Genomic DNA, 56,316 nt, shown 5'->3' with positions numbered 1-56,316 from the left:
CATGAGATGATGTTTGGCGGCAGCTTCAGCCGACAGCGCAACCACTATGACAACAGAATGCCGGATGCGCTGTACGGCATGGTGGACGTGGGGAATTTCAAAAACTGGAACGGAAATATCGCCGATCCGCAGTGGACGCCGTGGAAGCTCTACAGCCAGGACGACATTCGCCAGTCCTCAGCTTACACCTCCGCCCGCTTCTCGCTGGCTGACCCGCTGCACCTGATCCTCGGGGCGCGCTACACCAACTACAACATTCGCTATAACCCGGCGGGCTCTCCTGACACCCGACTGGAAAGCACTGAAGATGACGTAACGCCTTACGCGGGCCTGGTCTACGATATCAACGAAGACTGGTCGACCTACGTCAGCTATACCTCCATCTTCCAGCCGCAGGACAAGCGCGACGCCAGCGGACGTTATCTCGATCCAACCACGGGCAAAAGCTACGAAGCCGGTGTTAAAGCAGACTGGTTTAATACCCGTCTGACCACCTCGCTGGCGATTTTCCGCATCGAGCAGGATAACGTGGCGAGCAACACCTATACCTACATGCCGAGCGGTGAGTCGATTTATGAATCGCTGGACGGCGTGGTCAGCAAAGGGATTGAGTTCGAGCTGAACGGCGCCCTGACCGATAACTGGCAGCTGACGTTCGGCGCGACCCGCTACATTGCGGAAGATAAGAACGGCAGCGCTGTCAGTTCCGATCAGCCGCGCACGACAATGAAGCTGTTTACCCGTTATCAACTGCCAATGCTGCCGGCGCTGACGGTGGGCGGTGGCGTAAACTGGCAGAACAAAGTGTGGACGGATGTGGACGGTGGCCCGGCGGGACAATCCCGCGCAGAGCAAGGCAGCTACGGACTGGTTAACCTGTTCAGCCGCTATCAGGTCACCAAAGATTTTGCTATTCAGGCGAACGTCAACAACCTGTTCGACAAAGAGTATTACGATTACGTCGGCTCTTACGTGGTTTATGGCGCACCGCTGAACGTCTCGGTGAGCGCGAGCTACGACTTCTGAGTGTTGGCACAACAAACCACAGCAATAAAAAAGGCAGCCATTCGGCTGCCTTAGTCTCCCCAGGTCACAGCTTAGCTGTTGCGGATGTACTCATCCATTTCGGTTTTCAGGTTATCGGATTTAGTACCGAAGATAGCCTGAACGCCCGAACCTGCAACAACCACGCCCGCTGCACCCAGTTTTTTCAGACCCGGCTGGTCCACTTTCGCAACGTCGGCAACGCTCACACGCAGACGAGTGATGCACGCGTCCAGGTTAGTGATGTTCTCTTTACCGCCGAACGCAGCAACCAGTGCCGGAGCCATTTCGCTGGTCGCGCCTGCTTTGCTGTCTTCAGTTGCATCTTCACGACCCGGAGTTTTCAGGTCCAGTGCTTTGATCAGCACGCGGAAGATGGTGTAGTAAACAACGGCGTAGCACGCACCCACGATTGGGAACAGCCACAGCTTGCTGCTGTTACCGGACAGAACGATGAAGTCGATCAGGCCGTGAGAGAAGGACGTACCGTCACGCATACCCAGCAGGATACAGATTGGGAACGCCAGGCCAGCCAGTACAGCGTGGATGATGTACAGGATTGGCGCAACGAACATGAAGGAGAACTCGATCGGCTCGGTGATACCGGTCAGGAACGAGGTCAGCGCTGCGGAGATCATGATACCGCCCACTTTTGCACGGTTTTCTGGCTTAGCAGAGTGCCAGATTGCAATCGCAGCAGCCGGCAGGCCGTACATTTTGAACAGGAAGCCACCAGACAGTTTACCTGCAGTTGGGTCACCCGCCATGTAACGTGGGATATCACCGTGGAACACCTGACCTGCTGCGTTGGTGAATTCACCAATCTGCATCTGGAATGGAACGTTCCAGATGTGGTGCAGACCGAATGGCACCAGGCAACGCTCGATGAAGCCGTAGATACCGAACGCGACAACCGGGTTCTGGTAAGCAGCCCACTGAGAGAAGGTCTGGATAGCGGAACCGATCGGTGGCCAGATGAAGGACAGGATCACGCCAGTGAAAATCGCTGCCAGACCAGAGATGATCGGAACGAAACGCTTGCCCGCGAAGAAGCCCAGATACTCAGGCAGCTTGATGCGATAGAAGCGGTTGAACATATACGCTGCAATCGCACCGGAGATGATACCGCCCAGAACACCGGTATCTGCCAGGTGTTTCGCGGCAATCTCTTCTGCCGGTAAATGCAGAACCAGCGGCGCAACCACAGCCATGGTTTTCACCATGATGCCGTAAGCAACCACTGCAGCCAGCGCAGAAACGCCGTCGTTATTGGTGAAGCCCAGCGCCACACCGATAGCGAAGATCAGAGGCATGTTAGCAAAGACGGAACCGCCTGCTTCAGCCATCACATGGGAAACTACGGCTGGCAGCCAGCTGAAGTTAGCAGAACCGACACCCAGCAGGATACCTGCGATAGGCAGTACGGATACTGGCAGCATCAGCGATTTACCGACCTTTTGCAGGTTAGCAAATGCATTCTTAAACATAATTGAGAGTGCTCCTGAGTATTTGTGCTTTTTTTACGCTTTCACGCATTGGCCCGGGGGGAGTACCGTGCCGTGGACAGGACATCTAAGCGCCCTTTATTTATTACACAGAGTAAAATAATTCCCTCTGAGTTTGTTTGACGGCTATCACGTTTCAGCTTAAGACGGTCGAAAAACTTTCAGTAATTTACAAAAAGCATGTCTGGATGTTTCTAAGAACACCGTCACCGCCCCAAATGAGGCGGTGAACTTTACTCGTTTTATTTATTAATTACGAGCCTAAAAAAAACAGGCTTATCAGACGGATTGCAGGCGGGCGGGGTCGATATGGAACAGCGCAGAGAAGTTTTGCGTCGTGACGCGGGCCAGCTCTTCGATACTGACGCCTTTAAGCACGGCCATGTACTCTGCGACGTCTCGCGTCATGGCCGGCTGGTTCTCTTTACCGCGATGCGGTACCGGCGCCAGATACGGAGAGTCTGTTTCCACCAGAATGCGATCGAGCGGGACATAGCGCGCAGCATCACGGAGCTGCTCAGCGTTACGGAACGTCACGATCCCGGAAAACGAAATATAAAACCCCAAATCAAGCAGTTTACCCGCCGTTTCTCTGTCTTCTGTGAAACAGTGTAGTACGCCACCGCAATCCGTCACGTTTTCTTCCCGGAGGATCGCCAGCGTATCGGCGCGCGCATCGCGTGTATGTACGATGACCGGTTTATTCAGTTCGCGGCCGATGCGAATATGGTTGCGGAAAGACGCCTGCTGGCGCGCTTTCGTTTCCGGCGTATAAAAATAGTCCAGCCCGGTTTCACCCATCGCCACGACGCCCGCTTCTGCTGCCAGTCGGCGCAGCTCTTCTACGTCATACTCTTCGTCCTGGTTCAGCGGATGAACGCCGCAGGAGAACACCACGTTATCGCGATCGCCCACCAGCTCACGCATTGAGCGATACCCTGGCAGCGTCGTCGCCACCGCAAGACAAAATTTCACATCGCGGGCAGCGGCTTTCGCCAGCACGTCATCCACGTCGTTGTGCAGGGATTGATAATCCAGGCCATCAAGATGGCAGTGTGAGTCGACTAAAAACATAATGTCTCTCTCAGAGATGGGAAACAGGCGGCGTAACGCCCGGTTGCAGGTAGTGTTCAATACGCAGTAACTGGTCGGTCAGCAAAAGCTCGCGATTAAGACCCGTCACGGTTAAAAGCTGTTCGCGGCTCTCGCAAACATCATGAAGGATAGCGTGCAGAGACGCGCCTGTAAGGCGGCTCGCCAGCATGTTCACGAGGGGCCACGCGTCCGGGTTAGTCAGCAGCGTAGCCCCTTGCTGGATTTTTAGCGCATCGAGCAATAAGGAGGCCAGCCAGTGCAGACGCTCGATGGCCCGATCGCTATTCAGCGCAGGCAGTAAACTCAGCCAGTCCTGGTTGTTAAGTGAAGCCTCAACGGCCCGGCAGAGCGCTTCTCGCTGCGACCAGACGTCAGGCTGTAGTAATGCCAGCGCCGCCGCGGGGGCGCCGCTGCTGAGGCGCAGCGCAGACAACGCACTCTCCTGTGACGTTGTCACCTCTCGCTCAAGCCAGCTTAACGCCCACGATTCCTGAGGCACCGCCAGATGATGGAGACGACAACGGCTGCGCAGCGTCGCCAGTAAACGTCCCGGGTCCCGGCAGGAAAGGAAAAACCACGTCTTTTCCGGCGGCTCTTCCAGGGTTTTAAGCAGCGCGTTCGCCGCCGCCTCGGTAAGCAACGCAGCGTCGTTGAGCCAGACCACTTTTGCCCCGCCCAGACGCGCATGTTCGTACAGTTTCTCGCTGACTTCACGCACGGCATCAATGCCGAGCGCGCTTTTGCCCTTCTCAGGCTCAAGCGTGTAGTAGTCAGGATGCGTGCCGGCCTGCATCAGCTGGCAGCCGCGGCATTTACCGCAGCTTTTATGCCCTTCCGGCTGCTGGCACATCAGAAAACGAGTGATGGCGTAGATCAACGCATCATCCCCCATTCCCGGCAACGCCTGAATCAGTAACGCATGATGCCCCCGACCGGCCTGATAGCTGGCGATCAGCTGTTCAAAGTGCGGGCGCAACCATGGATACCATTTCATGCCTGCTGCTCCTGTAGCCACTGCGTAACGGTCTGTTGAATATCGCGCGTGACGTCGTCCAGAGATTGCGTGGCATCAATGGTACGAATTGCGCTGTCCCGTGCGGCCAGCTCAAGATAGCGCGCGCGCGTGCGGTTAAAGAAATCGAATGACTCTTGCTCAATGCGGTCCAGTTCGCCGCGCGCGCGGGCGCGCCTGAGGCCCACTTCAGGGGTCACATCCAGGTAGAGGGTCAGGTCCGGGCGAAAATCCCCCAGTACGGCATCGCGAAGGGTTGCCAGCATCGCCTGGTCAATACCGCGTCCGCCACCCTGATAGGCCTGAGTCGACAGATCGTGACGGTCGCCGATCACCCACTTGCCGTCGGCCAGCGCAGGTTTAATCACGGTCTCAACCAGCTGGACGCGCGCCGCATAGAACATCAGCACTTCGGCTTTGTCAGTAATAACCTCGTCGCCAACGGATTTAATATCCAGCACCAGGCTGCGCAGTTTCTCCGCCAGCTGAGTACCGCCCGGCTCGCGGGTAAAGACCATGTCAGCGACGCCAAGCGATTTCAGCGTATCCACTACCACGTTACGGGCGGTGGTTTTACCCGCCCCTTCGAGTCCCTCAATGACAATGTATTTACTGCGCATTTTTTTCCTTAAGTGCCTTCAGATAGTCCTGAACAGAGCGATTATGGCTGGCAAGGTTGGTGTTAAAGGTATGCCCCCCTTTTCCATCAGCCACAAAATAGAGGTATGGTGTTTTGGCCGGGTGCGCGGCGGCTTTGAGCGAAGCCTCGCTCGGCGTGGCTATCGGGCCCGGCGGCAAGCCGTTAATCACGTAGGTATTATACGCGGTTGGCGTCTCCAGATCTTTTCTGGAGATCTTACCGGCATAGCTCTCGCCCATGCCGTAGATGACGGTCGGGTCGGTTTGCAGACGCATGCCGATGCGCAGGCGGTTGATAAATACCGACGCGACCCGGTCGCGCTCGGCCGCCACGGCCGTCTCTTTCTCAATGATCGAGGCCATTGTCACAAACTGGTTTTGATCTTGATAAGGCAGCCCGTCCATACGCCCTTCCCAGGCGGAATCAACTGCCTCAACCATCTTTTTGTGTGCCCGTTTAAGAATCGCCACATCGGTCGTGCCCGCCGTATACATCCAGGTGTCTGGCCAGAACCAGCCTTCCACCCACTCAGGATGTTCAAATTTCAGCACCTCGGCGACCGTCTCATAGCGGTCATCTTTGAGCGTGTGCTTGATGTAAGGCGCATCACGCAGCTGCTTGAGGTAATCGCTTAAGCGCATCCCTTCAACAAAGCGCAGCGGGAACTGTGCCTCTTTACCGCTTTCCAGCAGCTGCAGCATCTCTCTGACGGTCATGCCGGGCGTAAAGCGATAGGTACCAGCCTTGAAGTGAGACAATTCAGGCTCGATACGCAATAACCACTGGAACACGCGTGGACGGTTGATGATTTTATCCCCGTAAAGCTGCTCGCCCAGCGCCATCCGCCCGGTACCGGCTTTCAGGGTAAAAATCGTCTCGTCTTTAATCAGGATTTTACTGTCCGCCAGCTGGCGAACCTTCCATACTCCCGCTCCGCCGGCAATACCCAGCGCAACGATCAGGAGAAGGACAAAGCGCAACATTTTCTTCATGACTTTTTGATTTGCTCACATATCGGGGCTAAAAACGTAAAGAGCTCTCGCGAAGACCAGCGCTGTTGACCATACACCTGAACGGGTATAACAGGCATCAGCGCATTGCAGATCACAACTTCATCGGCGGACAGCAGCGCCTCTTCCTTCGCGTTTACTTCGACAACGCGAAAGCCTGCATGTGCCAGCTGTTGCAAACAAAACTGGCGCATGATGCCGTTAACCCCAGCCTGCTCCAGCGAAGGGGTGAAGACCTCACGGCCCTTCCGCCAGAGTAAATTAGCCGCACAGCATTCCGTAATGAACCCTTCGCTGTCAAGGACTAGCGCCTCATCGGCGTCCGTCTGTTCAAGATGAGTACGAATAAGCACCTGTTCAAGGCGGTTAAGATGTTTTATTCCGGCGAGCATAGGGTTTCGCCCCAGCCGTACCGGGCTCAGCGTCAGCGTTATCCCCTCCTCACGCCAGCGCGCATAGTGAGCAGGATACGCTGATACGGAAAGAATACGCGTGGGATGCTGACAGGCGGAACCGCTGTACCCTCGCCCGCCGCTGCCGCGGCTAAGAATAACTTTTAAAACGCCGTTTGTATTACCTGACGCCAGCCGGCGCATCTCGCGCTCGAGAATGTCCCACTGCATGAAGGGAATCAGCAATTTCTCGCAGGCTTTTTGTAAACGACGGATATGGGCGTCAAGCAGGCTCACCTCACCGTCAAGAATACGCGCAGTGGTGAAACAGCCATCGCCAAACTGGATTGCCCTGTCGCTTGCCGGCAGCGTTTCTTGCTCAAGGCCATTAATTAAAAACATGGTGGCTCCTTATGCGTGGAGGCTCAGTCTGGCAGGATGTTAAAAGCCGGACAAGGGGATTTTCCCTAATAAAAAAGGCCCGCTAAGCGGACCTTTTTTTATAGCTTTCGGGCAGTCAGGCTCAGACCTTTTTGAAGATCAGAGAACCATTCGTACCGCCAAAGCCGAAGGAGTTACACAGGGTGTACTCCATACCGCTAACCTGACGCGCTTCGTGCGGAACGAAGTCCAGATCGCAACCTTCATCCGGGTTATCCAGGTTGATGGTTGGCGGCACAGCCTGATCGCGCAGCGCAAGGATAGAGTAGATTGACTCTACTGCACCCGCCGCCCCCAGCAGATGACCGGTCATGGATTTCGTGGAGCTGACCATTACGCGGCTGGCAGCCTCGCCGAAGATAGACTTAACCGCCTGCGCTTCTGCTTTATCGCCTGCAGGCGTAGAAGTGCCGTGCGCGTTAACGTAGCCAATCTGTGCAGGGGTAATACCCGCATCACGGATCGCATTTTCCATCGCCAGCGCAGCACCCGCGCCGTTCTCCGGAGGAGACGTCATGTGATACGCATCGCTGCTCATCCCGAAGCCAACGACTTCAGCATAAATTTTCGCGCCACGTTTTTTCGCATGTTCGTACTCTTCCAGTACGAGCATACCTGCGCCGTCACCCAGCACGAAACCATCGCGGTCTTTATCCCACGGACGGCTCGCCGCCTGAGGGTTATCGTTACGGGTAGAGAGCGCACGCGCTGCGCCGAAACCACCAACACCCAGTGGGGTACTGGCTTTTTCAGCACCGCCCGCAACCATAGCATCTGCATCGCCGTACGCAATGATACGCGCGGCCTGGCCGATGTTATGTACGCCAGACGTACACGCGGTAGCGATAGAGATGCTTGGCCCACGCAGGCCGAACATAATGGTCAGGTGACCTGCCACCATGTTAACAATCGTGGACGGAACGAAGAACGGGCTGATCTTACGCGGTCCGCCATTCATCAGCGATGTATGGTTTTCCTCGATCAGGCCAAGACCACCAATCCCGGAGCCGATAGCGGCGCCGATACGGGTTGCGTTCTCTTCCGTAATCTCAAGGCCAGAATCCTGCATGGCCTGAACGCCAGCGACAATTCCATATTGAATGAAGGCATCCATCTTGCGCTGTTCTTTGCGCGAGATGATCTCTTCACAGTTAAAATCCTTTACTAAGCCAGCAAATTTCGTTGCATAGGCGCTAGTATCGAAATGGTCGATTAGGCTGATGCCGCTCTGACCGGCAAGGAGAGCTTTCCAGGTGGACTCTACGGTATTGCCGACAGGAGACAACATGCCAAGTCCGGTCACAACTACACGACGCTTAGACACGTTTGTCCTCCAGGGAGGGATAAAAAAAGAGATACGTGGGACTAAAAAAGATAAAACTCAGGCGGTCGAATGACCGCCTGGAGATGTTCACTTACGCCTGGTGGCCGTTGATGTAATCAATGGCAGCCTGAACGGTGGTGATTTTCTCAGCTTCTTCGTCCGGAATCTCAGTATCAAACTCTTCTTCCAGAGCCATTACCAGCTCAACGGTGTCAAGAGAATCTGCGCCCAGGTCTTCAACGAAGGAAGCGGAGTTCACAACTTCTTCCTGCTTAACGCCCAGCTGTTCGCCGATAATTTTCTTAACGCGTTCTTCGATAGTGCTCATACTCTTAAATTTCCTATCAAAACTCGCTTTCGCGATGGTTTTCGTAGTGTATAAAATGTTGAAAAATTTGCAACTAAATCCCGGCAGGTCTTACCACGATTTTACGTTATTTTGAGGCCATTTGCCCTAATAACGCAAATATTTTCGATCGTGATTAAACCATGTACATCCCGCCGTTGACGTGGAGGGTCTCACCAGTGATGTAACCCGCTTCGTCAGAGGCTAAAAATGCAACCGCACTGGCGATTTCTTTAGGGTCGCCAAGACGACCCGCCGGAACTGCCGCCAGCGTACCCGCACGCTGATCATCAGTCAGCGCACGCGTCATGTCCGTTTCAATAAAGCCCGGAGCAACAACGTTTACAGTAATCCCGCGGGACGCGACTTCACGCGCCAGCGACTTACTGAAACCGATCAGACCTGCTTTCGCCGCAGCGTAGTTAGCCTGACCAGCATTTCCCATGGTACCAACCACAGAACCAACAGTGATAATACGACCATGACGCTTTTTCATCATAGCGCGCATTACCGCTTTTGACAGACGGAATACAGATGACAGGTTGGTTTCGATAATATCGTTCCACTCATCATCTTTCATTCGCATCAGCAGGTTGTCGCGAGTGATCCCGGCATTATTGACCAGAATATCCACTTCACCAAACTCTGCGCGAATATTTTCCAGAACAGATTCGATAGATGCAGGTTCGGTCACATTCAGTACCAGACCTTTACCGTTCGCACCCAGATACTCGCTGATGGCCTGAGCGCCATTCTCGCTGGTTGCTGTACCAATCACCTTCGCGCCGCGCGCGACCAGTGTTTCAGCAATTGCACGCCCGATACCGCGGCTTGCGCCAGTAACCAGGGCAATTTTTCCTTCAAAACTCATGGTATTCCTCTTTTATTGCGAGAGTGCCGCTGACATCGCTTCCGGCTCGTTAATCGCCGAGGCAGTCAGGGTGTCAACAATACGTTTCGTCAGACCGGTGAGGACTTTACCAGGACCGACTTCATAAAGGTGCTCAACGCCCTGCGAGGCCATAAACTCAACGGTTTTGGTCCACTGTACCGGGCTATAGAGCTGGCGAACCAGTGCGTCACGGATAGCTTCCGGCGCGGTTTCGCATTTCACATCGACGTTGTTCACAACGGAAATCGTCGGTGCGTTAAAGGTAATTTTTTCCAGCTCAGCCGCCAGTTTCTCGGCTGCGGGCTTCATCAGTGCGCAGTGAGACGGTACGCTGACCGGCAGCGGCAGTGCGCGTTTGGCGCCCGCGGCTTTACAGGCAGCACCGGCACGTTCAACGGCTTCTTTATGACCAGCAATAACAACCTGGCCCGGCGAGTTGAAGTTAACCGGGGAAACCACCTGCCCTTCAGCAGATTCTTCACACGCTTTTGCAATCGCGGCATCACCCAGACCAATAATGGCAGACATGCCACCCGTTCCTTCTGGCACCGCTTCCTGCATGAATTTACCGCGCAGTTCTACCAGGCGCACCGCGTCAGAAAACGCAATCACACCGGCGCACACCAGCGCAGAGTATTCACCCAGGCTATGGCCCGCGAGCAGCGCTGGCGCTTTACCGCCCTGCTGCTGCCATACGCGCCACAGCGCAACGGACGCAGTCAGCAACGCTGGCTGAGTTTGCCAGGTTTTGTTCAGCTCTTCGGCCGGACCCTGTTGGGTCAGCGCCCACAGATCATAACCCAGCGCATCAGAAGCTTCACGAAAAGTCTCTTCAATGACCGGGTAGTTTGCTGCCATTTCAGACAACATCCCAACGGTTTGAGAACCCTGGCCCGGGAACACAAAAGCAAATTGCGTCATTTTTTATTCCTTATACTAGAAACGAACCAGCGCGGAACCCCAGGTGAACCCGCCACCGAAGGCTTCAAGCAAGACCAGTTGGCCCCGTTTGATTCGTCCGTCGCGTACCGCTTCATCAAATGCGCACGGTACCGACGCCGCAGAGGTGTTGCCGTGACGATCCAGCGTCACCACAACGTTATCCATCGACATGCCCAGCTTTTTAGCGGTAGCGCTGATGATACGCAGGTTCGCCTGATGCGGCACCAGCCAGTCGAGCGCGGTGCGTTCAAGGTTATTTGCTTCCAGCGTCTCATCGACAATGTGCGCAAGCTCGGTCACCGCCACCTTGAACACCTCGTTACCCGCCATGGTCAGGTAGATGGAGCTGTCCGGATTAACGCGATCGGCGTTAGGCAGCGTTAACAGCTCGCCGTAGCGGCCATCGGCATGCAGATGCGTGGAGATGATACCCGGCTCTTCGGACTGCCCCAGCAGCACCGCACCGGCACCATCACCGAAAATAATGATTGTTCCGCGATCGGTTGGATCGCAGGTACGCGCCAAAACGTCAGCACCGATAACCAGCGCATATTTGACGGAGCCAGATTTAACATACTGATCGGCAATGCTCAGCGCGTAGGTGAAACCTGCGCACGCGGCGGCAACGTCAAACGCCGGGCAGCCTTTAATACCGAGCATGTTTTGCACCTGACACGCCGCGCTTGGGAAAGCATGCGTGGCAGACGTCGTGGCAACCACGATCAAGCCAATCTCTTCTTTATCGATACCCGCCATTTCGATAGCGCGCTGTGCGGCTTCGTAACCCATGGTGGACACGGTTTCGTCTGGCGCGGCGATACGACGTTCACGGATACCTGTGCGCGTGACAATCCACTCGTCAGACGTATCTACCATTTTTTCCAGATCGGCGTTGGTACGCACTTGTTTTGGCAGGTAGCTGCCGGTACCTAAAATCTTCGTATACATGTACGCTCAGTCACTTTTAGCTAATACAGATTCCAGGCGAGCGGCAATCCGCTGAGGGACTTGTCGCTGCACCGCCTGCACTGCCTGTTCAATGGCGACAGAAAATGCTCGCTGATTGGCGGCGCCATGACTCTTAATCACGATGCCGCGCAATCCTAACAGACAGGCGCCATTATACTGGTCGGGGTTGAGGTGACTGAATCGCCGCGTCAGGCTCTTTTGTAACCAACGCTTCAATAAAATCAACCACCAGGCGCTTTTTTTGCCTTCTCCCTGAGATTTCAGCAGAGAAAGGAACATGCGCACGACCCCTTCCATGGTCTTCAACGTTACGTTTCCGGTGAAGCCATCGCACACCAGAACATCCGTTTTTCCCGTCAGCAACTCATTGGCTTCGAGATAACCAATATAGTTGATGGAGGGAACCTGTTTGAGCATTTCAGCAGCGTCGCGAATGCTGTCCAGGCCTTTGGTCTCTTCTTCACCAATATTCAATAACGCAACGCGGGGATTGTTGATCCCGACCACGTCTTCTGCCAGCACCGACCCCATCACGGCGAACTGAGCCAGCATGGTACTATCACAATCCACGTTAGCGCCCAAATCGAGCACCACCGTTTTCCCCTTCTGCTGATGCGGTAACACCGTCACCAGCGCCGGGCGCTCAATGCCCTCAATCGGCTTGAGCAGTAATTTCGACAGCCCCATCAGCGCGCCGGTATTGCCGGCGCTGACGCAAGCCTGCGCTCGCCCTTCTTTTACCAACTCCAGCGCCATGCGCATAGAGCTGCCACGGCTATTACGAATCGCCTGCGAGGGGCGTGCATCACTGGCAATAACTGACTGCGCAGGAATAATCTGCAGACGCGAACGTTGTTCAAAGTCAGCTTTTGCAAGTAATGGCGTGATTGTGTCGGGATTGCCGACTAAAAGAAGTGTGAGTTGCGAATTAGAATTCAGTGCCTGCAATGCTGCAGGCACTGTCACGGAAGGGCCAAAATCTCCCCCCATGACATCTAACGCCAGGGTTAGACGTGTCAAGGTATCGTCGCAGCCTGGTTCGGTAACTTCCCCGTTTGCACGGGGAAATCCTCACTAAGCCTAATCACGCTTTCGCGCGATTACTTAGTGATAACCTTGCGGCCGCGGTAGAAACCGTCAGCGGTGATGTGGTGACGCAGGTGTTTCTCACCAGAAGTCTTGTCTACAGACAGGCTGGTAACTGCAGTCAGCGCGTCATGGGAACGACGCATGCCACGTTTGGAACGGGTTGGTTTATTCTGTTGTACGGCCATGGACCTTACTCCTCAATTACTTACGCTTTAAGCTGGCTAATACGGCAAATGGGTTTGGTTTTTGCGCTTCATCAGGCAGTTCCCCAAAGACCATGTCCGCCTCGGACACTTCACAGTGTTCAGAATCATGCACCGGAACAACTGGCAAGGAGAGGATGATTTCATCTTCAACCAGAGCCAGAAGATCGATTTCACCGAATTCGTTAACCTCAATCGGCTCATACGCTTCCGGGAGTGCTTCAGCCTGTTCGTCAGAACGAACCGGACTGAAACAATACGTTGTGTGAACATGCTGTACAAACGGTTTCCCGCAACGCTGACACTCGAGCGTTACCGTTACCTTTGCATCACCGGTTAAAACGGCGAGACGCTGGTTGTCGATAGCGAACGACATGGAGCATTCTACATCACTGTCCACACTGACTACAGATTCGGCAATACGCTCGGCCTGATCGGAAGTATAGATACCTTCGTAATCGAGGCGTTTTTGAGCCGTACGAACCGGATCAAGAGTCAGGGGTAATTTTACCTTTTGCATAGGGCGCGCATATTAACTTTGTAACGTCATAGAGTCAAAGAAAAAGGCAACCAGAGCTGCCTTTTGCCAATTATTCGCACACATTGCGGCCTGTAGTTTAAAATGGCTGGCATCGATACGCTATATCTGGTGATAAAAATATGCCAAATCTCGTCCTTGCTTCCACTTCTCCCTACCGTCGAACGCTGCTGGAAAAGCTCGGGATCCCGTTTGAATGCGCCGCACCGGACGTTGATGAGACGCCGCAGCCGGGTGAATCACCGCGTCATCTGGTAACGCGTCTCGCTAAGGAGAAAGCGCAATCGCTGGTCGCACGTTATCCTGCACATTTGATTATAGGCTCCGATCAGGTTTGCGTGCTGGACGGCGAAATCACCGGCAAGCCCCATACGGAGGAGAATGCCTGCCAGCAGCTTCTGCGTGCGCGGGGCACTATCGTGACCTTTTACACGGGCCTGGCGCTCTATAACTCCGCCTCCGGCCATCTGCAAACCGAATGCGAGCCGTTCGATGTGCACTTCCGCCATCTTAGCGAGCAGGAGATTATGGACTACGTGCGCCGGGAACGTCCGCTGAACTGCGCAGGAAGCTTCAAAAGTGAGGGGCTGGGAATTGCGCTGTTCGACAAGCTGGGCGGTCGGGATCCGAACACATTGGTGGGATTGCCGCTGATTGCCTTGTGCCAGATGTTACGGCGAGAAGAGTGTAATCCGCTGGTCGTGTAAGTTATACCCAGCGGCGCTTCGCTTGCATGGGCCTACGGGTTTCGTAGGCCGGGTAAGCGCAGCGCCACCCGGCACCTAATCAGCCGCGCAGAACCTTCAGGCAGCGTTTCAACTGCTCATCCAGCGGCGCTTCAATACGGATAACTTCCCCGGTATTAGGATGGGTAAACTTCAACGCTGCCGCATGCAGGAACAGACGCGACAGGCCCGTGCCCGCCAGTTGCTTATCGAACTCGCGATCGCCGTAGCGGTCATCAAACGCAATCGGATGGCCCGCAAACTGGGTATGCACGCGAATCTGATGGGTACGCCCCGTCACCGGGCTGCAGCGCACCAGCGTGGCAAACTCGTAGCGCTCTTCAACCTTAAAGCGCGTCTCAGACGGTTTCCCTTCCTGGCTCACGCGCACAATGCGCTCGCCGCTTTGCAGAATGTTCTTCAGCAGCGGGGCCTGCACCACCTTCACATGGGACTGCCACTGACCGCGCACCAGCGCCAGATAATCTTTCTGCATGCCCTTTTCACGCAGCTGCTCGTGCAGGGAACGCAGCGCTGAACGCTTTTTCGCTACCAGCAGCACGCCTGAGGTATCACGGTCCAGGCGGTGAACCAGTTCGAGGAAACGGGCTTCAGGACGCAGCGCACGTAACCCTTCAATCACGCCGAAGCTCAGACCGCTACCACCGTGGACCGCGGTACCCGATGGCTTATTCAGCACCAGAATATGATCGTCCTCATAAAGGATGACATCGCTCAGGGCCGCGACTTTTTGCAGCTTCGGCGAAACCACCTCTTCTTCACGTTCAGCCACGCGCACCGGTGGAATACGCACTTCATCACCGGCTTCGAGCTTATACTCAGGCTTCACGCGTTTTTTATTCACCCGCACCTCGCCCTTACGCAGGATGCGGTAAATCATACTCTTTGGCACGCCCTTCAGTTGGGTGCGCAAGAAGTTATCGATGCGTTGCCCCGCGTAGTCATCCGCGATAGCAACCATTTTTACGGCTGGAGTCTCTGTTTTCATGGTTGGCGATTCTAAATATCGTCAGCCATTAGCGCCACTCATTTTTCTATGCTTATATTTACTTTTATCCGGCCTGCGAACCGTTTCACGCAATCGATTTGGTGGTTATTAAACCAATCACCACCTTGAGGTGAAGAAACTGTGAGTAACCGGGTGATAATTGGTAAAAGTCATCTTGCTATAACCCGGCGAGCAGTGGAATAATGGGGCTGTTTTCCGCGTTAAATCCGGGTTTTGTAAGGATGTCGACGGAATGACCAATTTTGTCTGACCGATCATCCACGCAGCAATGGCGTAAGACGTATTGATCTTTCAGGCAGTTAGCGGGCTGCGGGTTGCAGTACTTCCCGGTATAAGGATTGTTCTCTGGAGAGTTCTACCCAGGCAATTCCCCTGATAATTGCGCTGTGTTTCCGTATGAAATACAGGCAACCGACACTCTGCGCCTCTTAAGCGAGCGACAACCGTGAGGTTGGCGACGTGAACAGACACGAGGCCATCGGTTCATACCCCGGAAAGCGTCACCTTGCCCGCAGCTTTGTCGTCAATGTAAGAATAACGAGTAAGTTACGATGAAAAGAATGTTAATCAACGCAACTCAGCAAGAAGAGTTGCGTGTCGCCCTTGTGGATGGGCAGCGCCTGTACGATCTGGATATCGAAAGTCCTGGACACGAACAGAAAAAAGCGAACATTTACAAAGGTAAAATCACCCGCATTGAACCAAGCCTTGAAGCTGCATTTGTCGATTACGGTGCTGAGCGTCATGGCTTCCTCCCTCTGAAAGAAATCGCCCGCGAATATTTCCCTGCAAACTACAACGCCCATGGCCGCCCAAACATCAAAGATGTTCTGCGTGAAGGTCAGGAAGTTATCGTTCAGATTGATAAAGAAGAGCGCGGCAACAAGGGTGCCGCACTGACCACCTTTATCAGCCTGGCGGGGAGCTATCTGGTGCTGATGCCAAACAACCCGCGCGCGGGGGGCATCTCTCGCCGTATCGAAGGTGATGACCGTACCGAGCTGAAAGAAGCGCTGGCAAGCCTTGAGCTGCCGGATGGCATGGGGCTTATCGTGCGTACCGCGGGCGTGGGCAAATCTGCCGAAGCGCTGCAGTGGGACCTGAGCTTCCGTCTGAAGCACTGGGAAGCTATCCAGAAAGCCGCAGAAAGCCGCCCTGCTCCGTTCCTGATCCACCAGGAAAGCAACGTTATCGTGCGTGCCTTCCGTGATTACCTGCGTCAGGACATCGGTGAGATTCTGATCGATAACCCGAAAGTGCTTGAGCTGGCTCGCCAGCACATAGCCGCGCTGGGTCGTCCGGATTTCACCAGCAAAATTAAACTGTACACCGGTGAAATCCCGCTGTTCAGCCACTATCAGATCGAATCCCAGATCGAGTCCGCCTTCCAGCGTGAAGTGCGCCTGCCGTCTGGCGGTTCTATCGTTATCGATACCACCGAAGCGCTGACCGCTATCGACATCAACTCCGCGCGTGCAACCCGCGGCGGGGACATCGAAGAGACGGCCTTCAACACCAACCTTGAAGCCGCTGATGAAATCGCCCGCCAGCTCCGCCTGCGCGACCTGGGCGGTCTGATTGTTATCGACTTCATCGACATGACCCCTGTTCGCCACCAGCGCGCGGTTGAAAACCGCCTGCGTGAAGCGGTGCGTCAGGATCGCGCGCGTATCCAGATTAGCCACATCTCGCGCTTCGGCCTGCTGGAGATGTCCCGCCAGCGTCTGAGCCCGTCGCTGGGTGAGTCCAGCCATCACGTCTGCCCGCGCTGCTCCGGCACCGGCACCGTGCGTGATAACGAATCGCTGTCTCTCTCTATCCTGCGTCTGATTGAAGAAGAAGCGCTGAAAGAGAACACCAAAGAGGTTCACGCCATTGTGCCTGTGCCGATTGCCTCCTACCTGCTGAACGAAAAACGTGCAGCGGTCAGCGCAATCGAAGCGCGTCAGGGCGGCGTTCGCTGCATCATCGTGCCAAACGACCAGATGGAAACCCCGCACTATCACGTGCTGCGTGTCCGTAAGGGCGAAGAGACCAGCACCCTCAGCTACCTGCTGCCGAAGCTGCATGAAGAAGAGATGGCGCTGCCTTCCGATGAAGAACCTGCCGAGCGCAAACTGCCAGAGCAGCCTGCGTTAGCGACCTTCATTATGCCTGAAGCACCACCGGAAGCGGCGCTGGAAAAACCTGCAGCCAAACCGGCGGCGCAGAAACCAGAAGCAACGGCAGTGAAAGCCCAGCCGGCGCAACCGGGTCTGCTGAGCCGCTTCTTCGGCGCGCTGAAGAAGATGTTTGCGGGTGAAGAAGTTCAGCCAGAGCAGCCGAAAGAAGAACCTAAAGCAGCCAAACCTGAACGTCAGCAGGACCGTCGCAAGCGTCAGAACAACCGCCGCGATCGTAACGACCGCAGCGACCGTAACGAGCGTCGTGACAGCCGTTCAGACAATAATGAAAGCCGTGAGCAGCGCGAAGACAACCGTCGCAACCGTCGCGAGAAACAGCAGCAGAATGTTGAAGATCGTGAAATTCGCCAGCAGGCGGGCGATGAGTCTGAGAAGAGCAAACAGCGCGACGAGCAGCAGCCACGCCGCGAACGCAACCGTCGTCGTAACGACGAGAAGCGTCAGGCGCAGCAGGAAGTTAAAAACCTGAACCGCGAAGAGCCCGCTGAGCAGCAGGACGGCGAGCAGGAAGAACGTACTCAGGTGATGCCTCGTCGTAAGCAGCGCCAGCTGGCACAGAAAGTGCGCGTTGGTGCGGCTCCGGTAGAAGAAACCACCGTAGTTACGGCTGAAGCGGCAGAAACCGCAACAGGCACCCAGGTTGCAAAAGTTGACCTGCCAGCCGTCGTGGACAATAACGTTGAGCAGGATGAAAACGGTGAAAACCGTGACAACGCAGGTATGCCGCGTCGCTCCCGCCGTTCTCCGCGTCATCTGCGCGTGAGTGGCCAGCGTCGTCGTCGCTACCGTGACGAGCGTTATCCGACTCAGTCTCCAATGCCGTTGACCGTGGCGTGCGCGTCACCAGAAATGGCATCCGGCAAAGTCTGGATCCGTTATCCGGTCGCTCGCCTGGAGCAGGCTGTTGAAGAGCAGGCTGTGACCGAAGAGGTGATTGCTCCTGTAGCAGCGGTTGAAGATGCTGTGACCGAAGCAGCAACCGTGGTTGAACCTCAGGTTGTTGAAGCGGCAGAACCACACGCAGTGGACGTCGAAACCACCCATCCTGAAGTGATTGCCGCGCCGGTTGATGCCGCACCGCAGATTATCGCCGAAGAAGATGTCGTGGTGGCTGAGGAAGTCGCTGAAGAGGCTGAACCTGTAGCCGCAGTGGAAGAAGCCGCTGAAACCGTCGTCGAAACCACCACTGAAGAAATCGTTCAGGACGTTGAGATTCAGGTTGAACCGGTTGTTGAAGAAGCGAAAGCGCCTGAAGTGGAGCCAGAGTCGGTTAAGGTTGTTGCCGCTCCTGCGCCTGCTCACGTTGCGACAGCGCCGATGACGCGCGCTCCGGCACCAGAGTATGTGCCTGAAGCACCGCGTCACAGCGACTGGGTTCGCCCGGCGTTCAGCTTTGACGGTAAAGGCGCTGCAGGCGGTCACAGTGCAACGCATCAGGCGACTGCACCAGCGACGCGTCCGCAGTCTGTCGAATAACGACGCAGAAAGTAAAAAGCCGACCTTCGGGTCGGCTTTTTTTATGGCTGCTGCACGGGCTTTCTCATCCCGGTGACCTCCGGCATGATCTGCCGCATTAGCTCCAGAAATCGCCGCAAGCGCGCTGGATAATACCGGGACCAGGGGTAAACCAGATGCACCGGTAACGCCGCCGGCTGCCACTCTGGCAGCAAATGTACCAGCCGACCTTCCCGGATATCATCCTGTACCGTCCAGCTGGATACTACCGCCACGCCAAGACCGGTGAGTGCCGTATTGCGTGCGACATACAGACTGTCGGTGCTCAGGCGTGGGGTAATTATCACGCGCGCGGTGGCGGATGATGCCTCGTGAAAAAGCTCCACATGGCGCTGGTAGAAAGAGCTGATGGCAATCCAGGGAAGCTGCTGCAGATCCTCCGGGGCGTTAACCGTCGGAAAGCGGTCCAGCAATCCCGGAGAAGCCACCACCGAGCGCGGCACTTCGGCCAGCAGCACGGACACGGTCGCCGGGTCGACTTCCATTCCCACCCGAATAGCGCAGTCAAGGTTGTCGCCCAGAAAATCAGCCGACCGATCGTTGAGCATCCACTCAATAGAAAGCTGCGGATAACGCTGTAGAAATTCGGTTAGTGGTTTCAGGAGCTGATCCTGACCAAACGCATGCGGTGCCCGCACCCGCAGCACGCCTACAGGTTCATCTTCCGTCTGCCCCACCTCATCTTCCAGCGCCAGCCAGCTGTCAATTACCCGACGGGCATGCTGATAGCAGCGCTCCCCGTCATCCGTCAGCCGCGTCGTGTGGGTGGTGCGCAACATCAGACGCACGCCCAGCATAGTCTCAAGCGACTGCAGCCGCCGGCTCACCGTGGCCTGGGTGGTGTCCAGCTGCCGTGCCGCCGCAGAGAGGGAACCCGCCTCCACAATGCGGACAAACGTCCGCATTAGCTCTACCCTGTCTATACGCTCAGCTCTTTTCATTTACTTTTCATCAATACGTTCAACGTATAAGCGTTTTACCACCGCGCCCGCTACCGCCGCAAGGCGTACTGATAAAAAATAGCCTCACACGATGAATGAGGAACGTCTTATGAACACAACAACCGCCGCCCATGCCGTAAGCCGCTGGGTAATCTTAATGCTGGCGCTGGGTGCAGGCTTCAGCGTGGCATCCATCTATTATGCCCAGCCTCTGCTGCCTCTGATGGGCGCCGACCTTCACCTGAGTATCGAAGGAATGGGCCTGGTCCCGACCCTCACCCAGGCGGGATATGCCTTAGGGATCCTGTTCCTGTTGCCGCTCGGCGATCGCCACGACCGCAGAACGTTAATCCTGATAAAGAGCGCGGCCCTGGCTCTGTTCCTGCTGGGCTGTAGCCTGACCGGACAGATCCACTCCTTGCTGCTGGCAAGCCTGCTCATCGGCATGGCCGCCACCATGGCGCAGGATATTGTCCCGGCTGCGGCGATCCTTGCGCCGGAAGGCAAACAGGGGAAAACCGTGGGTACGGTGATGACCGGTCTGCTGCTGGGCATTTTGCTCTCCCGAACCGTCAGCGGCGTGGTGGGCGAAGCGTTTGGCTGGCGCGTGATGTATCAGCTGGCTGCGGGAAGTATTGCGTTTATCGGCGTGGTGATGTGGGCCGTACTCCCTCGTTTCGCCGTTCACTCCACGCTGAGCTATCCCGCACTGCTGCGCTCGATGGAACATCTGTGGCGTCGCTATCCCGCTCTGCGCCGTGCCGCGCTGGCCCAGGGTTTTCTGTCGATAGCCTTTAGCGCCTTCTGGTCTACGCTTGCGGTCATGCTGCTGGAACGCTATCACCTCGGGAGTGCCGTCGCCGGTGGTTTTGGTATCGCAGGGGCAGCCGGTGCGTTGGCAGCCCCGCTGGCGGGCGGCCTGGCGGATAAACTGGGTGCCGGGAAAGTCACGCAGCTTGGTGCCGTCCTTGTGACCGTCTCGTTTGCCCTGATGTTCCTGATGCCCGCCCTGGGGATTCACGGACAGCTGATTCTGATTGCCGTCTCTGCTATCGGGTTCGATCTGGGCCTGCAGTCCAGCCTGGTCGCGCACCAGAATCTGGTTTACAGCCTTGAGCCACAGGCGCGGGGTCGTCTGAACGCCCTGCTCTTTACCGTGATCTTTATCGGCATGGCTTTGGGTTCCGCGTTAGGCAGCAATATTTACACGCTGGCTGGCTGGACGGGCGTGGTTGCGCTGGCAACGGTCTGCGGCATCATTGCGCTGGCAATCCGTATGATTGAAAGCGCGCGGGTCGCCTCGGCACCAGCAGAAATGGCATAAAAAAAATGCCCAATCCAGACGGATTGGGCAGTAAAACATGCCCAGTTTCAAGACATGTTCCAAGAGGTCAAGATGTTATTTGTTCAGCTGGAACAGAGACATGCCCTGCATATCGCTAAACGCTTTATAAGAGGCCTGCAGGGCCGCCTGCTGCATGGTGTAAGAGGAGATCGCTTCGTTCCAGTCGACATCAACCAGGTCGCTCATCTGCTTGGTCTGACCCAGCGCGCGGTCATCGCCCAGCGTATCGAGTTTTTCCAGCTCGTTCATCTTCGTTCCCACATCCGCAACAACCGTCAGGACATTGTTCTGAGAGTTTTTGATGCCGATTTGCGCGTTGGAAATCACCTGGCTTTGCGCGGCGGCGGCGGCCGGATCGTTCTCAATCGGCGTTTTCAGCGACGCAATGGCAGAGTCCAGGATTTTAAACATGTTGGTGTCGCCATAGCCCCCGCCCGGCAGCTCTTGCGCATTACTGGTAATGCTCTCGAAGATCTGCTGGCCGGTATGGCTGATTGCCATGTTTCGCGCCGTATCAACCTGCTGCGTAATCGCCTCAGTACCACCATTGTAGGTGCCGGTTGCGGCATCAAACGGCGCGGTCTCGGTTTTGTATCCCGCAAAGATAAAACGACCGTTGCCGTCCGTGGTGTTAGCCAGGTTCATCAGCTGGTCGCGGATCCCCTGGATATCGGTCGCCAGAGAGAGACGGTCGTCATCGCTTAAGGTGCCGTTTGACGCGTAGACCAGCTTCTCACGCACGCTTGATAAAGCGGTGTTCACCTGGGTCAGCACGTTATCTTCCAGCGACACTTTTTGCGTGGCAAAGGTGCGCGCTAACGCGAACTGGCTGTTTTGAGACTGAGACTGTGACAGCACAATAGACTGTGAAGCCGCGATAGGATCGTCCGACGGACGGTTAACGCGCTTGCCGGTGGACATTTGTTCACCGTAGCTCAGCCATCTGCTCTGGGAATCGGTGATCCCGCGCATGTTCTGTTCGTACATCATCTGGGTGCTAATACGCATTTTTCACCTCAACCTTAACGAATGTTGATAATTGCATCGAAGAGCGTACTGGCAGTCTGAAGCACCTGCGCGTTGGCGAGGTAATACTGCTGATAACGCTGCAGGTTGCCATACTCTTCGTCGAGGTTTACCCCAGAGATGGTCTGCTGCTGCTTAATTAACTGCGTTTCCACATTGGCTTTCGTCTGGCTACTGACTTTCAGTGAAGCGGTGGTGCTCCCTACGGTGCTCACCAGTGAGGCATAGGCATCGTTAAAGGTTTTGTTCCCGCCAACCACTTTGCTGTTTTGCAGATCGAGCATTTTCTGCCCGTTGCGGTTGTCGCTCTCACCGCCGTTCTGCACCGCGGCCATAGCCAGTTTGGATTCGTCACTGATGGACAGTTCCATGTTCATGATGACGTCAGAGACGGGCTTCACGGTAAAGCTGTCTTTGGCGTTGGCCGAACCGCTGACGTTCACGTTGAGACCGTCAAAAGACAGATTGCCGCTGGCATCCGGGCTCATGGTAAAGCTGGTCTTGTCCGACGTGCGGGTGATGGTCCAGTCGGTGCCGTTAAACTGCAGCTTATAGTCCGTTGCCTGAACTTTGGTGCTGTCCGCAACGGTGGCAGTGACCGCCGCAGTGCCGCTATTCTTGCTGTTGGAAAGCACGGCCGGAGAACCGAAGCCGAACAGCTTACCGCCCGCATCGCCATTGGCATCAAAACCGGCCTCATGCTGTTTGTTCATCGCATCAGCAAAGGCCAGCGCCATCTGGTTCAGGGTGTTACGAGCTTTATCCAGATCTTCAGCACGGAACGTCAGCAAACCGCCTAACGAACCGGTCGTGATCGTCTTTTCCGGGATCTCGACATTACCCACCACGTCATCAACGTAGGCGATAGTGGTACGGGACGGATCGGCGCTGGACTTCACGGCCGCCAGCTGGTTAGCTTTGCTGCCCTGCACCAGGCTGTAACCGTTGCCGAAAGAGATGTTATACGTGCCGCTATCCTGCACAGAGACTTCCACGCCCACGATTTTGTTCAGCTCAGTGACGAGCTGATCGCGCTGGTCGAGCAAATCATTCGGGGATGCGCCCGCGCCAACGCCGGTCAGACGGGAGATCTGATCGTTCAGGTTGGCAATCTGTTTGGCGTAGTTGTTGATCTGCGACACGCTGGTTGAAATCGCGGTATTCACCTGCGAATCCTGATCGCGGAGATACTGATCGTTGGTTTTGAACTGATTGACCAGGCCGCTCGCTTTTCCCAGCACCGTCTGACGCGCAGCCGGGTCTTCCGCGTTGCTCACCAGCGTTTGCAGGCTCTTAAAGAAATCCTGCAGGGTGGTGGAAAGCGAGTTGGTGGTATCGGAGAGCACATCGTCAATTTTTGACATCTGCTGATAGCGCGTGGTCAGGCCGCTGCTCTGGGTCTGCGCGGCGCGCAGCTGGTTGGTGATGAAAGCGTCATATTCACGCTGGACACCGGAGACATACACCCCGTTACCCACCCAGCCACCGCCGGTCAGCGTGCTGTTAGATGCACCCAGCACCGTCGTCTGGCGGGTGTAACCTGCCACGTTATAGCTTGAAATATTATTACTGACGGTATTGAGTGCCGACTGCGCGGCACTGAGGCCACTCATGGCGCTGTTAATCAAACTGGACATGGGGGTTCCTTTTATACGTTCAGACACGAGTCCTGATGAAGGTTATCGGCAACCTCCACCGGGACTTGAGAACTTTCAGAACAGATTTTCGATATCTGTGCTATAGGCTTTGCTGACCTTCTCGCCCATCGATTTCAGCTGCTGGATCATGCTGGTGAGCTTGCGCGCGTAGTTCGGGTCGGTTGCGTAGCCCGCGTTTTGCAGGGCCTGAGCGCCCTGCTCCGCTGTCGCCGCCTGCGTAACGGCGGTATAACGCGGATTTCGGCTCAGCAGGCCTACATAGTCAGACAACGCTTCCAGATACGAGCTGTAAACGCGGAATTTGGCTTTCACCTTCACCGCCGCGCCGTTCTCGTATTCCGTAGTCGTGATCTCGGTGGTCGGCCCCTTCCAGCTGGAGGTGGCCTTCACGCCGAAGATGTTGAAGCTCGGGTCTCCGTTTTCCTTGCGGATCTGGCGCTGGCCCCAGCCCGACTCCAGCGCGGCCTGGGCCAGAATCAGGTGGTGAGGCACGCCGCTCTGTTCACTGGCAAGCCGTGCCGGCAGAGAAAGCTGCGCCAGGAAGTCTTTGCTGTCACCGGAGAGCGCCTCGTCGCCGCTGCCCGTTGCATTCGGTATCGCTTTACGCACCATCTGCGTCAGCGCCTGGTTCTGATAACTGGTCACCGTTTCGAGGTCGAACTTCATCGGCACCTGCGGCGGCTGCTCTTCTGGCTGAACACCCTGTGCGGCAGCGGTCTGTTTGACAATCATGTCAGCCAGACCGAGGCCTTTACCGGCGGTCATCTGCTGCGCAATCTGCTGGTCGTACATGCTGGTATAAAGACGCGTTGAATCGCTGCTGAACATCCCGTCTTTCGGCAGGGTTTCACGCATGCTTTTCAGCATCATCTGTACAAACATCCCTTCCACCTGGCGGGCGACCGGGCGGATATTCGCCGCCGGGTCTTTACCTGCTTTGGCTTTCAGTTCGTTGAGCGACTGGGCGTCCCAGGCGGCACTGGTCAACAGTTTGCTATCGGTCAGCATCAGATGATTTCCAGTTTGGCGCGCAGACAGCCCGCGCTTTGCATCGATTGCAGAATGGACATCAGATCCATCGGCGTCGCGCCCAGGGCGTTCAGGGCACGCACCACGCTGTTCAGGTTGGCGCTGGAGCGCACGCTCTGCAGGGAACCGCCGCTCTGGCGTAAATCAATCTGCGTTTGCGGCGTCACTACCGTCTGGCCGCCACCAAATGGTGTATCCGGCTGGCTGACGTTGGCGGAACGGTTAACCGTCACCGACAGGTTACCCTGCGCCACGGCACAGCTATCCAGCGACACTTCCCGGTTCATCACCACGGATCCCGTACGGGAGTTGATGATCACTTTGGCATCCTGCACCGGCACGTTCACTTCCAGATTCTGGATATCCGCCAGCATGCGCACCTGGTTGCTGCTGCCGGTGGAGGTGCGGATCTGCACGGTACGCGCATCCAGTGCCGTGGCATTGCCATAGCTGCGGTTGATGGTGTCGGCAATCTGCTGCGCCATCGTGAAGTCTTCATTATTCAGCTGCAGGTTGATGGTGTTGCCCGCGCCAAACTGGGTCGGCAGTTCACGCTCGATGATCGCACCGTTGGTGATGCGCCCGCCGTTCAGCTGGTTCACCTGTACGCTGCTTCCGCCAGCGGATGCGCCAGCCCCGCCAACCAGGATGTTCCCCTGCGCCAGCGCGTAGACCTGGCTGTCGACGCCTTTCAGCGGGGTCATCAGCAGCGTACCGCCGCGCAGGCTTTTGGCGTTACCCATTGAGGAGACCACCACGTCAATGGTCTGCCCCTGGCGCGCAAACGCCGGGTATGAGGCAGTGACCATTACCGCGGCCACGTTTTTCAGCTGCATGTTGGTTCCCGCCGGCACGGTAATGCCGAGCTGGGAAAGCATGTTGTTTAAGCTTTGGGTGGTAAACGGCGTCTGGGTGGTCTGGTCACCGGTACCGTCCAGCCCCACCACCAGGCCATAGCCAATCAGCGAGTTCCCGCGGACGCCCTGAACGCTGGTGAGATCGCGAATGCGATCGGCCTGGGCAAACGTTGCGACAAGAACCAGCGCCGCGGCGAAGATCGATTTAAACATGGGTCACCTCGCTTACATCGGCGATAAATTAAGGAAGAAGCGCTGCAGCCAACCCATATTCTGCGCTTCATTAATGTAGCCGTTACCGACGTACTCAATGCGCGCATCCGCCACCTGGGTGGACGGAACGGTGTTGGTGCCGCTGATGGTGCGTGGATTCACCACGCCCGAGAAGCGAATGAATTCAGTGCCCTGGTTAATGGCGATCTGTTTTTCACCCACGACGTGTAAATTGCCGTTAACCAGCACCTGGTCAACCGTGACCGTCAGCGTACCGCTGAAGGTGTTGCTGGCGTTCGCGCCACCTTTACCGTTAAAGGTGTTGCCGCCGGAGGCCTCAACATCCGCACGGGCATTGCCGAACAGGCCCTGCAGATAGCGTGGAACGGTGTCAAAGCCAAAATTGGTTTTGCCATCGCGGCTGGCGTTCGCCGACGAGCTCTTGCTCGCGCTGACGTTTTCCTGCAGCACAATGGTCAATGTATCGCCGACGTTACGCGGGCGGCGATCTTCAAACAGCGGCTGATAGCCGTAGTTAATAGGCTGCGCGGTCTGGAAAATGGAGCCGTTTACGACTGGCGCAGGGCCAGGAACGGGTTGGGCAGTCGTCGCACCCTGGACCAATGGTTTAGACGGGATCAAAGCGCACCCGCTGAGGGTGACGGCCAGAACAGTCAGTATCGGATAACGAAACGCCGCGTTTTTTTGCATTGCCTTCATCTTCGAAAACAGGGAGCCGGTGCGGGGTTTACCGCACCGGGCTACACCTTAGAGTTGCGTCAGTTTCTGCAGCATCTGATCGGTCGTCGAGACTGCTTTACTGTTAATTTCATACGCGCGCTGGACCTGGATCATATTCACCAGCTCTTCCGCCACGTTCACGTTGGAGGTTTCGACATACCCCTGATACAGCAGACCGGCACCGTTCAGGCCTGGCGTACTTTCATTTGGCGTGCCGGAGGATTGCGTTTCGGTGTAGAGGTTCTCACCAATGCTTTCCAGACCGGTATCGTTCATGAAGGTGGTCAGGTTGAGCTGTCCGACCTGGACCGGCGCGGCCTGCCCCTGCTGGGTCACGCTCACGATACCGTCACGGCCGATGGTAATGCTCAGGGCGTTCGCCGGAATGGTGATCGCAGGCTGAACCTGGAAACCGCCCGCCGTCACCAGCTGACCGTTCTGATCGACCTGGAAGGAACCGTCACGGGTGTAGGCAGAGGTCCCGTCAGGCAGCTGCACCTGGAAGAAGCCCTGGCCTTTGATCGCCACGTCTTTGCTGTTGTTGGTCTGAGACAGGTTGCCCTGGCTGTGCAGACGCTCGGTCGCCACCGGGCGAACGCCGGTACCGATCTGCAGGCCTGACGGCAGCGTCGTCTGTTCAGAAGACTGCGCGCCCGGCTGGCGGATGGTTTGATAAAGCAAATCTTCGAAAACGGCGCGCTGACGCTTGAAACCATTGGTGCTGACGTTTGCCAGGTTGTTGGCAATCACATCCATGTTGGTTTGCTGCGCGTCCAGGCCAGTTTTCGCGATCCATAAAGAACTGATCATAAAGAGTCCTGTTAACTCATCGACAGAAGTTGGTTAGCCTTGCCCGCGTTTTCGTCCACGCTGCTGATAATTTTCATCTGCATTTCAAAACGACGGGCGCTGGCGATCATGTCGCTCATGGCGGCTACCGGCTTAACGTTGCTGCCTTCCAGAACACCGGACATCACGCGGATGCTCGGATCGGCCTGTAATGTGGCACCACGGGTAGCCTGAGCTGCCTGGGTCAGACGGAACATGCCATCGTCGCCACGCTGCACCTCTTTGCCTTCCGCTTTGACCAGCTTCAGACGCCCGACGGGAGCAACGGTGTTGGCCGGATCGCCCGGGTTCAGCGCCGAGATGGTGCCGTCCGCGGCGATGGTCAACTCAGAGCCTTCCGGCACGGTCAGCGGGCCCGCTTCACCCATCACCGGATGCCCCTGAATCGTCAGCTGGCCGGTCGCGCTGACCTGGATATTCCCGTTACGGGTATAGCCCTCGCCACCGTCCGCCGTTTGCACCGCCAGCCAGCCGTCCTGCTGCAGCGCAACGTCCAGCGGGCGTGAGGTGTAATCCATCTGCCCTGGCGTCATGTCTGCACCCGGGGTGGATGCCGCCACCAGCGTACGGGTCGGCAGGGAGAGCCCCTCCACCGGCACCGCGCGCAGCGCATTCAGCTGCGCGCGAAAGCCCGGCGTAGAGGCGTTTGCCAGGTTGCTGGCGGTAACGGCCTGCTGGCTGAGCGTCTGACTTGCCGCGCCCATCGCGGTATATATTGCGTGATCCATTGCGCTTTCCTGTTAGCCGCTTAACGCAGGTTAACCAGCGTGTTGAGGATCTGATCCTGGGTCTTGATGGTCTGCGCATTCGACTGATAGTTACGCTGCGCGACAATCATGTTCACCAGTTCTTTACTCAGGTCCACGTTAGAGGCTTCCAGCGCGCCGTTGGTCAGCGTGCCGAAGTTACCGGAGCCCGCGGTGCCCAGCAGGGCAACACCGGAAGACTGCGTGGCAGACCAGACGTTATCCCCTTCGGACTTCAGGCCTTCGTTGTTGGCGAAGTTTGCCAGCACGATCTGGCCCAGCACCTGAGTCTGCTCGTTGGAGTAGTTCCCGACGACGGTGCCGTCATCGTTAATCTGATAGCTCACCAGGTCGCCCGGCTTGAAGCCGTTCTGATTGGTCGCCACGATATTGTTCGCACCGGTGTTCTGCTGCATGGAGTTAGCAAAACTCATCGCGAAGGTCGCCGGGTCTGCACCTGGGATAGTCGCGGTAGTGATGTTGATGTTTCCACCCCCGATCAACGTACCGTTATTATCGAAGGTCAACGTCGTGGCCACTGCCGCCGCGCTGCCTGCCACGCTGCCGTCCTGGGCATACACTTTCCAGGAGTTAGCCGGGGTTGCATCTTTGACGTAAAACAGGTTCATGTTGTGCGCATTACCCTGGCTATCAAAGACGGTTACCGTACCTTTTTTGTTGTAGGTATCCGGGTTGGCCGGATCGAAGGCGGCGGTTGGTGCGGCATCGGTGGAGTTGAGGTTAATCTGCTGGGAAGCCGTGGTGGTGGACTTCGCGGCCATCAGCGTGGTCGGGATATTAATCGCCTGTGGATTCGCACCGGTCTGAACCGTTGATGGCGTTCCGGCAACCGGATACCCCGTTAATTGCATCCCCTGCATGTTCACCAGGTTACGGTTTTCGTCCAGCTTGAACTGGCCGTTACGGCTGTAGAACACCGAGCCGTTTGCATCGACCATACGGAAGAAACCGTTCTGGCTGATGGCAACGTCCAGGCCACGACCGGTGTTGGTAGTGGTACCGTCGGTAAAGTCCTGAGTGATGCCCGCAACTTTTACGCCCAGACCCACTTTGGAACCGGCAAACATATCTGCAAAAGACGCAGAACCGGATTTGAAACCATAGGTCGCGGAGTTGGCGATGTTGTTGCCAATGACGTCCAGGTTGGTGGCCGCAGCATTCAGGCCGCTGACCGCTTGAGAAAAGGCCATGACTTACTCCTGATAAGTGTTAAGGCTTAGATAATCTGCCGAACTTCGTCGAGTGTGGTGGTACCGGAGGTACCCAAATCCAGTTTGTTGCCGTCGCCCCCTTTAATCACGCCCTGAACCAGCGCGAACTGCAGCGGCTGCGCCACCAGCTGGGTTGTCCCGTTGCTGGCGCTAATCGCGACTTTGTAGGAGCCATTTGGTGCTTTCGTGCCGTCGGTCAGGCTGCCGTCCCAGGTAAAGGTGTGAACGCCCGCTTTCAGCTCGCCGATGTCGATGGTGCGAACCACGGCGCCGGTTGAGTCGGTGATCGTCGCCGTCACTTTGTCAGCCGCCTGCTGCAATTCAACGCCGAACGGCGTAGTGGTGGTGGTCGATGTACCGTCGGTGGTGCTGGTGCCCGCCAGGATCGTGGTCCCCGGGATCATCACGCCGTGACCAATCAGGCTTGCCGCCTGCAGGGACTGAGCGCTGTTAATCTGACCGGAGACGGAACCGAGGGTGGTGTTCAGTTTCTCAATGCCGCTCACGGTACTGATCTGCGCAAGCTGCGTGGTCAGTTCGTTGTTCTGCATTGGGTTAGTCGGATCCTGGTTCTTAAGCTGCGCCACCAGCAGCGTCAGAAAACTGCTCTGCAAATCGGAGGCATTGCTTCCCGTCAGGGAGCTGGAGCTTGTCGAACTTTTGGTGTTGTTAACACCCGTGTTCGTCGGATCATTCACATTTACGGCGATGGACATGCATGTCTCCTTTACTGGCCGAGAGTGAGTGTTTTGAGCATCATGCTCTTCACGGTATTAAGCACTTCGACGTTCGCCTGGTAGCTACGGGACGCCGACATGGAGTTCACCATCTCGCCTACCACATCCACGTTTGGCATCTTCACGTATCCGTTAGCGTCCGCGAGCGGGTTACCAGGCTCATACACCAGCTTGTCCGGCGCCTGGCTCTCAACCACGTCAGACACCTTCACACCGCCCGTTGCCGCGCCTGGCGCAGCGTCGACCTGAAACACAACCTGTTTGGCACGATAAGGCTGTCCGTCAGGTCCGGTCACGCTGTCGGCGTTCGCCAGGTTACTGGCGGCCACGTTCAGACGTTTGGACTGGGCGGTTAACGCCGAGCCGGCGATATCAAAAATATTCAGCAAGGCCATTTATCAGTTGCCCCCCTGCAGGACGTTCATCATGCCTTTGATTTGTCCGCCGAGTACGGTCAGGCCCGTCTGGTATTTCAGGCTGTTATCGGCAAACTGCGTACGCTCCCGGTCCATATCCACGGTGTTACCGTCGAGTGAAGGCTGGTCAGGGATGCGATAAAGTAAATCGGTCGCTGGCGCGGTCATCGCCTGAGCGGGAATATGGCGAGAGGATGTCATGGCGAGTGCAACACCGGTTCCTTCGGCACGTCCACGCTCCATCACCTTTTTGAGCTCACTGGAAAAATCAATATCGCGCGCCTGATACCCGGGCGTATCGGCGTTAGCGATGTTGGCGGCTAAAATCTCCTGCCGCTGGGCGCGTAAATTGAGCGCTTCCTGCTGAAAACGTAACGCGGCGTCGAGTTTATCGAGCATGTCTCCTCCGCTGATGGCAAAATTTCAGTTCACAGCTTAAATCTCACCCGGTCTCCCCTATCGACGGAATAAGCACAAAATGCGTCGCTATTTATTCCGTTGATGCAAAACCACTGCAGGTAGAATTCATCCAACTCTGGAAACGGTGGAACTTGCGATGCAAACGTTAAAACGTGGCCTGATGGCAACCTTCTTGCTGTTTAGCCCTCTGGTGAATGCCGGGGATTTACAGGATGCGCTGACGAATTTTTTTGCCCAGAAGCTGGCGGGCTTTAGCGATGACGTTAACGTGACCATCCGCACGCCGCCGAATCTGTATCCGACCTGCGAGCAACCGTCATTCAGCGTGACGGGGACCACGAAGCTGTGGGGCAATGTGAACGTCCTGGCACGCTGCGCCAACGAAAAACGCTATTTACAGGTTGCAGTTCAGGCGACGGGCAATTATGTTGTCGCCGCCGTACCCATTGTGCGTGGCAGCGCGCTGCAGACAAACAGCGTGACGTTAAAGCGCGGGCGTCTGGATCAGCTCCCGCCGCGGACAATGCTGGACATTAACCAGGCACAGGACGCCGTCAGCCTGCGCGATGTCGCGCCGGGCCAGCCGATTCAGCTCTCCATGCTGCGCCAGGCGTGGCGTGTCAAAGCGGGACAGCAGGTGATGGTCGTTGCCAACGGAGACGGCTTTAGCATCAACAGTGAAGGGAAAGCGTTAAACAATGCCGCGGTAGCGCAAAACGCCCGCGTCAGAATGTCCTCAGGCCAGGTGGTGAGCGGAACCGTCGATTCTGATGGGAATATTCTGATTAACCTATAATCTTTTTAAAGATTTCGCGGCGCGTGCCGATAAATATTCCACTAATGATGATGTCAGGCGCAAACGCCGCGAACCCTCGATGAGGACAACACTATGAGCATTGATCGTACATCAGCCCTGAAGCCGGTAAGCGCTGTACAGCCTCGCGAAACGAACGACGCAACCCCTCAGAAAACGCGTCTGGAAAAACCGTCAACGTCTAACAGCACCAGCGTGACCCTGAGCGATGCCCAGGCAAAACTGATGCAGCCAGGCAGCAACGATATCAATATGGAACGTGTTGAAGCGCTGAAAACGGCTATTCGCAACGGTGAGCTGAAAATGGACACCAGCAAAATCGCTGATGCCCTGATTCAGGAAGCACAGAGTTTCTTACAGAGTAACTAACCGTATGAGTCGACTGTCAGAAATACTGGATCAAATGACGGTTGTCCTGAACGACCTGAAAACGGTAATGGATGCTGAACAACAGCATCTCTCTTCCGGTCACATTAACGGCAGCGCGCTGCAGCGTATTACTGAAGATAAGAGTTCGCTGCTGGCCACGCTGGATTATCTGGAGCAGCAGCGCCGCGCCGAGCAGGACTCGAAGCGCAGCGCCAATGACGATATTGCCGAGCGCTGGCAGACCATTACCGAAAAAACCCAGCATCTGCGCGATCTCAACCAGCATAACGGCTGGCTGCTTGAAGGCCAGATAGAACGTAATCAGCAGGCGCTTGAGGTGCTGAAGCCGCATAAAGAAACCGGACTGTACGGCGCGGATGGTCAGACGGCGACGGCACGTATTGCGGGTGTAAAAAAGATTTCGATTTGACGCGTAAGCGACAAATCATGCAATGGGGAGCACCCTGAGGTGAACTCCCCTTTTGGAGTTTATGCCGTCCGGCGGGTAAACTCTTTCACTTTGAAGCCCAGCACGGCGAGCGTGGCAAAATACGCTACCACCCCAACGCCCACCACGGCCATCAGCCGCATCAGACGATAAGGCATCGTGCCCAGAGACCACTCCGGCATGACGTACATCATCCCGATGAGTGCCGCAGACATCACCAGCACCGCCACGACCAAACGCACGAGGAAACTTGCCCACCCCGGCTGCGGCGTAAAGATATCCTGCTTGCGCAGCTGCCAGTAAAGCAGCCCGGCATTCAGACAGGCCGCCAGACCAATAGAAAGCGACAAGCCGGCATGCTTCAGCGGGCCGATAAATGCCAGGTTCATCAGCTGCGTCATAATCAGCGTTACAATGGCAATTTTCACCGGCGTTTTGATGTCCTGACGCGAGTAAAAGCCCGGCGCCAGCACTTTCACCACGATCAGCCCCATCAGTCCCACCGAGTAAGCGACCAGCGCGCGCTGGGTCATCGCGGCGTCAAACGCGGTGAATTTCCCGTACTGGAACAATGACACCGTCAGCGGCTTGGCGAGGATCCCCAGCGCTACCGCGCTTGGCAGGGCCAGCAGGAAGCAGAGACGCAGGCCCCAGTCCATCAGGCGGCAGTATTCGTCATGGTTGCCGCTGGCAAAGCTTTTCGACAGCGACGGCAGCAGGATGGTCCCCAGCGCCACGCCCAGCACGCCGGACGGGAACTCCATCAGGCGGTCAGCGTAGTACATCCACGAGACAGAACCCGACACCAGGAAAGAGGCAAAAATGGTGTTGATGATAAGCGAGATCTGGCTGACGGAGACGCCAAGAATGGCGGGCCCCATCTGCTTGATAACGCGCATCGCCCCGGCATCTTTGAGGTTGATGCGCGGCAGCACCAGCATGCCGATTTTCTTCAGATGCGGCAGCTGATACGCCAGCTGCAGCACGCCGCCCACGGTGACCGCCCAGGCCAGCGCCAGCACCGGCGGGTTGAAGTGCGGCGCGGCGAACAGCGCAAAACCGATCATGCTGACGTTGAGAAACGTCGGCGCAAACGCCGGAACGGAGAAGCGGTTCCAGGTGTTCAGGATCGCCCCCACCAGCGAGGCCAGCGAGATCAGCAGAATATAGGGGAAGGTAATGCGCAGAAGCTGCGAGGTCAGGGCAAATTTATCCGCCGTGTCGGCAAAGCCGGGCGCGGTCACCATAATGACCCAGGGCGCGGCCAGCATACCGACTACCGTCACCACGGCCAGCGCCAGCGTCAACAACCCGGAGACATAAGAGACAAACACGCGCGTCGCGTCTTCACCCTGCTTGCTTTTATATTCCGCCAGAATGGGCACAAACGCCTGGGAGAACGCCCCTTCAGCAAAAATGCGACGCAGCAGGTTCGGCAGCTTGAACGCCACGAAAAAGGCGTCCGTTGCCATCCCTGCACCAAAGACCCTTGCCACAATGGCATCGCGCGCAAAACCGAGAACGCGAGAGAACATGGTCATCGAGCTGACGGCCGCCAGCGATTTTAATAAGTTCATTAACGTGAATTTCCAGAACCATACGGATTTATAGACCGGGAACGCACAAGCGCCACCCGGCAAAGCCAACAAGCGGCGCTTAGTCTAACCTGATTTCAACGAATTACTATCCGCAGATGTTACAGCGAGTTATTCACTCATGGCATCGCGCCAGAGCCGTTCCACAATGCGCTGAGCCAGAATGGCCTGCTCGCCGGACGTTTCAGGAACCGTCTGATTTTGCACGCAGGTGATAAAGTGGCGGGCACATCCTGCGAAACCTCGTTGCTCCAGAGTGCTTTGCCAGCCGGGGACCGGCTGCATCACCACGCCGCCGCCCTTCTCTTCCCGCCATTCACGCATGTCGGTAACGTCGTACAGCGCGCCGTCGGTTACCGCCTGCACGGATTCCCGCTGGCTGCCCGCGCGGCGGTGCATGCTGGTGGTTACCTGAAGATGCTCAACGGCAAAATGGTGTTCCGCATAGACCATCTGCCCCTGTTCGTTGGTGACAAGAGTGCCGCTTTTCAGCAGCGCTTCGCCGTTAGCCAGCCACAGCGCGGTGTCCACCACGTGGAGGTAGTCATCGAGAAGGGTAAAGCGCAGATCGCTTGGTCCCACGCTGTCGGTGCGGTGCTTATCCATGCGCAGCGAGGCCATATTGCCGGACTGCGCCTTCAGCTGCTGGTAAAGCGGCGCGAAGCGGCGGTTGAAACCGACCATCAGCGTCAGTTTTTTACGTGCCGCCAGCTCAATCAGCCGTTCGGCGTCCTGAACATTTTCCGCCAGCGGTTTATCCACGCAGACGTGAACCCCCGCATTGAGCAGCTCGCTCACCACCTGATAGTGGGTTGCCGTTGAGGTATGCACAAAGACCGCATCGCACTCGCGGGCCAAATCCTGGAGCGATGCCGCATACGGGATACGCCAGGTTTCACAGATACGTTCTGCCTTTTCTCGGGTGGGTGACCACGCCCCTTGTAGCGTCCAGTCAGACGCAGCGCCCAATACGGGCAGCCAGGCTTTCTGCGCAATACCGCCCAGCCCCACCACGCCAATGCGTAATTTTTTCACCGTTAGTCTCCCAAATGTGCCAGCAGTGCATCCAGACGCTGTTTCAGCCCGGCCACCTCGTCTTCCAGCGCCTCTACGCGCGCGGCAAGGTCGTCACGGGTTGCTGGGCTCGATTCCGTCGCCGCGCTTGCAGCGTCAACGTCGCCGCTGAAGAGATGCATGTAGCGGCTCTCACGTTTACCCGGCTCGCGCGCCAGGCGCACCACGAAAGGGCCATCCTCACGCACGGCCAGCCCTTCCAGGGTCTGCTCGACTTCCTGCATGTCGCTGAACTCATGCATTCGGGAAGCGCGCGTTCGCAGTTCCCCCGGCGTTTGCGCCCCGCGCAGCAGCAGCGTGGTAATAACCGCCACTTCCGCGCTGCTCAGTTTCAGATCGCCAAATTCGGAGTTACAGAAGCGCTGCTCGTATTTGGTCACGCGGTTGCCGAAGCCGCTGACGGTGCGCAGATAGTGGCGCTTCACCAGCGCATCCAGCACGTCCTGAACCTCATGCTCGCTGAGATTCATCACCGGCTCGCGGTTGGTCTTCTGGTTGCAGGCCATGGTCACGGCGTTAACAGAGAGCGGATACTGCTCCGGCGTGGTGACCTGTTTTTCGAGTAAGCACCCAATCACGCGCGCTTCCGTACCGTTTAGCTGATACTTCATCTTTTCTCCTTAACGACCTGCGGTCCAGTCACGGGTGGTTAATGCCGTCAGAACGTGGTCGCGCCACTCTCCGTCTATCAGCAGATAGTCTTTGGCATAACCCTCTTTCTCAAACCCTAAACGCGCCAGCAAATTCCCGCTGCGCTGATTATGCGGCATGTAGTTCGCCATAATGCGATGGATATGCTGCGTGCGTTGCATATAGCGGATGGCTACCGTTAACGCCTCGTACATCAGCCCCTGCCCCTGCCATTTCTGGCCGATGGAATAGCCAAGGTAGCAGGCGTGAAACGATCCCCGCACCACGTTTGAAAAATTGGCGATCCCGATAATCTCTTTCTCTTCTGGATCCAGCAGCGCGAAATAAAACGCGCTGCCCTGCTTATGAAATTCAGCGATCATGCTGAGGCGTGCCTGCCAGCCGGAGGGGTAACAATGGCTCTCATCCCGAACGGGTTCCCAGGGTTTTAAAAACTGGCGATTCTCGGCGTAATAATCCGCCAGACGCCAGGCATCACGCTCATGCACAAGACGAACGACCAGCCTGTCCGTTGTCAGACGCACTTTTGGCACATTACTGCGATAGCCAAACATCAATACCACTCCTTCCCGTCACTTCAGCTTACCCATTAGCTTTACTATACCTGCGCCCGTGCCGTCTGTGAAAACAGTGACATACCATTTTGACCTCTTTTCACATTTTTCGATGAGAACTCTCTATCAAAGCACCGTTTTGATAAAAAAATATTGTCGCGCCCGGGGGTGGGAAAAAACGCGGCGACACCGCAGAATGTTAGCGTGCTCACCTTCTTATTTTCCCTGGAGGGAAAATGTCCCGCGTATCACAGGCCAGGAGCCTGGGTAAATATTTCCTGCTCGTCGATAACATGCTGGTCGTGCTCGGCTTTTTTGTCGTGTTCCCCCTCATCTCGATCCGCTTTGTCGATCAAATGGGCTGGGCGGCATTAATGGTTGGGATTGCCCTGGGGTTACGCCAGTTTGTCCAGCAGGGGCTGGGCGTCTTTGGCGGGGCTATTGCCGACCGCTTTGGCGCTAAACCGATGATCGTGACCGGTATGCTGCTCCGCGCGGCAGGCTTTGCCACGATGGCGATCGCCCACGAGCCCTGGCTGCTGTGGTTCTCCTGCTTTCTCTCCGGTATCGGTGGCACGCTGTTTGACCCGCCGCGCACCGCGCTGGTGGTCAAGCTGATTCGTCCTCAGCACCGCGGCCGCTTCTTCTCCATTCTGATGATGCAGGACAGCGCCGGGGCGGTTGTTGGCGCCCTGCTGGGCAGCTGGCTGCTGCAGTACGATTTCCGTCTGGTTTGCGCGGCCGGGGCGGTGCTGTTTATTCTGTGCGCCCTGTTTAACGGCCTCTACCTTCCGGCCTGGAAGCTGTCGACGGTAAAAGCCCCGGTGCGGGAGGGGCTAGGACGCGTCCTGCGCGACAGGCGTTTTGTCACCTACGTGTTGACCCTGACCGGCTATTACATGCTCGCCGTACAGGTGATGCTGATGCTGCCAATCATGGTGAACGATATTGCGGGCACGCCTGCTGCCGTAAAATGGATGTACGCCATCGAAGCCTGCCTGTCATTAACGCTGCTTTATCCGATTGCCCGCTGGAGTGAACGGCGTTTTCGCCTGGAGCATCGCCTGATGGCAGGCCTGTTTCTGATGACGCTGAGCATGATGCCGATCGGTCTGGTAAACACGCTTCAGCAGCTTTTTACGCTGATCTGCACCTTCTATATCGGCTCCATCATCGCCGAGCCCGCCCGCGAAACGCTGAGCGCCTCGCTTGCGGATGCGCGTGCGCGCGGCAGCTATATGGGCTTCAGCCGCCTGGGTCTGGCCTTTGGCGGTGCGCTGGGTTACGCCGGCGGCGGCTGGCTGTTCGATGCCGGCAAAGCGCTGAACCAGCCGGAACTCCCCTGGATGATGCTCGGCGTGGTGGGCGTCATGACGCTTCTCGCCCTGTGGTGGCAGTTCAGCCAGAAACGCAGCGCGAGCGGCATGCTCGAGCCTGGCGCGTAGCCTTTCCCTCGGGCGGGAGCCTCTCCCGCCCCACTTCTCAGTTTTTTCTGCTGGTTTCTGCCCATTCACGCTGACATACTGGCGTAACAGGACAGAAGCGCCGATTTTTCGTTGAGGAGCACTATGAAGAAAATTGTCTTAGCCGCGGCATTCGTTGTCAGCGGTCTGCTGGTGGGCTGTAACCAGCTTACGCAATATACCGTCAGTGAGCAGGAAATTAATCAGGCGCTGGAAAAACATAACAATTTCTCTAAAGACATTGGCGTGCCCGGGCTGGCCGATGCCCACATCGTGCTCACCAATCTCACCAGCCAGATTGGCCGCGAAGAGCCGAATAAAGTCACTCTCGCAGGCGATGCCGCGCTTGATATGACGTCCCTTTTTGGCAATCAGAAAGCCAACATCAAGCTCAAGCTGAAGGCGCTCCCCGTTTTCAACAAAGAGAAAGGGGCGATATTCCTGCAGGAGATGGAAGTGGTCGATGCGCAGGTTTCGCCGGACAAAATGGCGCCGGTACTGCAAACCCTGATGCCCTATCTGAACCAGTCGCTGCGAAACTACTTTAACCAGCAGCCGGCGTACGTCTTAAGCGAAGACAACAGCAAGGGTGAAGCCCTCGCGAAGAAATACGCAAAAGGGATAGAGGTGAAACCGGGAGAGATCGTTATTCCTTTCACCGATTAACCTGAAGGGCGCTGCGGCGCCCTTTTTTTTACGGAAAAGTGTGCAAACGAAAACGTTTCCGCTTATGATTTGTGTCCGGCAAAAACAGCCATCCTTATGACTGATTCCTGACAAGCCGGAGCTTCCATGACTGCACAACCCCAGGTTCTTAAAATCCGCCGCCCAGACGACTGGCATATCCATCTGCGCGATGGCGATATGCTGAAAACCGTCGTGCCCTATACCAGTGAAATTTATGGCCGCGCGATTGTCATGCCAAACCTGGTTCCCCCAGTCACCACCGTCGATGCCGCCATTGCCTACCGTCAGCGCATTCTGGATGCCGTTCCGGCGGGACATGATTTCACCCCGTTGATGACCTGCTACCTGACCGATTCACTGGATCCGAACGAAGTGGAACGCGGGTTTAACGAAGGCGTATTTACGGCGGCGAAACTCTACCCGGCGAACGCCACCACCAACTCCAGCCACGGCGTCACCAGTATTGATGCCATCATGCCGGTGCTGGAGCGCATGCAGAAACTGGGCATGCCGCTGCTGGTACACGGTGAAGTAACGCATGCGGAGATTGACATCTTCGACCGTGAAGCCCGTTTTATCGAAACCGTGATGGAGCCCCTGCGCCAGCGCCTGCCGGCGCTTAAGGTGGTCTTTGAGCATATCACCACCAAAGACGCGGCAGAGTATGTTCGCGACGGTAACGAGCTGATCGCTGCGACCATCACCCCCCAGCATCTGATGTTTAACCGTAACCATATGCTGGTGGGCGGGGTGCGCCCTCACCTGTACTGCCTGCCGATCCTCAAGCGCAACGTTCACCAGCAGGCGCTGCGCGAGCTGGTCGCCAGCGGATTCACGCGTGCGTTCCTGGGCACAGACTCCGCGCCTCACGCCCGCCATCGCAAAGAGGCAAGCTGCGGCTGCGCGGGCTGTTTCAACGCCCCAACGGCGCTTGCCAGCTACGCAACCGTATTTGAAGAGATGAACGCGCTGGAACATTTCGAAGCGTTCTGCTCCCTCAACGGCCCGCGCTTCTATGGCCTGCCGGTCAATGACACCTTCATTGAGCTGGAGCGCAAAGCGAGCCAGGTTGAGGAGTCTATCGCGCTGACGGATGACACGCTGATCCCCTTCCTGGCAGGTGAAACCGTAAGCTGGACGGTAAAACGCTAAAAAATCAACGCCCCTTGTTGTCAAACCGATAATATGCCTGTATAAATAAACAGTATATTACACAGGGGGCATTTATGCGTATTGAAGTCACCATAGCCAAAACTACCGTTCTGCCTGCCGGCGCGCTTGACGCTCTGGCAGGCGAATTATCCCGTCGTATTAACAACACCTTTCCCGACAACGCGGGCGCCGTAACGGTGCGTTACGCCGCAGCGAACAACCTCTCCGTCATGGGTGCCGCAAAAGAAGATAAAGATCGCATCAGCGAAATCCTGCAGGAAACGTGGGAAAGCGCAGACGACTGGTTCATTACCGATTAACACTGCTCCCTCATTGTGTTTTTTGCCGGGTCGCCCCGGCTTTTTTTTGCCTGTAATTTCGAAAGTTCAAATTAATTCAGCGTGTTCTTAAAAAATCGTGAACTAGATGGTGTTTTATTGTTCGAACAATCCTAAAAAGCAGAAAAATGTGTTGCTACCTGTTTATTTTTCCCTTTGGAACCCTTATTACTTGGTATACTGAAGAAGCTTTCAGAAAAACATGCATTGAACCTCAGAGCCGTTGTCTTCTAACACGCATTAAGGGGGTTATAATGGAAAAGAATAACGAAGTCATCCAGACCCATCCGCTTGTAGGCTGGGATATCAGTACCGTAGATAGCTACGATGCACTGATGCTGCGTTTGCACTACCAGACCCCAAATCAACTCAACCGTGACGAAGCGGAAGTGGGACAGACGCTGTGGCTAACAACAGACGTCGCCCGTCAGTTTATTTCTATTTTAGAGGCAGGCATTGCAAAAATAGAATCTGGCGACTATCAGGAAAATGAGTATAAACGGCACTAACCTTATGCCCACTTTTCACTCAACAGGCACCCTCGCGGTGCCTTATTTATTTCCCGCTTGTTTACGCCCGCGTTGTTAATTACTCTGCTAACAAACCGTAAGTTTACGAGATGCATATGAGATACGACTTAATCATTATTGGTAGCGGCTCCGTTGGATCGGCCGCCGGTTATTACGCAACGCAGGCAGGGCTTAACGTCCTGATGATTGACGCCCACCTGCCGCCGCATAGCGAAGGTAGCCATCATGGCGACACCCGTCTCATTCGCCATGCCTATGGCGAGGGGGAGCGCTACGTTCCGCTGGTGCTTCGCGCCCAGACGCTGTGGGACGAGCTGGCGAAACAGACTGAAGAGCGCATTTTCGAACGCACGGGGATCATCAACCTCGGTCCGGCCCGTTCAGAATTTCTCGCCAACGTCGAACGCAGCGCGAAAGCCTTTAATCTTGACGTAGAGAAGCTGGACGCGGCGGCCATTACCTCGCGCTGGCCTGAAATTACCGTCCCGGAGGATTATATCGGCCTCTTTGAAGCCAACTCCGGTGTGCTGCACTGTGAAACGGCGATCAAAACCTGGGTCGATCTTGCCGCCAAAGCGGGCTGTGCGCAGCTGTTCAATTGCCCCGTAGAGGCCATCACGCATGATGCAAACGGCGTTACGGTGAAAACCGTAGACGGGGAATATTCGGCTTCCCGCCTGCTTATTAGCGCAGGAACCTGGGTTACCCGCCTGCTCCCGGACCTGCCGATCCAGCCGGTACGCAAGGTATTCTCCTGGTTCCAGTCGGACGGGCGTTACAGCGCGCAAAATAAATTCCCGGCGTTTACCGGCGAGTTACCCAACGGCGATCAGTTCTACGGTTTCCCTTCCGAGAAGGACGCCCTCAAGATTGGAAAACACAACGGCGGGCAGGTCATCTCCTCACCAGAGGAGCGCAAGCCGTTTGGCGCCTGCCCGCAGGACGGCTCCGAAGCCTTCTCGTTCCTGCGCAATATTCTCCCGGGCGTCGGTGGCCTGCTTTATGGCGCGGCCTGCACCTATGACAACACGCCGGATGAAGACTTTATCATTGATACGCTACCGGGACATGACAACACCCTGCTGATTACCGGGCTGAGTGGCCACGGCTTTAAGTTCGCTTCGGTGTTGGGTGAAATCGCCGCGCAGTTCGCCCAGGGTATCACGCCGCAGTTTGATCTGACGCCGTTCTCACTCTCGCGTTTTAACGGATAATCGGCCACGGGCTCCGGCGGCATCGGGGCCCGTTTTCTTCGTACTCAATTGTGGGGCGTTATGCGCAGGATAGTGGATTTCCTCATCAATAACATTCGCGAACACTTTATGCTCTATATCTTATTGTGGGCGCTGCTCGCTATCGTTGATGTTATTTACATTGTGTTTTATTGAAAGTGACAATTGACGTTAACTGACGTTACTTTATGTTTATTTAAGATTTTTTCTTCTGCTAAATACGTCTTGCACGAAGCCATTGAATTAATCTCGCCGTTTCTTTTCAAAATCGCTGAAATAAATAAAATAAAAATCAATAGTCAATTATTTCTGTTGCAATATCGCGTCTTCCCGTTCATTTTTACCTTTCGGTTAATTTGAAAATGGACATTCTGATGCAATTGCGTAACTCCTCCCGGCGCTACGGAATAATATCCATAAGTTTGCACTGGATATTTGCCATTGCCGTCTACGGTATGTTCGGACTTGGACTCTGGATGGTCACGCTCAGCTATTACGATGGCTGGTATCATCAGGCACCCGAGCTGCATAAAAGCATCGGGGTTCTGCTGATGCTGGGGCTGGTATTTCGCGCCATCTGGCGACATATTTCCCCACCGCCCGCGCCACTAAAGACATACGGAAAAATAACCCGCGTCAGCGCCGTTGCTGCGCATATTGCGCTCTACGCGCTGCTCTTCGCCATTCTGATCAGCGGCTATCTCATTTCAACGGCAGACGGCAAACCGATTAGCGTTTTTGGCCTGTTCGAGGTTCCGGCAACGCTCAGCGATGCCGGGGCTCAGGCCGATACGGCAGGCGTCATTCACCTCTGGCTTGCCTGGAGCGTGGTGATCCTGTCCGTACTGCACGGGCTCGCCGCCCTTAAACACCATTTTATTGATAAAGACGATACGCTTAAGCGCATGCTTGGCCGCTCGTCAGTTGACTCTGGAGCATAAAATGAAAAAACACCTGCTGGGTATTGCCCTCGGTTCTCTGTTATTCACCACCGGTTCTGCCGTAGCGGCTGACTATAAAATTGATAAAGAGGGCCAGCACGCTTTCGTCAATTTCCGCATTCAGCACCTGGGATACAGCTGGCTGTACGGCACCTTTAAAGATTTCGACGGCACATTTACTTTTGACGAGAAAAATCCTGCGGCAGATAAAGTCAATGTGACCATTAATACGAACAGCGTCGACACGAACCATGCTGAGCGCGATAAACACCTGCGCAGCGCAGAGTTCCTCAACGTCACAAAATTCCCACAGGCCACCTTCACCTCCACGGAAGTTAAGAAAGACGGTGATAAATTGGCTATTACCGGGAATCTGACGCTGAATGGCGTAACTAAACCCGTGACTCTGGATGCAAAATTGATCGGTCAGGGCGACGATCCGTGGGGCGGAAAACGCGCAGGTTTTGAAGCGGCGGGTAAAATTCACCTGAAAGATTTTAATATCACAACGGATTTAGGCCCGGCGTCGCAGGACGTTGAGCTGGTTATTTCCGTTGAAGGTGTGCAGCAGAAGTCGTAATAGATTCGCCCGGCAGGCTTTCGCCGTGCCGGGCGTTATTATCATTCCGGGTCAGGAATACCCAGTTTGGTATTCAGACGGCCGCGTGATTTATTAAAAATCTTATTACCGTTTTCACGCCCCGCGCGACGACGACGCTGCTCTTCTTCCGGCAGGACGCTCTCTTCGCTGCACAGCTCGCTACAGCAGCCGTTAAACTTCTCGGCACAGGCCGGGCACTGAATAAACAGCAGGTGGCAACCGTCGTTTTTGCAGTTGGTGTGGGTATCGCACGGCGCGCCGCACTGGTGGCACTGGGCAATCACATCTTCTGAAATGCGCTCGCCCATGCGCTCGTCAAAGACGAAGTTTTTACCGATAAAGCGTACCGGTAAGCCCTGCTCACGGGCGCGGCGTGCGTACTCGATAATACCGCCTTCAATGTGCCAGACCTTGTTGAACCCATTGTGCTTCATCCACGCGCTGGCCTTCTCGCAGCGGATACCGCCGGTGCAGTACATAACGATTTTTTTATCCTTATGCTCCTGCATCATCTCCACCGCTTTAGGCAGCTGCTCGCGGAAGGTATCGGCCGGAATCTCCATCGCGTTTTCGAAATGCCCCACTTCGTACTCGTAGTGGTTACGCATATCAATGAACACGGCATCCGGATCGTCCAGCATCGCATTCACTTCCGCGGCCTTCAGATATTCGCCGACGTCCGCCGGGTTAAACTCAGGATCGTCAATACCGTCCGCCACGATGCGTTCACGCACCTTCATGCGCAGCACCCAGAACGATTTTCCATCGTCATCCAGGGCAATGTTCAGGCGTAAGCCGTTGAGGGCCGGATCGAAGCTATAAAGCGCGTCGCGGAACGCATCCACTTTACTTTCCGGCACGCTAATCTGCGCGTTAATGCCTTCGCGGGCAAGGTAGACGCGCCCGAAAACGTTCAGTGCCGTGAAGGCCTGATAAAGCGCATCGCGGGTCGCCTGCGGATCGTCGATAGTGAAGTATTTGTAGAAGGAGATGGTCGTGCGCGGTTCGGTTTCAGCCAACATGCGCGCCTTTAACATCTCATTCGAAACGCGGTTGTGTAACACTGGCATGGTGTACAAGTCCTGCAATCGTCAGAGAGAATCAAAATCGGTCGGCATCATATAGCAAACAAAACCAATTTACATCCACACAATTTACGCTACATTTCACACACCCTGATGAATCAGGCTTAACAATTGCCGTCGTCGTGCAGGTTTCGACGGCAGATATTTTGGCTACGTCTCAAAAAATGCGACAATAGCGAAACAGGACGTTTGAACACAGGAAAGACATGACCCAGTTACCAAAATTTACCGTCGCCCTTTTGCACCCCCGCTATTGGATGACCTGGCTTGGCATTGGCTTTTTATGGCTACTGGTACAGCTTCCCTACCCTGTTATCTTCCGGTTAGGTACATCATTAGGCCGACTCGCGCAAACGCTTATGAAGCGCCGCGCCCGCATCGCGTATCGTAACCTTGAGCTGTGCTTTCCGCAGATGAGCGAGGCAGAGCGCCATGATATGGTCTCGAAGAATTTCGAATCCGTCGGCATGGGTCTCATGGAGACCGGCATGGCGTGGTTCTGGTCGGACAAACGTATGGCCCGCTGGAGCAAGGTTACAGGCACCGGCATGGAGCCGGTGCATACGCTTCAGGCCAATCAGACCGGCGTGTTGCTGATCGGCGTCCATTTCCTGACGCTCGAAATCGGGGCGCGTATGTTTGGCATGCAGGCGCCCGGCATCGGGGTTTACCGTCCTAACGACAACCCGGTTATCGATCTCATCCAGACCAACGGCCGCATGCGCTCCAACAAAAGCATGATCGACCGTAAGGATCTGAAGGGCATGATCCGCGCGCTGAAGTCCGGTGAAGTGGTCTGGTATGCCCCCGATCACGACTATGGCCCCCAGGCCAGCGTCTTTGTCCCCTTCTTCGCCGTTGATGAGGCCGCCACCACGACCGGCACCTGGATGCTGGCGCGGATGTCCAAAGCCGCCATCGTTCCCTTTGTTCCCCGCCGTATGCCGGATGGCTCAGGCTACGAGCTGATGATGCTTGAGCCGGAACTCGCGCCGCCGCTGGAAGATGCGGAAACTACCGCGCGCTGGATGAACGGCGTTGTGGAGAAGTGCATCATGCTGGCACCCGAGCAGTACATGTGGCTGCATCGACGCTTTAAAACGCGGCCAGAAGGCACGCCTTCCCGCTATTGATCCTCATGCGGCCCTCAGGGCCGCATGCTATTTTAGCTTTAAAAGCTCCCCCTCATTGCGGCAATCATAACCCAGGCGCATAATTAGCAGGCTTATTACTTCATGCCTCAGGTGCTCTGCACCTCACTATGCGGATTGTTATGACACCCTCAGATGCCCCCATAAACTGGAAGCGTAACCTCACGGTTGCGTGGCTTGGCTGTTTTCTTACCGGCGCGGCGTTTAGCCTGGTCATGCCTTTCCTGCCGCTCTACGTCGAACAGCTGGGCGTGACGGGCCATAGCGCACTCAACATGTGGTCTGGCCTGGTATTCAGCATCACGTTTCTCTTTTCCGCCATTGCCTCGCCCTTCTGGGGCGGCCTTGCCGACCGCAAGGGACGTAAAATCATGCTGCTGCGTTCGGCGCTGGGGATGGCGATTATCATGGCGCTGATGGGCGTGGCGCAGAACGTCTGGCAGTTCCTGATATTGCGCGCATTGCTGGGCTTATTGGGCGGATTTATTCCCAACGCGAACGCCCTGATCGCCACGCAAATTCCTCGCCATAAGAGCGGCTGGGCGCTTGGCACGCTCTCAACCGGTGGCGTGAGCGGCGCCCTGCTTGGGCCGCTGGCTGGGGGATTACTGGCGGATAACTACGGCCTGCGCCCGGTCTTTTTCATCACCGCCAGCGTGTTGTTCCTGTGCTTTATCGTCACCCTGGTCTGCATCCGTGAAAAATTTACGCCCGTCGCCAAAAAAGAGATGCTTCACGCCAGAGACGTGCTGACCTCGCTTAAAAATCCCAGACTGGTGCTGAGCCTGTTCGTAACGACATTGATCATTCAGGTGGCAACCGGATCGATCGCTCCTATTCTCACCCTATACGTTCGCGACCTGGCGGGTAACGTCAGCAATATTGCGTTTATCAGCGGACTGATTGCCTCCGTGCCCGGCGTGGCGGCGCTGGTTAGCGCACCGAGACTGGGGAAATTGGGTGACCGGGTCGGCCCGGAAAAGATCCTGATCTGCGCCCTGATCATTTCCGTCCTGCTGCTTATCCCCATGTCGATGGTGCACTCTCCGTGGCAGCTGGGCGTGCTTCGCTTTTTGCTGGGCGCCGCCGACGGGGCGTTGCTGCCCGCCGTACAGACCCTGCTGGTCTACAACTCCACGAACCAGATTGCCGGGCGTATCTTTAGCTATAACCAGTCGTTTCGCGATATCGGTAACGTCACCGGGCCGCTTCTCGGGGCGGGTATTTCCGCCAGCTTCGGTTTTCGCGCCGTCTTTATCGTGACGGCAGGCGTGGTGCTGTTCAACGCGATTTACTCGTGGTTCAGTTTATCCCGCGCGTTACGGCCGGTGACGGAATAAGAAGAACGCCTGACGGCTTATTTTCGCATTCATACTTGCAGAATCTGATATTCAGCTATTCTTTCCCTGAAACCTTCTGGAAAACAGGGAGACACCAATGACCATGTACGCCACGCTGGAAGAAGCTATTGATGCCGCTCGTGAAGAGTTCCTTGCCGATAATCCCGGCGTTGAGGAAGAAGATGCTGACGTGCAACAACTTAATATCCAAAAATATGTTCTGCAGGATGGAGATATTATGTGGCAGGCCGAGTTCTTTGCCGATGAAGGCGAAGAAGGAGAATGTTTGCCGGTCCTGAGCGGTGCAGGTGCGCAGGCCGTGTTTGATGGCGACTATGATGAAATCGAGTTACGCCAGGAATGGCTGGAGGAGAATACGCTGCACGAGTGGGATGAGGGCGAATTTCAGCTCGAGCCACCGCTGGATACGGAAGAAGGTCAAACCGCAGCCGATGAATGGGACGAGCGTTAATTTACGCTACTCGTACGGGCCGTGGCTGGCATCGATGGGCAGCAACAGCGTGTCGAAAATCAGCGAGAACGGCAGATCGAGCACCGTCAGGTAGCGCCATGCGGAATCACGGACATCCCATTTTACGCCCGGGTAGTACTGGTTGCCATGGCCCTGACCTGGAATAGTGCGGCTGATGATGCTGCCGCAGCCGCTCAGCAGGCATGCCATCATGACGACGATGATTATTTTCATCAGTAACCTCTAAAAAAATACCGGCCTCACAGCCGGTATTTTATCTGGCGGGTGGCGCTTTGCTTACCCGCCTTGCTTAACCGCTTACTTCGCCTTCAGCGCCAGCGGGTTCAGCTTCAGCTCTTTGTAGTAGTTCACCCACGAAGAGTACTTCTCCGGAGCGGACCATACGCGATAGTGAAGTCTTGCCATCGTGACCGGATCGCTCAGCAGCACCAGACGACGGTCGCGATTGAGTTTTTCCGGAGTCTCATTAAGCGCCTGCTCAACGTGACGATCGCGGGCAATCTCCAGCACGTGGCTTGCGCGGTGGCGCGCGGTGGCCATTGCCGTCGCCAGAGCGTTGAATGACGGATTAAACACGGCGTGCATAAAGCCATCGTCCAGCGTACGGTTGCGGTTCTGCTCCAGATAGGTATCGGTATCCACCAGCACCTGCGGCGGGGAATACTCTTCCGGGATCAGGAACAGTTTCCAGCGTTTGGTACGCAGCCCTACCGTTGAACGGCTGGAGATCACGGACACAAACGGCGACAGGATCAGCGAGAAGACAATCGGCGCCAGCCAGAACAGGAAGCGCAGATCCAGCCAGGCCATTCCGGCCGCCCACACCAGGCCCAGCAGCAGCTGAGACCCGTGGCGCATAAAGGCTTCGCTCCACGGCGTGGAGTCGTCATCACGCTGCGGTGAGTTCCAGACTACTTCCCAGCCCAGGAAGGCACTGACCACAAACACGGTGTGGAACAGCATACGCACCGGCGCCAGCAGCACGGAGAACAGCACTTCCAGCAGTAGCGAAAGGGTGACGCGGAAGAATCCGCCGTACTCTTTCGAGCCTTTGCACCAGATCAGGATGATACTGAGCAGCTTAGGCAGGAACAGCAGCACCATGGTGGAAGCAAACAGCGCAATCGCCAGCTCCGGACGCCACTGCGGCCACACCGGGAACAGCTGGCGCGGTTGCAGGAAGTATTGCGGCTCCGTCAGGGCATGGACGACCTGCAGCGCAGTGGAGAGCGCGAGGAACATAAACCACAGCGGTGCGGAGAGATAAGACATTACGCCCGTCAGGAACACCGCACGGTGAACCGGGTGCATCCCTTTTACGAGGAACAGGCGGAAGTTCATCAGGTTACCGTGACACCAGCGGCGGTCGCGCTTGAGCTCGTCCAGCAGGTTCGGCGGCAGCTCTTCGTACGATCCCGGCAGGTCGTAGGCAATCCAGACGCCCCAGCCAGCACGACGCATCAGCGCCGCTTCCACGAAGTCATGCGACAGAATCGAACCGGCAAACGAACCCTCGCCCGGCAGCGGCGCCAGCGCACAGTGTTCGATGAACGGCTTCACGCGGATAATGGCGTTGTGGCCCCAGTAGTGCGACTCACCCAACTGCCAGAAGTGCAGACCGGCGGTAAACAGCGGGCCGTAAACACGGGTGGCGAACTGCTGGCAGCGCGCGTACAGGGTGTCCATGCCGGATGCTTTTGGCGAAGACTGAATGATCCCCGCGTTCGGGTTGGCTTCCATCAGACGCACCAGACCGCTCAGGCAGTCACCGCTCATGACGGAGTCAGCATCCAGCACGACCATGTAGCTGTACTGGTTACCCCAGCGGCGGCAGAAGTCATCGATGTTGCCGCTTTTACGCTTCACGCGACGGCGGCGGCGGCGGTAGAAGATCTGTCCTTCGCCCTGCACTTCTGCAATCAGCTCCATCCAGGCTTTTTGTTCTGCCACGCAGATATCCGGGTTGTAACTGTCGCTCAGGATGTAAACGTCGAAATGCGCCGCATTACCGGTTGCCTTTACGGACTCCCAGGTTGCACGCAGCCCCGCAAATACGCGGTCAACGTCTTCGTTACAGATAGGCATAATCAGCGCGGTACGGTGCTCGGGATTGAGGGGTTCATCCCCGACCGTTGACGCCGAAATGCTGTACTTGTCCCGTCCCATCAGCAGCTGCAGGAAGCCCATCAGCGCGGTCCAGAAACCGGCAGAGACCCAGCAAAAGAGAACCGCGAACAGCAGGAGAATGCCGCTCTGCAGGATATACGGCAGCAGCTGCATGAAGGAGACCCAGAGATCCTGGCCCATCATGTCCGTCGGGTTGATAAACGCCCAGCCCTGGTAAGGCAGAATGGTTTTCATATACCAGGTCGCGACAACCGTCTGCGCCAGCGTCAGAAGCAGCAGGATATAACGGCGAATTGTCCCCACGGTACGCCATTTCTGTTCGGAGGCCTGCTCTTCTTTCGTCAGGCGCGACAGATAGCGCGGCGTGACGTCACGCCCGCGCAGGCGATCCCAGAAGCGGCCAACCGGGTTGGTGCGCCATGGATCGGGGAACATTGAGGAACGCGTCGCTTTCGGCATCGCCTGAAGCTGATCGCGTCCTTCGTCGTCTTTAATCAACTGCCCTTCTGCCAGCGAGTCCGGCCAGGCCTGCTCCAGACGCGCCTTGACTGACCCCAGCGGCGTATCATCATCACGGGAAAACTGACGATGTTCGCCATCCAGCGCGGTATGAACCGCGCGGATGTCGCTCTTAGGCAGCGCCGCTTTTTCGATATCCGTCAGCGGCATGGCATCAATATATTCAGATGTATTATTCATTGGCAGGTAGCTGGTAGCTCCAGGTTTCACTCAGCGGCTGATCTTCACTGACCAGCGCAGCACGCATTTCAGTGGTCTGTTTCGGATCTTTCACTTTCACGCGCAGGGTCAGACGCCAGCCTTTGGTTACCGGGTTGTAACGCACGGTGTTCTCTACGATTTCACCGTTGTCACCGATGCTGGCCTGGGCCGACACCGCAGTATCAGGAGACAGTTTCTTCATATCCTGGCCGGTGAAGTCCACAACAAACGCTACCGTACCGTCAGGCTGACGGATCAGGTTAGACTGCTTCACGTCACCCGTAGAGCGGCGAGTCTGCGTCACATACGCGTTATCCGGCGCATGCAGCTTATCTTCGTCGCGGCTGAAGGTAATGGTGTACTTGAAGTTCATCTCTTTACCGGCTTCCGGCAGCTGATCCGGCGTCCAGTATGCGACGATGTTGTCGTTGGTTTCGTCGTTGGTTGGAATTTCAACCAGCTCTACCTTGCCTTTACCCCAGTCGCCTTTCGGCGTAACCCAGGCGCTTGGACGCAGGTCATAGCGGTCGTCAAGATCTTCAAAGCGAGAGAACTGACGGCCACGTTGCAGCAGGCCAAAGCCCTGCGGGTTTTCCATCGCAAAGCTGCTGACCGCCAGATGTTTCGGGTTATTCAGCGGACGCCAGATCCACTCACCGTTACCGGCATGAATAGACAGACCGTTGGAGTCATGCAGTTCCGGGCGGAAGTTGGTTGCCGGTGACGGCTGGTTCGGCCCAAACAGGAACATACTGGTCAGCGGAGCGACGCCCAGTTTGCCCACTTTGTCACGCAGGTAAACCTTAGACTGCACGTCAACGACCGTGTCACGACCTGGCATAATCACAAAGCGATAGGCACCGGTTGCGCGTGGGGAATCCAGCAGCGCATAAATAGTCAGACGTTTGTCCGTTGGTTTTGGACGCTCAATCCAGAACTCGCGGAAACGCGGGAACTCTTCACCTGATGGCAGCGCGGTATCAATAGCCAGACCGCGCGCAGAAAGCCCGTACACCTGCCCCGCGCCAATCACGCGGAAGTAGCTGGCGCCAAGCATGCTAACGATTTCGTCGTTTTTATCTTTGCTGTTGATCGGGTAAAGCACCTTGAAGCCTGCGAAGCCCAGGTCTTTCACCGTATCTTTATCGTGCTGCACATTGCCAAAATTGAAGTAATCCGGGCTGTACTTGATCTTACGTACCGCGGTCGCCGTCACTTCATTGATGGCAACAGGCGTGTCGAAGTACATACCCTGATGATAAAATTCAAGCTTGAACGGGGTTTTAACGTTGTTCCAGTACGCTTTATCGTGGTTGAACTGGATCTGCTGATAGTCCGCATACTTCATGTCGCGGAAAACGGAGGGCAGGTTACTTTTCGGCGCTTCGTAGCTCTTGCCTGCCATCGATTTTGCCTGTTTTGCGACATCGTCGATGTTAAAGGCCAGTGCCGATGAGGTATACAGTGATAACACCACCGCAACACCCAACCAACGCATTTTCATCATCTGTGGTTTATGTTTCATAATAAGTAAGCACTTCCCCCTTTGTGTGCTTATATCGATCCGATCCATTTTAATGGAAACTCAGGCAATCCGACAACATAATCACTGCTTTGTTCAGCTGCTGGCTCATGGATTAAGCAAATGAAAGAACCCGTTATTCACTTTGCGTGCTTATCCTGGAGACAGTGTGTCGGTCTTGGTGTAGGGTTGGCGTCGAATGTAACCATTATGAGCCTTAGGGATAAGGCGAAAAGTCTGAGAATGCGCAACGTTATATGAGCACAACACCGATACAACGGGAATATTTCCTCGACTCGATCCGGGCATGGCTGATGCTATTGGGGATCCCCTTTCATATTTCACTGATTTACTCCAGCCACACGTGGCATGTTAATAGCCAGATGCCCTCCTGGTGGCTGACGCTGTTTAATGACTTTATTCACGCCTTCCGCATGCAGGTGTTTTTTGTCATCTCCGGCTATTTCTCGTACATGCTTTTTTTACGCTATCCGCTTAAGCGCTGGTGGAAAGTGCGCGTGGAGCGCGTAGGTATTCCCATGTTAACCGCCATACCGCTCCTGACGCTGCCGCAGTTCATTATGCTGCAATACGTTAAAGGCAAGGCGGAAAACTGGCCGAATCTCTCGCTGTATGAAAAGTACAACACGCTGGTCTGGGAGCTGGTGTCTCACCTCTGGTTCCTGCTGGTTCTGGTGGTGCTGACCACGGTCAGTCTGGTGATTTTCAGCCGCCTGCGCCGTCATCTCAGCACGACAGCAGACTCTTTCTTCGCTAACGTCACGCTGGGCAAACTGTCGGTGCTCTTTTTACTGCTGGGGATCGCCTATGCCGCAGTGCGACGCACGTTGTTTATCGTCTATCCACCAATACTGAGCGACGGCCTGTTCAATTTTGTGGTGATGCAGTCGCTGTTCTACATTCCGTTCTTTTTAATTGGCGCGCTGGCCTTTATTCATTCGAGGCTTAAAGCGCTGTTTACCACCCCGTCACCGTGGTGCGCGGTGGGTGCGGCCATCGCGTTTGCGGCCTACCTGCTGAACCAGCGCTACGGGAGTGGCGACGCCTGGATGTATGAAACAGAAAGCGTGATCACCATGCTGTTGGGCTTGTGGATGGTGAACGTAGTGTTCGCGCTCGGCCACCGTTTGCTGAACTTTAAGTCCAGCCGCGTGACCTACTTCGTCAATGCCTCACTGTTTATCTATCTGGTGCACCACCCGTTGACGCTGTTCTTCGGGGCATACATCACGCCGCATATCGCATCCAACACGCTGGGCTTCTTTACCGGGCTGGTGTTTGTGGTGGGGATTGCCGTCGTACTCTACGAGATCCATCTGCGGATCCCTCTTCTGCGCTTCCTGTTTTCAGGAAAACCTCAGCCGAAAGCCGCCTGAGCAGCGCGGCGCACTCACGGTGCGCCGCCTTCGCTTCAGCTCTCCAGCTCTTGTCTGCGCTGAGTCAGAAGCCGCTGATAAAGATGCGTGGTGTCTTCATCGAAGCAGACAAAAATCACCTTCTCTGGCAGCGGTTTAAGCGACAAATAGCGGTAAACCGTTTCGACGGCGATGGTCGCCGCTGCCGCCTTAGGATATCCATAAACGCCGGTGCTGATGGCCGGGAACGCCATCGTTTTATAGCCGTTGTCGGCGGCAAGCCGCAGACAGTTTCGGTATGCCTCCTCCAGAAGGCTCGCTTCATGCTGGTCTCCGCCGTGCCACACGGGCCCGACAGCATGAATCACCGCTTTGGCAGGAAGGTTGCCCGCCAGCGTAATCACCGCATGGCCCGGTGGGCATTCACCCTGTTGCTGACGCACCATTTTACAGGCTTCCAGTAACTGCGGTCCGGCAGCCCGGTGAATAGCGCCGTCTACGCCTCCTCCCCCCATCAGGGAAGGATTGGCCGCATTGACGATGACGTCGACATGAACTGTCGTAATATCGCCATGAATAACTTCAATTTGCGGTTTCATAAAGCCCCTCTGCTGCCCGCCTTTTTTATAAGTGTATCGCAGAGGGGTTATTGAGAAAAACGATAGGCATAAAACCGCGCCCGCCGACGCGCACGCACGGGTATTAACGGTACTGGATCTGAACAACCGCGAGCGTTTTTTCAGGATTCAGGTACGTCATATTCACTGTCGCCAGGCCGGAAGCCGTCGCCTTGCCGTTCAGCGCGTCGCCGTAACTCACCATACGCGTTTGCATACGATTTTTTTCCGGACACGACACCGCCAGCTGCCGCTGCTGCTGTGTAACTTCGCAAGGGTCAGCAACGATTGCGCCGCGAAAGTGAATAACGCCGCCCTGCGCGAGCGTGGCCGAATAAGCTGGAGCGATAAATGCCGAAACAAGCAGGCCCAGACCTGAAATAAGATGTGCAAAAGAGTGGGTCACGATATGTACTCCTCAATGAAAATCGTCCATGAGGGGCAAACGCGCTTCATTATGCAAACGAAGGCTGACGTTACGGAACCTAACAACGCAGTTCCTGATAACAGCTTAGTTCAACGGCAAATATTCACAATGCATTGATTTCATGAATATTTACAGCGCACCCCCGGCTGGCGACCACTGCTGTGATAAATGAAGCGCTTTTCCATCCGTGACGGTGACAACGATGTTGATCGTGTCTTCCGCAGAAATAGTTAAACTCAACCGCGTTAAATCAATCGGCTGATTAGCGGGAATAAAAAGGGTATTTTGCTGTCGCGAAGCACTTTGCCCACTCTGCCCTTCCTTCAAAGAGAGGATCTGAACCTGACAATCACACGGTTCCGTCAAAATGACCTGCGGAATAATGGTCGTCATATTTCCCTGCTGTGACGTTTGAAAGGTTATCTGGCCGGAAAGCGCGGCAAGGAGAATGAAGGTATTCATGAGGAACTCCCGAAAAAAAACAGGGCATCGGCCCTGTTTTTTTGTAGTACAGATTTCAGTATCAGTACTGATGCGCTGTCGCGTGGTTACCAAAGCCGATCTGGGTAACGTTGACGGTGGAGTTAGACGCCGTCTGGTCTACGAGCGCACCGTTAAGGCCGCCGTACTGGCTAACATTCATAACGGATTTTTTGCTGTTCCACTGATCGAGTGTCGCACTGTTGCCAAAGCCGTTCTGGGTCAGGTTGATTTTGCTGTCGTCAGAACCCTGACCGACATCAGCCCCGTTACCGCCACCGGTCTGGCTAATATTAAGAACGGAATTTCTGGCATCTGTCTGCAACGCCAGCGCGGAGTTACCGCCACCGTTCTGATAAATATTCAGGGTTGAATTTGGACCACTGTTTCCGCCATGACCGTGTCCATGACCCCATCCGCCCTGATTAATCATACCAGCCATAGCACTACCAGAAACGACGATTGCTGCAAGTGCTGCCACTTTGATAAATTTCATGGTAAACCCCCATCGGATTGATTAACGTCGTCGCGAAATAGCTAGCGCTGAATAACGCGAATTGCCATCTGCGACTGTTTCTGCACTACAACTGCGGTTTTCTGCGTACCGTACTGCGTAATATTTGCTCTATTACCCGACCCTTTCTGGATAATTTTCGCACTATTACCATATCCATCCTGCGTAATACCTGCATCGTTCCCGTTACCGCTCTGATCGATCCAGGCAATATTGTAAGTCCCTGATTGATCAACTCTCGCTCTGTTGCCTGCCCCATCCTGAGAAATGACGGACAAGAGTTTCGATCCTTCCTGGCGAAGCTGAGCGTCATTAAATACGCCCTGTTGACCAATAATGGCTGCCTGATTTAATGATGAATAACTTAATTCATTAACCGCAAAATTATATTCAGCGTTTGCTAAATCTGAATTCGCGGCGGTTACAAATCCAGGCGCACCCAGTAATGTAAACATCAAAAATAACGATGTGTTTTTCATGTTGTCACCCTGGACCCGGCTACCTGAAAACACCCTGATCGTATTTCGTATTAAACGACTCGTTTTTGTTAACGTGTCGTTACGGTGAAGAGTATGTCCGCTGAAACATTTTAAATATCTCACCCGCGCGGCTTATTTTTATTTTTCAGGTCACCACAAAGTTGTAATTTGCACCATAAAAGGCATGACACAGGCCGTTTTTATTTTTTATGAAATATTTATGCGCGACATGTTGTACAACGGTGAGACAGCCGTCCATGCCCCTTCCCGCGTTGTTTAAGCGTAACGTCAGGATGACATTTTCTTCAGGGCGTGACACAAGGCGAGTTTTCTTAAGCCAGAAAAATCAGAACGGCATGACTTAGAAATTATCAGTTACTCATACCTGGGCACAAACTAAATAAAATAATAAATACTTATAAATATTAACC

At 55.7% G+C, this 56,316-nt stretch carries 60 protein-coding genes (1 of these 60 only partly in view); 20 read left to right on the top strand and 40 right to left on the bottom strand.

The window, feature by feature from the left end; all coding sequences use genetic code 11:
- A protein-coding gene (fhuE, locus tag IM295_RS06850; RefSeq protein ID WP_193066443.1) for a ferric-rhodotorulic acid/ferric-coprogen receptor FhuE crosses the window boundary here: on the top strand, positions 1-1,026 show its end. Its footprint begins 1,164 nt before the window's first position; only the last 1,026 of its 2,190 coding nucleotides appear in the window; its start codon lies off the left edge, out of view; the stop codon is at positions 1,024-1,026.
- Positions 1,027-1,097: 71 nt separating this feature from the next.
- Here fhuE and ptsG read toward each other — a convergent pair whose 3' ends face one another.
- From ptsG to yceD, 14 genes are all read right to left on the bottom strand, one after another.
- Positions 1,098-2,531 carry a PTS glucose transporter subunit IIBC gene (gene ptsG, locus IM295_RS06845; protein ID WP_028012724.1) on the bottom strand — a complete coding sequence of 478 codons (1,434 nt, stop codon included), beginning with the start codon at positions 2,529-2,531 and terminating at the stop codon, positions 1,098-1,100.
- 297 nt (positions 2,532-2,828) lie between these two features.
- A complete protein-coding gene (locus IM295_RS06840) occupies positions 2,829-3,623 on the bottom strand; it encodes a metal-dependent hydrolase (protein WP_028012723.1) in 795 nt (264 codons plus the stop codon).
- Positions 3,624-3,633: 10 nt separating this feature from the next.
- Entirely contained in the window at positions 3,634-4,638 is a 1,005-nt protein-coding gene (gene holB / locus IM295_RS06835) for a DNA polymerase III subunit delta' (RefSeq protein WP_059356874.1), read from the bottom strand.
- A complete protein-coding gene (tmk, locus tag IM295_RS06830) occupies positions 4,635-5,276 on the bottom strand; it encodes a dTMP kinase (protein ID WP_041910511.1) in 642 nt (213 codons plus the stop codon). Before tmk ends, holB begins: the two co-directional genes overlap by 4 nt.
- On the bottom strand, positions 5,266-6,288 hold the full coding sequence (gene yceG / locus IM295_RS06825; RefSeq protein ID WP_041910512.1) for a cell division protein YceG: 1,023 nt from the start codon (positions 6,286-6,288) through the stop codon (positions 5,266-5,268). Before yceG ends, tmk begins: the two co-directional genes overlap by 11 nt.
- Entirely contained in the window at positions 6,285-7,100 is an 816-nt protein-coding gene (pabC, locus tag IM295_RS06820; RefSeq protein WP_193066442.1) for an aminodeoxychorismate lyase, read from the bottom strand. The genes yceG and pabC overlap by 4 nt, the downstream gene beginning before the upstream one ends.
- Positions 7,101-7,221: 121 nt before the next feature.
- The gene (gene fabF / locus IM295_RS06815; protein ID WP_045630098.1) at positions 7,222-8,463 is read right to left on the bottom strand and encodes a beta-ketoacyl-ACP synthase II; all 1,242 of its coding nucleotides are present in this window, start codon (positions 8,461-8,463) and stop codon (positions 7,222-7,224) included.
- 91 nt (positions 8,464-8,554) lie between these two features.
- Entirely contained in the window at positions 8,555-8,791 is a 237-nt protein-coding gene (gene acpP, locus IM295_RS06810; RefSeq protein WP_003857954.1) for an acyl carrier protein, read from the bottom strand.
- 154 nt (positions 8,792-8,945) lie between these two features.
- Positions 8,946-9,680, bottom strand: coding sequence for a 3-oxoacyl-ACP reductase FabG (gene fabG / locus IM295_RS06805; protein ID WP_010429699.1), 735 nt, complete (start codon positions 9,678-9,680; stop codon positions 8,946-8,948).
- 12 nt (positions 9,681-9,692) lie between these two features.
- Positions 9,693-10,622: an ACP S-malonyltransferase gene (gene fabD, locus IM295_RS06800; RefSeq protein WP_193066441.1), complete on the bottom strand. Its 930-nt coding sequence runs from the start codon at positions 10,620-10,622 to the stop codon at positions 9,693-9,695.
- A gap of 15 nt (positions 10,623-10,637) precedes the next feature.
- Positions 10,638-11,591 carry a beta-ketoacyl-ACP synthase III gene (locus tag IM295_RS06795; RefSeq protein ID WP_041910515.1) on the bottom strand — a complete coding sequence of 318 codons (954 nt, stop codon included), beginning with the start codon at positions 11,589-11,591 and terminating at the stop codon, positions 10,638-10,640.
- 6 nt (positions 11,592-11,597) lie between these two features.
- Positions 11,598-12,632: a phosphate acyltransferase PlsX gene (gene plsX / locus IM295_RS06790; protein ID WP_028012715.1), complete on the bottom strand. Its 1,035-nt coding sequence runs from the start codon at positions 12,630-12,632 to the stop codon at positions 11,598-11,600.
- Positions 12,633-12,712: 80 nt separating this feature from the next.
- A complete protein-coding gene (gene rpmF, locus IM295_RS06785) occupies positions 12,713-12,886 on the bottom strand; it encodes a 50S ribosomal protein L32 (protein ID WP_003857964.1) in 174 nt (57 codons plus the stop codon).
- Positions 12,887-12,902: 16 nt separating this feature from the next.
- The gene (gene yceD, locus IM295_RS06780) at positions 12,903-13,424 is read right to left on the bottom strand and encodes a 23S rRNA accumulation protein YceD (RefSeq protein WP_021240759.1); all 522 of its coding nucleotides are present in this window, start codon (positions 13,422-13,424) and stop codon (positions 12,903-12,905) included.
- Between the two features lie 140 nt (positions 13,425-13,564).
- Here yceD and IM295_RS06775 point away from each other — a divergent pair, with 140 nt between their 5' ends.
- Positions 13,565-14,149: a nucleoside triphosphate pyrophosphatase gene (locus tag IM295_RS06775; RefSeq protein WP_193066440.1), complete on the top strand. Its 585-nt coding sequence runs from the start codon at positions 13,565-13,567 to the stop codon at positions 14,147-14,149.
- 79 nt (positions 14,150-14,228) lie between these two features.
- Here the strand turns inward: IM295_RS06775 and rluC are convergent, their stop codons facing one another.
- Positions 14,229-15,176, bottom strand: a complete 948-nt coding sequence (gene rluC, locus IM295_RS06770) for a 23S rRNA pseudouridine(955/2504/2580) synthase RluC (protein WP_028012713.1) — start codon at positions 15,174-15,176, stop codon at positions 14,229-14,231.
- Between the two features lie 572 nt (positions 15,177-15,748).
- Here rluC and rne point away from each other — a divergent pair.
- Positions 15,749-18,856, top strand: a complete 3,108-nt coding sequence (rne, locus tag IM295_RS06765) for a ribonuclease E (protein WP_193066439.1) — start codon at positions 15,749-15,751, stop codon at positions 18,854-18,856.
- A 41-nt stretch (positions 18,857-18,897) separates the two neighbouring features.
- Here the strand turns inward: rne and IM295_RS06760 are convergent, their stop codons facing one another.
- Positions 18,898-19,836 (bottom strand): LysR family transcriptional regulator, encoded by a 939-nt coding sequence (locus IM295_RS06760; protein WP_193066438.1) that lies wholly within the window; start codon positions 19,834-19,836, stop codon positions 18,898-18,900.
- Positions 19,837-19,945: 109 nt separating this feature from the next.
- Between IM295_RS06760 and IM295_RS06755 the strand changes: the two genes are divergently transcribed.
- Positions 19,946-21,160, top strand: coding sequence for an MFS transporter (locus IM295_RS06755; protein WP_028012710.1), 1,215 nt, complete (start codon positions 19,946-19,948; stop codon positions 21,158-21,160).
- Between the two features lie 75 nt (positions 21,161-21,235).
- Here IM295_RS06755 and flgL read toward each other — a convergent pair whose 3' ends face one another.
- The 11 genes from flgL to flgB all read right to left on the bottom strand — a co-directional run bounded on the left by flgL (position 21,236) and on the right by flgB (position 31,084).
- Positions 21,236-22,189 carry a flagellar hook-associated protein FlgL gene (gene flgL / locus IM295_RS06750; RefSeq protein ID WP_193066437.1) on the bottom strand — a complete coding sequence of 318 codons (954 nt, stop codon included), beginning with the start codon at positions 22,187-22,189 and terminating at the stop codon, positions 21,236-21,238.
- Positions 22,190-22,203: 14 nt separating this feature from the next.
- Entirely contained in the window at positions 22,204-23,844 is a 1,641-nt protein-coding gene (gene flgK, locus IM295_RS06745) for a flagellar hook-associated protein FlgK (RefSeq protein ID WP_193066436.1), read from the bottom strand.
- Between the two features lie 75 nt (positions 23,845-23,919).
- Entirely contained in the window at positions 23,920-24,873 is a 954-nt protein-coding gene (gene flgJ / locus IM295_RS06740) for a flagellar assembly peptidoglycan hydrolase FlgJ (protein WP_193066435.1), read from the bottom strand.
- Positions 24,873-25,964 carry a flagellar basal body P-ring protein FlgI gene (locus IM295_RS06735; protein ID WP_028012706.1) on the bottom strand — a complete coding sequence of 364 codons (1,092 nt, stop codon included), beginning with the start codon at positions 25,962-25,964 and terminating at the stop codon, positions 24,873-24,875. Before IM295_RS06735 ends, flgJ begins: the two co-directional genes overlap by 1 nt.
- Before the next feature lie 12 nt (positions 25,965-25,976).
- A complete protein-coding gene (flgH, locus tag IM295_RS06730) occupies positions 25,977-26,675 on the bottom strand; it encodes a flagellar basal body L-ring protein FlgH (RefSeq protein ID WP_023311139.1) in 699 nt (232 codons plus the stop codon).
- A gap of 57 nt (positions 26,676-26,732) precedes the next feature.
- Positions 26,733-27,515 (bottom strand): flagellar basal-body rod protein FlgG, encoded by a 783-nt coding sequence (flgG, locus tag IM295_RS06725; RefSeq protein WP_000625853.1) that lies wholly within the window; start codon positions 27,513-27,515, stop codon positions 26,733-26,735.
- Positions 27,516-27,526: 11 nt separating this feature from the next.
- Entirely contained in the window at positions 27,527-28,282 is a 756-nt protein-coding gene (locus tag IM295_RS06720) for a flagellar basal body rod protein FlgF (RefSeq protein ID WP_028012705.1), read from the bottom strand.
- 20 nt (positions 28,283-28,302) lie between these two features.
- On the bottom strand, positions 28,303-29,511 hold the full coding sequence (flgE, locus tag IM295_RS06715) for a flagellar hook protein FlgE (RefSeq protein WP_041910523.1): 1,209 nt from the start codon (positions 29,509-29,511) through the stop codon (positions 28,303-28,305).
- 26 nt (positions 29,512-29,537) lie between these two features.
- Entirely contained in the window at positions 29,538-30,248 is a 711-nt protein-coding gene (flgD, locus tag IM295_RS06710; protein ID WP_041910524.1) for a flagellar hook assembly protein FlgD, read from the bottom strand.
- Between the two features lie 11 nt (positions 30,249-30,259).
- Positions 30,260-30,664, bottom strand: a complete 405-nt coding sequence (gene flgC / locus IM295_RS06705) for a flagellar basal body rod protein FlgC (protein WP_013097138.1) — start codon at positions 30,662-30,664, stop codon at positions 30,260-30,262.
- 3 nt (positions 30,665-30,667) lie between these two features.
- Positions 30,668-31,084 (bottom strand): flagellar basal body rod protein FlgB, encoded by a 417-nt coding sequence (gene flgB / locus IM295_RS06700; RefSeq protein ID WP_008500815.1) that lies wholly within the window; start codon positions 31,082-31,084, stop codon positions 30,668-30,670.
- 157 nt (positions 31,085-31,241) lie between these two features.
- Between flgB and flgA the strand changes: the two genes are divergently transcribed.
- The 3 genes from flgA to flgN all read left to right on the top strand — a co-directional run bounded on the left by flgA (position 31,242) and on the right by flgN (position 32,718).
- A complete protein-coding gene (gene flgA, locus IM295_RS06695; RefSeq protein WP_193066434.1) occupies positions 31,242-31,901 on the top strand; it encodes a flagellar basal body P-ring formation chaperone FlgA in 660 nt (219 codons plus the stop codon).
- A gap of 93 nt (positions 31,902-31,994) precedes the next feature.
- On the top strand, positions 31,995-32,288 hold the full coding sequence (gene flgM / locus IM295_RS06690; protein ID WP_014883360.1) for a flagellar biosynthesis anti-sigma factor FlgM: 294 nt from the start codon (positions 31,995-31,997) through the stop codon (positions 32,286-32,288).
- A 4-nt stretch (positions 32,289-32,292) separates the two neighbouring features.
- Entirely contained in the window at positions 32,293-32,718 is a 426-nt protein-coding gene (flgN, locus tag IM295_RS06685; protein ID WP_028012701.1) for a flagella biosynthesis chaperone FlgN, read from the top strand.
- Positions 32,719-32,777: 59 nt separating this feature from the next.
- Here flgN and murJ read toward each other — a convergent pair whose 3' ends face one another.
- The 4 genes from murJ to rimJ all read right to left on the bottom strand — a co-directional run bounded on the left by murJ (position 32,778) and on the right by rimJ (position 36,610).
- Entirely contained in the window at positions 32,778-34,313 is a 1,536-nt protein-coding gene (gene murJ / locus IM295_RS06680) for a murein biosynthesis integral membrane protein MurJ (RefSeq protein WP_028012700.1), read from the bottom strand.
- Positions 34,314-34,442: 129 nt separating this feature from the next.
- Positions 34,443-35,366: a Gfo/Idh/MocA family protein gene (locus tag IM295_RS06675; RefSeq protein WP_193066433.1), complete on the bottom strand. Its 924-nt coding sequence runs from the start codon at positions 35,364-35,366 to the stop codon at positions 34,443-34,445.
- Positions 35,367-35,368: 2 nt separating this feature from the next.
- Positions 35,369-36,016: a YceH family protein gene (locus tag IM295_RS06670; RefSeq protein ID WP_193066432.1), complete on the bottom strand. Its 648-nt coding sequence runs from the start codon at positions 36,014-36,016 to the stop codon at positions 35,369-35,371.
- A gap of 9 nt (positions 36,017-36,025) precedes the next feature.
- Complete coding sequence (rimJ, locus tag IM295_RS06665; protein WP_013097146.1) at positions 36,026-36,610, bottom strand: ribosomal protein S5-alanine N-acetyltransferase; 585 nt, start codon at positions 36,608-36,610, stop codon at positions 36,026-36,028.
- Positions 36,611-36,846: 236 nt separating this feature from the next.
- Here rimJ and mdtH point away from each other — a divergent pair, with 236 nt between their 5' ends.
- From mdtH to IM295_RS06620, 9 genes are all read left to right on the top strand, one after another.
- The gene (gene mdtH, locus IM295_RS06660) at positions 36,847-38,055 is read left to right on the top strand and encodes a multidrug efflux MFS transporter MdtH (protein ID WP_049000010.1); all 1,209 of its coding nucleotides are present in this window, start codon (positions 36,847-36,849) and stop codon (positions 38,053-38,055) included.
- Positions 38,056-38,178: 123 nt separating this feature from the next.
- Entirely contained in the window at positions 38,179-38,739 is a 561-nt protein-coding gene (locus IM295_RS06655) for a lipoprotein (RefSeq protein WP_028012696.1), read from the top strand.
- Between the two features lie 126 nt (positions 38,740-38,865).
- Complete coding sequence (pyrC, locus tag IM295_RS06650) at positions 38,866-39,912, top strand: dihydroorotase (RefSeq protein ID WP_028012695.1); 1,047 nt, start codon at positions 38,866-38,868, stop codon at positions 39,910-39,912.
- Between the two features lie 74 nt (positions 39,913-39,986).
- Complete coding sequence (gene dinI, locus IM295_RS06645; RefSeq protein WP_028012694.1) at positions 39,987-40,232, top strand: DNA damage-inducible protein I; 246 nt, start codon at positions 39,987-39,989, stop codon at positions 40,230-40,232.
- Positions 40,233-40,504: 272 nt separating this feature from the next.
- Positions 40,505-40,759 (top strand): biofilm formation regulator BssS, encoded by a 255-nt coding sequence (gene bssS, locus IM295_RS06640; RefSeq protein ID WP_023299782.1) that lies wholly within the window; start codon positions 40,505-40,507, stop codon positions 40,757-40,759.
- A 116-nt stretch (positions 40,760-40,875) separates the two neighbouring features.
- Positions 40,876-41,994: an N-methyl-L-tryptophan oxidase gene (gene solA / locus IM295_RS06635; RefSeq protein ID WP_047368279.1), complete on the top strand. Its 1,119-nt coding sequence runs from the start codon at positions 40,876-40,878 to the stop codon at positions 41,992-41,994.
- 60 nt (positions 41,995-42,054) lie between these two features.
- Positions 42,055-42,168, top strand: a complete 114-nt coding sequence (locus tag IM295_RS06630; RefSeq protein WP_032644857.1) for a YceO family protein — start codon at positions 42,055-42,057, stop codon at positions 42,166-42,168.
- Between the two features lie 218 nt (positions 42,169-42,386).
- Positions 42,387-42,953, top strand: coding sequence for a cytochrome b (locus tag IM295_RS06625; protein WP_063942654.1), 567 nt, complete (start codon positions 42,387-42,389; stop codon positions 42,951-42,953).
- Position 42,954: 1 nt separating this feature from the next.
- The gene (locus IM295_RS06620; RefSeq protein WP_028012691.1) at positions 42,955-43,533 is read left to right on the top strand and encodes a YceI family protein; all 579 of its coding nucleotides are present in this window, start codon (positions 42,955-42,957) and stop codon (positions 43,531-43,533) included.
- 41 nt (positions 43,534-43,574) lie between these two features.
- Here IM295_RS06620 and IM295_RS06615 read toward each other — a convergent pair whose 3' ends face one another.
- On the bottom strand, positions 43,575-44,624 hold the full coding sequence (locus IM295_RS06615; RefSeq protein WP_048956746.1) for a rhodanese-related sulfurtransferase: 1,050 nt from the start codon (positions 44,622-44,624) through the stop codon (positions 43,575-43,577).
- Between the two features lie 221 nt (positions 44,625-44,845).
- Here IM295_RS06615 and IM295_RS06610 point away from each other — a divergent pair, with 221 nt between their 5' ends.
- From IM295_RS06610 to IM295_RS06600, 3 genes are all read left to right on the top strand, one after another.
- A complete protein-coding gene (locus IM295_RS06610; RefSeq protein WP_028012689.1) occupies positions 44,846-45,772 on the top strand; it encodes a Kdo(2)-lipid IV(A) acyltransferase in 927 nt (308 codons plus the stop codon).
- A gap of 140 nt (positions 45,773-45,912) precedes the next feature.
- Positions 45,913-47,130, top strand: a complete 1,218-nt coding sequence (gene mdtG, locus IM295_RS06605) for a multidrug efflux MFS transporter MdtG (RefSeq protein ID WP_045630082.1) — start codon at positions 45,913-45,915, stop codon at positions 47,128-47,130.
- Between the two features lie 97 nt (positions 47,131-47,227).
- Positions 47,228-47,602, top strand: a complete 375-nt coding sequence (locus IM295_RS06600) for a MysB family protein (RefSeq protein WP_028012687.1) — start codon at positions 47,228-47,230, stop codon at positions 47,600-47,602.
- A 6-nt stretch (positions 47,603-47,608) separates the two neighbouring features.
- Here the strand turns inward: IM295_RS06600 and IM295_RS06595 are convergent, their stop codons facing one another.
- From IM295_RS06595 to mdoG, 3 genes are all read right to left on the bottom strand, one after another.
- Entirely contained in the window at positions 47,609-47,836 is a 228-nt protein-coding gene (locus IM295_RS06595) for a YceK/YidQ family lipoprotein (RefSeq protein ID WP_013097162.1), read from the bottom strand.
- Positions 47,837-47,920: 84 nt separating this feature from the next.
- Entirely contained in the window at positions 47,921-50,449 is a 2,529-nt protein-coding gene (gene mdoH / locus IM295_RS06590; protein ID WP_193066431.1) for a glucans biosynthesis glucosyltransferase MdoH, read from the bottom strand.
- A complete protein-coding gene (gene mdoG / locus IM295_RS06585; protein ID WP_028012685.1) occupies positions 50,442-51,995 on the bottom strand; it encodes a glucans biosynthesis protein MdoG in 1,554 nt (517 codons plus the stop codon). The genes mdoH and mdoG overlap by 8 nt, the downstream gene beginning before the upstream one ends.
- Positions 51,996-52,249: 254 nt before the next feature.
- On the opposite strand from mdoG, the gene mdoC reads away from it, so the two are divergent.
- A complete protein-coding gene (mdoC, locus tag IM295_RS06580) occupies positions 52,250-53,389 on the top strand; it encodes a glucans biosynthesis protein MdoC (protein WP_047368275.1) in 1,140 nt (379 codons plus the stop codon).
- Between the two features lie 35 nt (positions 53,390-53,424).
- Here the strand turns inward: mdoC and ymdB are convergent, their stop codons facing one another.
- The 5 genes from ymdB to csgB form a co-directional block, all read right to left on the bottom strand.
- Positions 53,425-53,967, bottom strand: a complete 543-nt coding sequence (gene ymdB / locus IM295_RS06575) for an O-acetyl-ADP-ribose deacetylase (protein WP_045630081.1) — start codon at positions 53,965-53,967, stop codon at positions 53,425-53,427.
- A gap of 103 nt (positions 53,968-54,070) precedes the next feature.
- Positions 54,071-54,391, bottom strand: a complete 321-nt coding sequence (locus IM295_RS06570; RefSeq protein WP_045261657.1) for a type 1 fimbrial protein — start codon at positions 54,389-54,391, stop codon at positions 54,071-54,073.
- A 150-nt stretch (positions 54,392-54,541) separates the two neighbouring features.
- Positions 54,542-54,874, bottom strand: coding sequence for a curli assembly chaperone CsgC (csgC, locus tag IM295_RS06565; protein ID WP_041910536.1), 333 nt, complete (start codon positions 54,872-54,874; stop codon positions 54,542-54,544).
- A 61-nt stretch (positions 54,875-54,935) separates the two neighbouring features.
- Positions 54,936-55,388, bottom strand: a complete 453-nt coding sequence (gene csgA / locus IM295_RS06560) for a curli major subunit CsgA (protein WP_047368274.1) — start codon at positions 55,386-55,388, stop codon at positions 54,936-54,938.
- A 41-nt stretch (positions 55,389-55,429) separates the two neighbouring features.
- Complete coding sequence (gene csgB / locus IM295_RS06555; protein WP_028012679.1) at positions 55,430-55,885, bottom strand: curli minor subunit CsgB; 456 nt, start codon at positions 55,883-55,885, stop codon at positions 55,430-55,432.
- Positions 55,886-56,316 lie beyond the last annotated feature (431 nt).

The sequence above is a fragment of the Enterobacter cloacae complex sp. P14RS genome (genome assembly GCF_014895895.1).
Classification (GTDB): domain Bacteria; phylum Pseudomonadota; class Gammaproteobacteria; order Enterobacterales; family Enterobacteriaceae; genus Enterobacter; species Enterobacter bugandensis.
This window is presented reverse-complemented; position numbering and strand designations above follow the sequence as displayed.

Bases quoted from the DNA above. Each gene is read 5' to 3' on its own strand.
- ptsG (WP_028012724.1), bottom strand. From the start codon at position 2,531: ATGTTTAAGAATGCATTTGCTAACCTGCAAAAGGTCGGTAAATCGCTG.
- IM295_RS06840 (WP_028012723.1), bottom strand. From the start codon at position 3,623: ATGTTTTTAGTCGACTCACACTGCCATCTTGATGGCCTGGATTATCAA.
- holB (WP_059356874.1), bottom strand. From the start codon at position 4,638: ATGAAATGGTATCCATGGTTGCGCCCGCACTTTGAACAGCTGATCGCC.
- tmk (WP_041910511.1), bottom strand. From the start codon at position 5,276: ATGCGCAGTAAATACATTGTCATTGAGGGACTCGAAGGGGCGGGTAAA.
- yceG (WP_041910512.1), bottom strand. From the start codon at position 6,288: ATGAAGAAAATGTTGCGCTTTGTCCTTCTCCTGATCGTTGCGCTGGGT.
- pabC (WP_193066442.1), bottom strand. From the start codon at position 7,100: ATGTTTTTAATTAATGGCCTTGAGCAAGAAACGCTGCCGGCAAGCGAC.
- acpP (WP_003857954.1), bottom strand. From the start codon at position 8,791: ATGAGCACTATCGAAGAACGCGTTAAGAAAATTATCGGCGAACAGCTG.
- fabG (WP_010429699.1), bottom strand. From the start codon at position 9,680: ATGAGTTTTGAAGGAAAAATTGCCCTGGTTACTGGCGCAAGCCGCGGT.
- fabD (WP_193066441.1), bottom strand. From the start codon at position 10,622: ATGACGCAATTTGCTTTTGTGTTCCCGGGCCAGGGTTCTCAAACCGTT.
- IM295_RS06795 (WP_041910515.1), bottom strand. From the start codon at position 11,591: ATGTATACGAAGATTTTAGGTACCGGCAGCTACCTGCCAAAACAAGTG.
- rpmF (WP_003857964.1), bottom strand. From the start codon at position 12,886: ATGGCCGTACAACAGAATAAACCAACCCGTTCCAAACGTGGCATGCGT.
- yceD (WP_021240759.1), bottom strand. From the start codon at position 13,424: ATGCAAAAGGTAAAATTACCCCTGACTCTTGATCCGGTTCGTACGGCT.
- IM295_RS06775 (WP_193066440.1), top strand. From the start codon at position 13,565: ATGCCAAATCTCGTCCTTGCTTCCACTTCTCCCTACCGTCGAACGCTG.
- rluC (WP_028012713.1), bottom strand. From the start codon at position 15,176: ATGAAAACAGAGACTCCAGCCGTAAAAATGGTTGCTATCGCGGATGAC.
- rne (WP_193066439.1), top strand. From the start codon at position 15,749: ATGAAAAGAATGTTAATCAACGCAACTCAGCAAGAAGAGTTGCGTGTC.
- IM295_RS06760 (WP_193066438.1), bottom strand. From the start codon at position 19,836: ATGAAAAGAGCTGAGCGTATAGACAGGGTAGAGCTAATGCGGACGTTT.
- IM295_RS06755 (WP_028012710.1), top strand. From the start codon at position 19,946: ATGAACACAACAACCGCCGCCCATGCCGTAAGCCGCTGGGTAATCTTA.
- flgL (WP_193066437.1), bottom strand. From the start codon at position 22,189: ATGCGTATTAGCACCCAGATGATGTACGAACAGAACATGCGCGGGATC.
- flgK (WP_193066436.1), bottom strand. From the start codon at position 23,844: ATGTCCAGTTTGATTAACAGCGCCATGAGTGGCCTCAGTGCCGCGCAG.
- flgJ (WP_193066435.1), bottom strand. From the start codon at position 24,873: ATGCTGACCGATAGCAAACTGTTGACCAGTGCCGCCTGGGACGCCCAG.
- IM295_RS06735 (WP_028012706.1), bottom strand. From the start codon at position 25,964: ATGTTTAAATCGATCTTCGCCGCGGCGCTGGTTCTTGTCGCAACGTTT.
- flgH (WP_023311139.1), bottom strand. From the start codon at position 26,675: ATGCAAAAAAACGCGGCGTTTCGTTATCCGATACTGACTGTTCTGGCC.
- flgG (WP_000625853.1), bottom strand. From the start codon at position 27,515: ATGATCAGTTCTTTATGGATCGCGAAAACTGGCCTGGACGCGCAGCAA.
- IM295_RS06720 (WP_028012705.1), bottom strand. From the start codon at position 28,282: ATGGATCACGCAATATATACCGCGATGGGCGCGGCAAGTCAGACGCTC.
- flgE (WP_041910523.1), bottom strand. From the start codon at position 29,511: ATGGCCTTTTCTCAAGCGGTCAGCGGCCTGAATGCTGCGGCCACCAAC.
- flgD (WP_041910524.1), bottom strand. From the start codon at position 30,248: ATGTCCATCGCCGTAAATGTGAATGATCCGACGAACACGGGTGTTAAC.
- flgC (WP_013097138.1), bottom strand. From the start codon at position 30,664: ATGGCCTTGCTGAATATTTTTGATATCGCCGGCTCGGCGTTAACCGCC.
- flgB (WP_008500815.1), bottom strand. From the start codon at position 31,084: ATGCTCGATAAACTCGACGCCGCGTTACGTTTTCAGCAGGAAGCGCTC.
- flgA (WP_193066434.1), top strand. From the start codon at position 31,242: ATGCAAACGTTAAAACGTGGCCTGATGGCAACCTTCTTGCTGTTTAGC.
- flgM (WP_014883360.1), top strand. From the start codon at position 31,995: ATGAGCATTGATCGTACATCAGCCCTGAAGCCGGTAAGCGCTGTACAG.
- flgN (WP_028012701.1), top strand. From the start codon at position 32,293: ATGAGTCGACTGTCAGAAATACTGGATCAAATGACGGTTGTCCTGAAC.
- murJ (WP_028012700.1), bottom strand. From the start codon at position 34,313: ATGAACTTATTAAAATCGCTGGCGGCCGTCAGCTCGATGACCATGTTC.
- IM295_RS06670 (WP_193066432.1), bottom strand. From the start codon at position 36,016: ATGAAGTATCAGCTAAACGGTACGGAAGCGCGCGTGATTGGGTGCTTA.
- rimJ (WP_013097146.1), bottom strand. From the start codon at position 36,610: ATGTTTGGCTATCGCAGTAATGTGCCAAAAGTGCGTCTGACAACGGAC.
- mdtH (WP_049000010.1), top strand. From the start codon at position 36,847: ATGTCCCGCGTATCACAGGCCAGGAGCCTGGGTAAATATTTCCTGCTC.
- IM295_RS06655 (WP_028012696.1), top strand. From the start codon at position 38,179: ATGAAGAAAATTGTCTTAGCCGCGGCATTCGTTGTCAGCGGTCTGCTG.
- pyrC (WP_028012695.1), top strand. From the start codon at position 38,866: ATGACTGCACAACCCCAGGTTCTTAAAATCCGCCGCCCAGACGACTGG.
- dinI (WP_028012694.1), top strand. From the start codon at position 39,987: ATGCGTATTGAAGTCACCATAGCCAAAACTACCGTTCTGCCTGCCGGC.
- bssS (WP_023299782.1), top strand. From the start codon at position 40,505: ATGGAAAAGAATAACGAAGTCATCCAGACCCATCCGCTTGTAGGCTGG.
- solA (WP_047368279.1), top strand. From the start codon at position 40,876: ATGAGATACGACTTAATCATTATTGGTAGCGGCTCCGTTGGATCGGCC.
- IM295_RS06630 (WP_032644857.1), top strand. From the start codon at position 42,055: ATGCGCAGGATAGTGGATTTCCTCATCAATAACATTCGCGAACACTTT.
- IM295_RS06625 (WP_063942654.1), top strand. From the start codon at position 42,387: ATGCAATTGCGTAACTCCTCCCGGCGCTACGGAATAATATCCATAAGT.
- IM295_RS06620 (WP_028012691.1), top strand. From the start codon at position 42,955: ATGAAAAAACACCTGCTGGGTATTGCCCTCGGTTCTCTGTTATTCACC.
- IM295_RS06615 (WP_048956746.1), bottom strand. From the start codon at position 44,624: ATGCCAGTGTTACACAACCGCGTTTCGAATGAGATGTTAAAGGCGCGC.
- IM295_RS06610 (WP_028012689.1), top strand. From the start codon at position 44,846: ATGACCCAGTTACCAAAATTTACCGTCGCCCTTTTGCACCCCCGCTAT.
- mdtG (WP_045630082.1), top strand. From the start codon at position 45,913: ATGACACCCTCAGATGCCCCCATAAACTGGAAGCGTAACCTCACGGTT.
- IM295_RS06600 (WP_028012687.1), top strand. From the start codon at position 47,228: ATGACCATGTACGCCACGCTGGAAGAAGCTATTGATGCCGCTCGTGAA.
- IM295_RS06595 (WP_013097162.1), bottom strand. From the start codon at position 47,836: ATGAAAATAATCATCGTCGTCATGATGGCATGCCTGCTGAGCGGCTGC.
- mdoH (WP_193066431.1), bottom strand. From the start codon at position 50,449: ATGAATAATACATCTGAATATATTGATGCCATGCCGCTGACGGATATC.
- mdoG (WP_028012685.1), bottom strand. From the start codon at position 51,995: ATGAAACATAAACCACAGATGATGAAAATGCGTTGGTTGGGTGTTGCG.
- mdoC (WP_047368275.1), top strand. From the start codon at position 52,250: ATGAGCACAACACCGATACAACGGGAATATTTCCTCGACTCGATCCGG.
- ymdB (WP_045630081.1), bottom strand. From the start codon at position 53,967: ATGAAACCGCAAATTGAAGTTATTCATGGCGATATTACGACAGTTCAT.
- csgC (WP_041910536.1), bottom strand. From the start codon at position 54,874: ATGAATACCTTCATTCTCCTTGCCGCGCTTTCCGGCCAGATAACCTTT.
- csgA (WP_047368274.1), bottom strand. From the start codon at position 55,388: ATGAAATTTATCAAAGTGGCAGCACTTGCAGCAATCGTCGTTTCTGGT.
- csgB (WP_028012679.1), bottom strand. From the start codon at position 55,885: ATGAAAAACACATCGTTATTTTTGATGTTTACATTACTGGGTGCGCCT.